General features: G+C 67.6%; 44 protein-coding genes and 1 CRISPR repeat array (2 of these 45 running past the window's edge). Of the genes, 29 read left to right on the plus strand and 15 right to left on the minus strand.

All coding sequences use genetic code 11. The features are described 5' to 3' along the window. From FHS74_RS17085 to FHS74_RS17095, 3 genes are all read right to left on the minus strand, one after another. Nucleotides 1–55, minus strand: the 5' end (the start) of a protein-coding gene (locus FHS74_RS17085; RefSeq protein WP_184802710.1) for an ATP-binding protein. The gene continues 2,768 nt to the left of window position 1, outside the view; the window shows 55 of its 2,823 coding nt (coding positions 1–55); it begins with the start codon at nt 53–55; its stop codon lies beyond the left edge, outside the window. A 141-nt stretch (nt 56–196) separates the two neighbouring features. Continuing rightward, complete coding sequence (locus FHS74_RS17090; RefSeq protein ID WP_184802712.1) at nt 197–1,828, minus strand: hypothetical protein; 1,632 nt, start codon at nt 1,826–1,828, stop codon at nt 197–199. A gap of 161 nt (nt 1,829–1,989) precedes the next feature. Further along, on the minus strand, nt 1,990–2,946 hold the full coding sequence (locus FHS74_RS17095; protein WP_184802714.1) for a LysR substrate-binding domain-containing protein: 957 nt from the start codon (nt 2,944–2,946) through the stop codon (nt 1,990–1,992). Nucleotides 2,947–3,165: 219 nt separating this feature from the next. On the opposite strand from FHS74_RS17095, the gene FHS74_RS17100 reads away from it, so the two are divergent. From FHS74_RS17100 to FHS74_RS17110, 3 genes are all read left to right on the plus strand, one after another. Beyond that, complete coding sequence (locus FHS74_RS17100) at nt 3,166–3,792, plus strand: FMN-dependent NADH-azoreductase (RefSeq protein ID WP_211106358.1); 627 nt, start codon at nt 3,166–3,168, stop codon at nt 3,790–3,792. A gap of 103 nt (nt 3,793–3,895) precedes the next feature. Then, nucleotides 3,896–4,345 (plus strand): DUF1810 family protein, encoded by a 450-nt coding sequence (locus tag FHS74_RS17105; protein WP_184802716.1) that lies wholly within the window; start codon nt 3,896–3,898, stop codon nt 4,343–4,345. Between the two features lie 109 nt (nt 4,346–4,454). Next, nucleotides 4,455–6,578, plus strand: coding sequence for a multicopper oxidase family protein (locus tag FHS74_RS17110; protein WP_184802718.1), 2,124 nt, complete (start codon nt 4,455–4,457; stop codon nt 6,576–6,578). 304 nt (nt 6,579–6,882) lie between these two features. On the opposite strand, the gene FHS74_RS17115 is transcribed toward FHS74_RS17110, so the two are convergent. After that, a complete protein-coding gene (locus FHS74_RS17115) occupies nt 6,883–7,326 on the minus strand; it encodes a helix-turn-helix domain-containing protein (RefSeq protein ID WP_184802720.1) in 444 nt (147 codons plus the stop codon). Between the two features lie 703 nt (nt 7,327–8,029). On the opposite strand from FHS74_RS17115, the gene FHS74_RS17120 reads away from it, so the two are divergent. Next, the gene (locus tag FHS74_RS17120; protein WP_184802722.1) at nt 8,030–9,736 is read left to right on the plus strand and encodes a methyl-accepting chemotaxis protein; all 1,707 of its coding nucleotides are present in this window, start codon (nt 8,030–8,032) and stop codon (nt 9,734–9,736) included. Between the two features lie 38 nt (nt 9,737–9,774). On the opposite strand, the gene FHS74_RS17125 is transcribed toward FHS74_RS17120, so the two are convergent. Next, entirely contained in the window at nt 9,775–11,856 is a 2,082-nt protein-coding gene (locus tag FHS74_RS17125; RefSeq protein ID WP_184802724.1) for a M1 family metallopeptidase, read from the minus strand. Nucleotides 11,857–12,375: 519 nt separating this feature from the next. Between FHS74_RS17125 and FHS74_RS17130 the strand changes: the two genes are divergently transcribed. The 4 genes from FHS74_RS17130 to FHS74_RS17145 all read left to right on the plus strand — a co-directional run bounded on the left by FHS74_RS17130 (nt 12,376) and on the right by FHS74_RS17145 (nt 17,393). Continuing rightward, nucleotides 12,376–13,860, plus strand: a complete 1,485-nt coding sequence (locus FHS74_RS17130; RefSeq protein ID WP_184802726.1) for a methyl-accepting chemotaxis protein — start codon at nt 12,376–12,378, stop codon at nt 13,858–13,860. A gap of 316 nt (nt 13,861–14,176) precedes the next feature. Continuing rightward, on the plus strand, nt 14,177–15,700 hold the full coding sequence (locus FHS74_RS17135; RefSeq protein WP_184802728.1) for a cryptochrome/deoxyribodipyrimidine photo-lyase family protein: 1,524 nt from the start codon (nt 14,177–14,179) through the stop codon (nt 15,698–15,700). Between the two features lie 23 nt (nt 15,701–15,723). Next, entirely contained in the window at nt 15,724–15,867 is a 144-nt protein-coding gene (locus FHS74_RS17140; RefSeq protein WP_184802730.1) for a DUF2256 domain-containing protein, read from the plus strand. Beyond that, on the plus strand, nt 15,864–17,393 hold the full coding sequence (locus FHS74_RS17145) for a cryptochrome/photolyase family protein (protein WP_184802732.1): 1,530 nt from the start codon (nt 15,864–15,866) through the stop codon (nt 17,391–17,393). Before FHS74_RS17140 ends, FHS74_RS17145 begins: the two co-directional genes overlap by 4 nt. A gap of 2 nt (nt 17,394–17,395) precedes the next feature. Here FHS74_RS17145 and FHS74_RS17150 read toward each other — a convergent pair whose 3' ends face one another. Together FHS74_RS17150 and FHS74_RS17155 are read right to left on the minus strand one after the other, a co-directional pair. Beyond that, entirely contained in the window at nt 17,396–18,247 is an 852-nt protein-coding gene (locus FHS74_RS17150) for an oxidoreductase (RefSeq protein ID WP_184802734.1), read from the minus strand. Between the two features lie 129 nt (nt 18,248–18,376). Continuing rightward, nucleotides 18,377–19,279: a LysR family transcriptional regulator gene (locus FHS74_RS17155; RefSeq protein WP_184802736.1), complete on the minus strand. Its 903-nt coding sequence runs from the start codon at nt 19,277–19,279 to the stop codon at nt 18,377–18,379. A 142-nt stretch (nt 19,280–19,421) separates the two neighbouring features. Here FHS74_RS17155 and FHS74_RS17160 point away from each other — a divergent pair, with 142 nt between their 5' ends. Then, nucleotides 19,422–20,840: an aminotransferase-like domain-containing protein gene (locus FHS74_RS17160; protein ID WP_184802738.1), complete on the plus strand. Its 1,419-nt coding sequence runs from the start codon at nt 19,422–19,424 to the stop codon at nt 20,838–20,840. 106 nt (nt 20,841–20,946) lie between these two features. Here FHS74_RS17160 and FHS74_RS17165 read toward each other — a convergent pair whose 3' ends face one another. Then, entirely contained in the window at nt 20,947–21,801 is an 855-nt protein-coding gene (locus FHS74_RS17165) for an SDR family NAD(P)-dependent oxidoreductase (RefSeq protein ID WP_184802740.1), read from the minus strand. A gap of 444 nt (nt 21,802–22,245) precedes the next feature. Between FHS74_RS17165 and FHS74_RS17170 the strand changes: the two genes are divergently transcribed. The 7 genes from FHS74_RS17170 (at nt 22,246) to FHS74_RS17200 (ending at nt 29,428) form a co-directional block, all read left to right on the plus strand. After that, a complete protein-coding gene (locus tag FHS74_RS17170; RefSeq protein WP_184802742.1) occupies nt 22,246–23,979 on the plus strand; it encodes an IlvD/Edd family dehydratase in 1,734 nt (577 codons plus the stop codon). Continuing rightward, the gene (locus tag FHS74_RS17175; RefSeq protein ID WP_184802744.1) at nt 23,979–24,923 is read left to right on the plus strand and encodes a 2-dehydro-3-deoxygalactonokinase; all 945 of its coding nucleotides are present in this window, start codon (nt 23,979–23,981) and stop codon (nt 24,921–24,923) included. The genes FHS74_RS17170 and FHS74_RS17175 overlap by 1 nt, the downstream gene beginning before the upstream one ends. An 11-nt stretch (nt 24,924–24,934) precedes the next feature. Further along, nucleotides 24,935–25,564, plus strand: coding sequence for a 2-dehydro-3-deoxy-6-phosphogalactonate aldolase (locus FHS74_RS17180; RefSeq protein ID WP_184802746.1), 630 nt, complete (start codon nt 24,935–24,937; stop codon nt 25,562–25,564). 191 nt (nt 25,565–25,755) lie between these two features. Continuing rightward, on the plus strand, nt 25,756–27,321 hold the full coding sequence (locus FHS74_RS17185; RefSeq protein WP_184802748.1) for a sodium/sugar symporter: 1,566 nt from the start codon (nt 25,756–25,758) through the stop codon (nt 27,319–27,321). A 1-nt stretch (nt 27,322) separates the two neighbouring features. Beyond that, complete coding sequence (locus tag FHS74_RS17190; protein ID WP_184802750.1) at nt 27,323–28,261, plus strand: SMP-30/gluconolactonase/LRE family protein; 939 nt, start codon at nt 27,323–27,325, stop codon at nt 28,259–28,261. 31 nt (nt 28,262–28,292) lie between these two features. Beyond that, the gene (locus FHS74_RS17195; protein WP_184802752.1) at nt 28,293–29,021 is read left to right on the plus strand and encodes a FadR/GntR family transcriptional regulator; all 729 of its coding nucleotides are present in this window, start codon (nt 28,293–28,295) and stop codon (nt 29,019–29,021) included. 17 nt (nt 29,022–29,038) lie between these two features. After that, nucleotides 29,039–29,428, plus strand: a complete 390-nt coding sequence (locus tag FHS74_RS17200) for a methylglyoxal synthase (protein ID WP_184802754.1) — start codon at nt 29,039–29,041, stop codon at nt 29,426–29,428. A gap of 34 nt (nt 29,429–29,462) precedes the next feature. Then, nucleotides 29,463–30,884: a CRISPR direct-repeat array (repeat unit 36 nt; unit sequence GCCGTGGTTTCCCTACCGACTCCCATCAGGTAGGCT). 57 nt (nt 30,885–30,941) lie between these two features. Here the strand turns inward: FHS74_RS17200 and cas2 are convergent. The 3 genes from cas2 to cas9 are packed head-to-tail and all read right to left on the minus strand — an operon-like array spanning nt 30,942 to nt 35,249. Next, on the minus strand, nt 30,942–31,271 hold the full coding sequence (cas2, locus tag FHS74_RS17205) for a CRISPR-associated endonuclease Cas2 (RefSeq protein ID WP_184802756.1): 330 nt from the start codon (nt 31,269–31,271) through the stop codon (nt 30,942–30,944). A gap of 31 nt (nt 31,272–31,302) precedes the next feature. Then, nucleotides 31,303–32,205: a type II CRISPR-associated endonuclease Cas1 gene (cas1, locus tag FHS74_RS17210; RefSeq protein WP_184802758.1), complete on the minus strand. Its 903-nt coding sequence runs from the start codon at nt 32,203–32,205 to the stop codon at nt 31,303–31,305. Continuing rightward, nucleotides 32,181–35,249: a type II CRISPR RNA-guided endonuclease Cas9 gene (gene cas9 / locus FHS74_RS17215; protein ID WP_184802760.1), complete on the minus strand. Its 3,069-nt coding sequence runs from the start codon at nt 35,247–35,249 to the stop codon at nt 32,181–32,183. The genes cas1 and cas9 overlap by 25 nt, the downstream gene beginning before the upstream one ends. Nucleotides 35,250–35,654: 405 nt before the next feature. Here cas9 and FHS74_RS17220 point away from each other — a divergent pair, with 405 nt between their 5' ends. The 9 genes from FHS74_RS17220 (at nt 35,655) to FHS74_RS17260 (ending at nt 48,845) form a co-directional block, all read left to right on the plus strand. Beyond that, a complete protein-coding gene (locus FHS74_RS17220) occupies nt 35,655–37,478 on the plus strand; it encodes an HAD-IIIA family hydrolase (RefSeq protein ID WP_343066935.1) in 1,824 nt (607 codons plus the stop codon). Nucleotides 37,479–37,656: 178 nt separating this feature from the next. Beyond that, the gene (locus FHS74_RS17225; protein ID WP_343066933.1) at nt 37,657–39,624 is read left to right on the plus strand and encodes a M61 family metallopeptidase; all 1,968 of its coding nucleotides are present in this window, start codon (nt 37,657–37,659) and stop codon (nt 39,622–39,624) included. Nucleotides 39,625–39,982: 358 nt separating this feature from the next. After that, nucleotides 39,983–40,537: a helix-turn-helix domain-containing protein gene (locus FHS74_RS17230; RefSeq protein ID WP_246463196.1), complete on the plus strand. Its 555-nt coding sequence runs from the start codon at nt 39,983–39,985 to the stop codon at nt 40,535–40,537. Between the two features lie 180 nt (nt 40,538–40,717). Beyond that, a complete protein-coding gene (locus FHS74_RS17235) occupies nt 40,718–44,359 on the plus strand; it encodes a hydantoinase B/oxoprolinase family protein (RefSeq protein WP_184802766.1) in 3,642 nt (1,213 codons plus the stop codon). After that, complete coding sequence (locus FHS74_RS17240) at nt 44,359–45,036, plus strand: DUF969 domain-containing protein (protein WP_184802768.1); 678 nt, start codon at nt 44,359–44,361, stop codon at nt 45,034–45,036. The genes FHS74_RS17235 and FHS74_RS17240 overlap by 1 nt, the downstream gene beginning before the upstream one ends. Next, on the plus strand, nt 45,033–45,989 hold the full coding sequence (locus FHS74_RS17245; protein ID WP_184802771.1) for a DUF979 domain-containing protein: 957 nt from the start codon (nt 45,033–45,035) through the stop codon (nt 45,987–45,989). Before FHS74_RS17240 ends, FHS74_RS17245 begins: the two co-directional genes overlap by 4 nt. Beyond that, nucleotides 45,986–47,026: a DUF2891 domain-containing protein gene (locus FHS74_RS17250; RefSeq protein ID WP_184802773.1), complete on the plus strand. Its 1,041-nt coding sequence runs from the start codon at nt 45,986–45,988 to the stop codon at nt 47,024–47,026. The genes FHS74_RS17245 and FHS74_RS17250 overlap by 4 nt, the downstream gene beginning before the upstream one ends. Nucleotides 47,027–47,037: 11 nt before the next feature. Beyond that, nucleotides 47,038–47,931 (plus strand): homocysteine S-methyltransferase family protein, encoded by an 894-nt coding sequence (locus FHS74_RS17255; RefSeq protein ID WP_184802775.1) that lies wholly within the window; start codon nt 47,038–47,040, stop codon nt 47,929–47,931. A 5-nt stretch (nt 47,932–47,936) separates the two neighbouring features. Next, complete coding sequence (locus FHS74_RS17260) at nt 47,937–48,845, plus strand: DMT family transporter (protein ID WP_184802777.1); 909 nt, start codon at nt 47,937–47,939, stop codon at nt 48,843–48,845. A 15-nt stretch (nt 48,846–48,860) separates the two neighbouring features. On the opposite strand, the gene FHS74_RS17265 is transcribed toward FHS74_RS17260, so the two are convergent. After that, nucleotides 48,861–49,787 carry an alpha/beta hydrolase family protein gene (locus FHS74_RS17265; RefSeq protein ID WP_184802779.1) on the minus strand — a complete coding sequence of 309 codons (927 nt, stop codon included), beginning with the start codon at nt 49,785–49,787 and terminating at the stop codon, nt 48,861–48,863. Nucleotides 49,788–50,543: 756 nt separating this feature from the next. Here FHS74_RS17265 and FHS74_RS17270 point away from each other — a divergent pair. From FHS74_RS17270 to mmsB, 3 genes are read left to right on the plus strand one after another with little or no spacing between them, the layout of a single operon-like run. Next, nucleotides 50,544–52,049, plus strand: a complete 1,506-nt coding sequence (locus FHS74_RS17270; protein ID WP_184802781.1) for an aldehyde dehydrogenase family protein — start codon at nt 50,544–50,546, stop codon at nt 52,047–52,049. Nucleotides 52,050–52,089: 40 nt separating this feature from the next. Next, complete coding sequence (locus FHS74_RS17275; RefSeq protein WP_184802783.1) at nt 52,090–53,238, plus strand: acyl-CoA dehydrogenase family protein; 1,149 nt, start codon at nt 52,090–52,092, stop codon at nt 53,236–53,238. A gap of 21 nt (nt 53,239–53,259) precedes the next feature. Further along, complete coding sequence (gene mmsB, locus FHS74_RS17280; protein ID WP_184802786.1) at nt 53,260–54,150, plus strand: 3-hydroxyisobutyrate dehydrogenase; 891 nt, start codon at nt 53,260–53,262, stop codon at nt 54,148–54,150. Between the two features lie 42 nt (nt 54,151–54,192). Here mmsB and FHS74_RS17285 read toward each other — a convergent pair whose 3' ends face one another. The 3 genes from FHS74_RS17285 to FHS74_RS17295 are packed head-to-tail and all read right to left on the minus strand — an operon-like array spanning nt 54,193 to nt 56,554. Continuing rightward, nucleotides 54,193–54,906, minus strand: a complete 714-nt coding sequence (locus tag FHS74_RS17285) for a nucleotidyltransferase family protein (protein WP_184802788.1) — start codon at nt 54,904–54,906, stop codon at nt 54,193–54,195. Beyond that, complete coding sequence (locus FHS74_RS17290; RefSeq protein WP_425491312.1) at nt 54,903–55,442, minus strand: D-sedoheptulose-7-phosphate isomerase; 540 nt, start codon at nt 55,440–55,442, stop codon at nt 54,903–54,905. The genes FHS74_RS17285 and FHS74_RS17290 overlap by 4 nt, the downstream gene beginning before the upstream one ends. Before the next feature lie 53 nt (nt 55,443–55,495). After that, complete coding sequence (locus FHS74_RS17295) at nt 55,496–56,554, minus strand: GHMP family kinase ATP-binding protein (protein ID WP_184802793.1); 1,059 nt, start codon at nt 56,552–56,554, stop codon at nt 55,496–55,498. A 422-nt stretch (nt 56,555–56,976) separates the two neighbouring features. Between FHS74_RS17295 and FHS74_RS17300 the strand changes: the two genes are divergently transcribed. After that, on the plus strand, nt 56,977–57,671 hold the 5' end (the start) of the coding sequence (locus FHS74_RS17300; RefSeq protein WP_184802795.1) for a glycosyltransferase. It continues 4,159 nt past the right edge of the window; the window shows 695 of its 4,854 coding nt (coding positions 1–695); the start codon lies at nt 56,977–56,979; the stop codon falls past the right edge of the window.

A 57,671-nucleotide genomic window follows, 5' to 3' on the forward strand; every position in this document is an offset into this window, starting at 1 on the left:
CCGCGGCCGGCAGGATGGCCAGCAGCAGGCGCATGGGGAGGGTGAAGCGGATCATCCGCGGTTCCCATATTGGTGTTCACGACCCCCGCGGCGGCGATGAAGACCTGGCAGGGGTAGGACCGGTCGGCGGCGCGTTCGGCACGAAGGCAATAAAACCGTAGCGCAATCAATGGGGAATTGCGCCTTACCAAGAAGGTCAGGGTAGGGACGCCGGCGCCTGTTCCGCCGCCAGGTTCACAGCGGCCAAATCGGCCACGGTCAGGTCGATGACGGCGATTTCGGGTACCCGCAACCCCAGGGCCGGGGCGTCCGCCGGGCGGGGGAGGGCGATGCGCGGCCAGCGGCGACGCAGCAGGCCGGGCAGGAGGGGGGCGTTGGGCACCACGATGGCGGGCTCGGCCTCGACGCCCGCCAGGGCACGCAGCCGGCTGTTGAGCGCCAGCGCGAACACAGGAACCAGCCATACCAGGCGGTTCTGATAGCGGTCGTGAGGATTGGACAGCGCCCCGCAGATCAGGGCGTTGCCGGCCAGCGCTGCCCACAGGAACAACAGGGCCCCCAGGGCGACGCCGTCGCGACGCCTTACCGCTTGGGGGATCAACGCGGCCAGCATGGCCAGGGCCACATAGGCCAGGGGAACCGCCAGATAGTTGGACAGGTCCGCCATGCCGGGCGTCGGGCCCTCGTTCTGCTGGTCGGCCTTCAGGTAGGCGGGTTCCAGCCTCGCCAGCCACAGGTGCATCACCTCCCGGGTGCCGCCGTGGTATTCATCCAGGCCATCGCCGGTCTGCACGCGAAAGAACTGCTCCAGCCCCGCCTGCAGGGACGACAGCGCCAGCGCGATGGGATACCGCCTCATCACCGCCGCGTTCAGGCGGGCGGCCTCCGGCGTCATGGCCTGCCAGCCGCCCAGCGTGACCAGGGGGGAATCCCCACCCCACAGGAACTCGTCCGCCGTGGTCGGCAGGCGGTGGCGAAGGGGGCACAGCGCATAGGCGTGCGGGTCGTCCGCGCACCGTTCGTCCAGCAGGCGCCGCACGTGCCCCTGTTGCAGCAGGCTGCCGAACAGGAACAGGGGGCCGCCCGGGGTCAGCGTGGCCTGGCCGGTGACGACGCCGTTCAACAAGGGGAGGGCCATCACGCTGCCGGCGACCAAGGCCGCTGGCGGCAGCAGGCGCAGGGCCCGCCAGGACCGGGGGCGGAGGGCGCCGCCGATGGCCTTCATCAGCCCCAGCACGCCCACCAGCCCAATGCCCAGCGCCATTCCCGACATATGTGACAGCAGGCTCAGCAGCCCCACGGCGGCGATGCCCAGGCGGGAGGTCCAGGTCAGCGAATCCCAGCGGAAGGCCAGCAGCCATAGGGTCGCCACCACCCAGGGGACCGTGAGGTCGGGCATCAGCTGGGCGGTGTACCAGGCCATGCCGGTGCACAGTGACAGCAGCAGGACCAAGGCCAAGGTCGCGATCCGGCCCGGATCACCGCCCGGCGTCAGGCCGGCCCGCAACTGGTGGAGCAGCCATAAGGTCAGGGCCGCTTGCGCCACCACCGGGCCCCACAGGGTGCGCCAGTTCAGCGATGTCGCCTGCAGGAACAGGCCGTAGGCCAGCGACCGCCCCTCGACCGGCTTGTGCAGGACCGCTGTCTCGATGTAGCCGCCGGTGTCGAAGAAGACGATGGGGAAGCCATTCAACAAGGCCGGCCACAGCATCAGGAGCATGGCGCCGGCGATGGTCAGCCAAGCCACGGGGGACGGTGGCGCCCAGGCATCGCGCAGGCGCGCGAGCAGCCGCGCACCACGGTGCTGGACACCAGACAGCCAAGGCATGGCGGATGGATCCCCCAAAACCGAAATATCCCCGCAATTCTTATGCTTAGGTCCTCGACACAACCATCAATAGCGCTACGGGCAGGGGGGGCGTCAAGGGCAATCGGGGGGATGGTTGCAGATGTGCCAGGTCGGTGGCTTTCCAGCCACGGGCCCGGATGTCACAGGCTCAGTGCCGGGCCTCGGCCGATGAACGCCGGGTTGGCCGGGCAGGGGGTGGTGGGACGGTCGGCGAACTCCGCCGCCAGGGCGTCGATGAACCCCCGCACCGCTGGCACCAGCCCGCGACGGGACGGGAAGACGACATGCACCACGCCCGTCGGTAGGGTCCAACCCGGCAGCAGCGTCTCCAGCGCCCCCTGCGCCAGGTAGTTATCGATGACGAAGTGGGGCAGCTGGGTCATGGCGACCCCCGTCAGCGCGGCGTCGCGCAGCAGGCCCATATCCTCGGTGATCAGGCGCGGCTGGTGGGCCACCGTGCGCAGGATGCCGTCCGGCCCGTACAGCCGCCAAACATACTCGCCCCCGGTGCGGGGCATGTCGGCGCTAGGCAGGGCCGCCAAGTCGCCCGGCGTGGTGGGGCGGCCGTGGCGGTCCAGGAATTCGGGGCTGGCGACCAGGGCGGACCCATGGCTCTCCAGCACCCTGACGATCAGGTCGCTATCGTCCAGGGGCGGCATGCGCACCCGGATCGCCAGGTCATAGCCTTCCTCGATGACGTCGACGCGGCGGTTGCTGGCCTCCAGCCGGATGTTCACCCGGGGGTACTGGGCCATGTAGCGGGTGACGACCGGACCCACGCGGGTCAAGACCAGCGCGGTGGGACAGCTGACACGCACCGTGCCCTGCGGCTCCGACCGGGTGCGGTCCACCACCTCCTGCGCGGCGGCGGCCTCGGCGATCATGGCCAGGCAATGGGCATGGTAGGTGCGGCCCACGTCCGTCACGGCGAAACGACGGGTGGAGCGTTGCAGCAGCCGCACGCCCAACTGCTCCTCCAGCAGGGACACCCGGCGGCTGAGGGTGGATTTGGGCACGCCCAGCGCCCGCTCCGCCGCGGCGAAGCCGCCGTGCTCCACCACCTGGGCGAAGTAATAGAGGTCGTTCAGGTCGCGCATGCGGTGTCCTCGGCCGCCCCAGGGGGCTCGGCGCTGTCATCGTTCCAGATCTGGAACATAGAGTGTGAATTCTGCCCTCTGATGGCAATAGCGTTCCAGTGGCATTCTGGGCGGGTATTCAGCGGCCGGGGTCCCCCGCCGCCCATCCCAGGCCGGGCGTATCAGCGCCCACCCCAGGCCGGGCGCGTCAGCGCCCACCCCAGAATGAAGGTCCCGATCATGAAGCTCCTGCACATCGATTCCAGCCCCTTGGGCCAGGCCTCCGTCTCGCGCCAGCTGACCGCCGCCGTGGTCCAGGCTTGGCAGCAGGCCAATCCCGCCGGTGAGGTGGTCTATCGCGACGTCGCCGCCGTCGCTCCCGCCCATCTGGATGGCGAACTGCTGCAGGTCGCCAAGTTTGGCGCCAACCAGGATTTGAGCCCGGCGCAGCAGGCGGAGCGTGCCCTGGTCGACAGCCTGGTGGGCGAGTTGCTGGCCGCCGATGTCGTGGTCATCGGCGCCCCCATGTACAACTTCTCCGTTCCCAGCCAGCTGAAGGCCTACCTGGACCGCCTGGCCCAACCCGGCCGCACCTTCCGCTATACCGAGTCCGGTCCGCAGGGCCTGGCCGGCGGTCGCAAGGTGGTGATCGTCTCTTCCCGTGGCGGCAAGTACGCCGGCACGCCCTATGAGGCGGCCCTGGACCACCAGGAAGCCTATCTGAAGGCCTTCCTCGGCTTCCTCGGCCTGACCGACGTCACCATCGTCCGGGCTGAGGGTGTGGCCATGGGGCCTGAGTCCAAGGCCGGCGCGCTGGAGGCCGCCACCACCCAGATCGGCGCCCTGTTCCTGGCCGAAGCCGCCTGACCCGTTTCCATCCTGTTGGCCGTTTGAAGCCGGCGTCCCTTGAAAAAGGGGCGCCGGCTTTGCTTTTACTTACGATCGGCCATAGGACAGGAAGGAGGGGACCGTGCGCCACCCTGGTGATCTGCAACGCTTCGTCGACGCCCAGAGCCCGCAGCTGGAGACGGTGATCCAGGAACTGGTGACCGGCCACAAGCGCAGCCACTGGATGTGGTACTTCTTTCCCCAGATCGCGGGATTGGGCCAAAGTGCGACGTCGCAACATTACGCGCTGGCATCGTTGGACGAGGCCGGGGCCTACCTGGACCACACCATCCTGGGCGGGCGACTGCGCCAGTTGACGGCCTTGGTGAACGGCCTGCCGGGCCAGGACGCGGCGGCGGTGTTCGGTCCGGTGGACGCTCTGAAGTTCCGCTCGTGCATGACCCTGTTCCATCGGGTGGCGGGGGATGGCGATACGCTGTTCCAGCGGGCGCTGGACAAGTATTTCGGCGGGCTGCCTGATCAACGGACCCTGGACCTGGCCATGGTGTCGCAAGGCTGCCTGCATAGGTAGTGCGTTATGGATGGCTGCGCGTTTATCGGGTAGTCTTCCCCCAGGGAAAACGCTACTGGGGGTAACGCGCGTGTCCTTTTTCTCAAAAAGCCGGACGTGTTCGGCGGTCATGATGGCGGCGGGGGTGCTGGTCACCGACGCCGCGGGGGCGCAAAGCGCCAGCGAACTGGTGATGCCACCGGCGGTGGGTCAGGTGGATGGGACGGGTCTGCTGGTGCTGCTGCCGCAGACCTTCACCGTGCCCAACGGCAACGGCGCCAGCCTGACGGTGCAGGCCAACGCCTTTCTCAATTTCCCCGACCAGACCAGCACGGCCACCGCCAAGCGGATGCTGGAGACGGCGCGCACGACGGGAAAGGTGGGGAAGCTGGACAAGGCCGGCAAGAAGGCCACTGCCGCTTCCGGGCCCGCGCCCAATGAGTTGCTGGTGGGGCCGACCATCCGGGCGCAGCCGGGCACCACGCTCAACATCCTGATGGGCAACCTGCTGTCCTATAACGTCAACCAGGGTGACGGCTTCATGTCCAACGACGTGCCCCATGGGCTGGACGTGGTGAACCTGCACACCCACGGCCTGCATGTCAGCCCCAATGGCAATTCCGACAATGTCCTGCTCAGCCTCTATCCCGTGGGCACGCCGGAGTCGGTGATCAAGTCCTGCGCCGAGGATATGGGCAAACCCGAACTCTGCCAGCAGGTCGGTTACAGCTATTCCATCCAGATACCGGCCGCGCACGCCGCCGGCACTTACTGGTACCACACGCACAAGCACGGCTCCGTGGCGTTCCAGCTGTCCAACGGCGAGGCCGGCGCCCTGATCATCCAGGACCCGGTGCACGGCATCGACAGCCTGGTGCCGGTGCAGCAGGCCGCGGAAAAGGTCATGGTGTTCCAGACCATCCAGGCCGGCACGCCCCAGGGCGCCGCCACCGGCGCGCCGTTGCAGATCACCTGCGCGGGCGTCTATGGCACCAACGGCAGCACCTGCACCTATCCCGGCGGCTCCGCGCCGACGCCCATCAGCAACGTCAATGGCCAGCTGTCGGTGAACGGCCAACTGTCGCCCACCGTCACCATGCAGACGGGCGAGGTGCAGCTGTGGCGGGTGGTCAACGCCACCGTCGGCAACGTGCTGCCCATGTGCCTGGTGCCCACGGGCGGCGCCACCGCGACGCCCACCGCCTACGTCCTGGCCGCCGACGGCGTGCCCCTCCAGCGGCCAGTGCCCAGTCCCGACCTGCCCCTGGCGCTCAAGCCGCCCGCTTTGACGCCTGACGGCAACGGCGTGGTGAACAACGAACTGTTGCTGCTGTCGCCCGGCCAGCGATTGGACCTGATGATGCAGGCGCCCACGGCTGTCGGCACCTATCAACTGATCCAGCCGGCGTCGTCCGCCAGCTTGGCCATGCAGCCCCCCACCACGCCCGGCACCTATCAGCTGTCGGCGACGACCCAGACGGGCAATTACAACCCGCCGGTGCTGCTGCCCGCCATGTCCAGCCTGTGCCAGGCGTCCCAGCTCAGTAATGGCGGCCAGGTGGTCATGACCGTCAATGTCGTGCAGGGCTCGGGGAGCTACAACACGGCGCTGCCGACGCAGACGCAGCTGAACGCGCTGTACACCCCCGCCACTCTGGCGGGCACGACGGGCGTGCCGTCCTCACCCACCCAGGGCGTGGTGTTCGGCTTCACCAGCGGCACCTACGCCAACAGCACCGGCGGCGCCTCCGTGGTCAACGGCCGCCCGTTCACCCCGGAACGGCCGCAGCGGATCCTGGCCCTGGGCCAGACGAATCTGTGGGGCGTGCAGAGCGCGGCCGACACCCACATGTTCCACATCCACACCAACTCGTTCCAGGTGATCAAGCGCGGGACGGTGGACTACGCCTTCCCGGTCTGGCGCGACACGGTGCTGATCAACTGCGCCCCCGCCATGGGCGGCGGCAACTGCGCCTTCCCGCAGGGCGTCACCAATGTCGCCGGCTCGGTGAACAATTACGGCGAGGTGGTGCAGTTCCTGAGCCAGGCGCTGGATTACACCGGCCAGATGGTCATGCACTGCCACAACACGAACCATGAGGACACGGGCATGATGGAATTGGTGGAAATGGTGCCGGCCGACCAGGCCACACCGTCCCGCCATGTCCACATGCACGAGGCGGCGGGCGCCGCCCCGGCCAACACCAGCCGTGGCCCGGGCCACCCGGCGCCCTCCCCGGCGGTGCCGCACTAAGCAGACTTTCCGAGCCCCCCCATGGGCGGGCTCGGAAATCTGCTGAACCATAGAGTCGGCAGGTTTCTCCAGGCCGGGCCATATGTGGCCCGATCTGGAGGAACCTGCTTAGAAGCTTTTGTTCCGTCGTGCGATCGGTTCAGATGCTTCCATCTGAACCGATCGCACTCTCAAGGCCTGGGGAGCGACGAACGAGGCCGCCGCTCTTCGACGGTGGCCCTCTTTCCCAGGGCCCCCGCCGCCGGCGCGGCGACTCGCAAGCCACCCGTGCCTAAGGCGGAGGCATCGGCACCTAATGAAGTCGTTAGGCTTCTTTTAGGGGTGGGTGGAGTGTCTCGCCGTCGTGCCCCTCGCTCGTCAGGCTGCCCAGCCAGTCGTATCCCCGGACGATCCAGTCCGCCAAGTCATCCGGTGTCCGGTCCAGCATGGCTGGATGGCTGGCGACCGCGTCGACGAAGGCCCGCAACGCGCTACGCAACCGGCGTCGGTCGGGCGTGACCTCCGGGGGCGCCCCCGGCCGCTGGCGCATCTCACCGACGCCGGCCAGCAACCAATCCAGCGAGACGTCGTAAACCTCCCGCATGGCGATCAGCACTTCCGCCGTCGGCAGGGCGGCGCCGCGTTCATAGGACCCCAACGTGACAGGATGGGTCTTCAGTCGGTTCGCGGCTTCTGTGCGCCGCATCGCCCCACGCGCACGGATCAGCCGTTCGGCCAGCGGCGTCTGCGGTTTCAGCGGTCGCGCCATAGCAGCAGCCTCCGCCTCAGGCTAGACGCGGAAACGTGGATGATGCTGATCGGGCGGGCTGTGGCCGGGACGTGCCTATTTGAAGCCGTTCGTATATCTTTAGGTTATAAATCGGCTTGAAAAGCAGTCGTACAGCTGCAAATATGGTGTCCATAGAATCCCTTTTCCCATCCGTTGGTGCGCCGTCGCCAGCTCTGTGGAAAGCCGATCATGATAAGACATATGACCTTACCGCCCCCGGTGGCGCGAAGGTATGGAAGGAGGGGCCGGGGGCTGTTTCCCCAGTCCTTGCTCGCTTTGTCCGGTATGCCATTCGACTATAGAGGGTGCGGGTAAAAATATAATAAAGGCCTCTCAACCGGCCGCCATGGCAGGGGCGTCGGCGTTTGTCCAAGGTCCTGCGGAGCGGTGATTCCGAATCCGGCGATCCCGCCTGTATCTTCTAAATCGTTTCTTCATCCGATCCCGTGCCGCGGGGAGCGGTAGGCCCCCTTCATTTCGCGCTCCCTTCACTTCTTTGCTCCGCCACCTGGTCATGGGGGCGGATCCGCAGCGGCCGACACTATATCGCCGGCTCCCGCCGGCCCCGCAAGCCCAGCCCTACAGGGGCCGGAACACGGCGCGCGCGCGGCCTGGCCCGGCAGGGCGGAAAAACGCCCATAAAGCCTTACATGGCAAAGCCTTACATGAAGGTACCATCACCATGCTCAGCAATCTTCGCCTGGTTCACAAGATCCTGGTTCTGGTCGGCGTGTTGTCGCTTGTCGTCGGGGCCCTTGGATATGTCGGCTACAGCTATGTCACGCGCCTCGCGCAGGCTGGTTTGGAGATCGACGCGGCCGACGGCTTGGCCCTCAAGGCGGCGCGTGTCAACCAGGCGCTGCTTGCCCTGAACCGCGGGGAATACCGTATCGGCATGGACGCCAGTCCGGCTGAACTGGCCGTGGTGGCCCAGCGGGTGGAGATCAACCGCCGCGCCTTTGAACAAGGTTTGGCCGATCTGCGCGCCGGCAGCGCCGGGGGGGCCGAACAGCAGATGGTGACCGATATCGAGGCCAGCTATCGTGTCTACATCCGGGGATTGGAACAGACCTTGGCCAAGGCGCGCGAGCGCGGCGCGGACATCACCCTGAGCGACGGCCAGAAGGACATCATCCGCGCGGTGCAGAGCAACCGCGCGACCGCCGACCAGTTGCAGCAGGCCGTCAAGGCGGTCGCCGACCATTTCGACGAACTGGGTACGCGCACCGCCCGCGCCGGTGCCGAGGCGGCCGTGCTGGCGCGCCACACCATGGTATGGGGGTCGCTGCTGGGCGTGGCTGTCGGCCTGGCGTTGGGCGTGCTGATCGGCCAACTGGGTATCGCTGCCCCCGTCGCCCGCATGGTCGCCTGTCTCCGCCGCCTGGCCGAAGGGGACGTCACCCTGACCATCTTCGGCCTGGGCCGGCGGGATGAGTTGGGCGAGGTGGCGGCCGCCATGCAGGTATTCAAGGACAACATCATCCGCAACCGCGAGATGGAGGCCGAAGCCAGGGCGCAGGAGCGGCGCGCGGCCGAGGAGAAGAAGCGGGCGATGAACGAATTGGCCGATCTGTTCAACGCCAACGTCGGTGGCGTGGTGGAGGCGGTATCCTCCGCCGCGGTCGAACTGACGGCCACGGCGGAGGCCATGTCCTCAATCGCCGAGGAGACCAGCCGCCAGGCGACCGCCGTCGCCGCCGCCGCCGATCAGACCACCGCCAACGTGCAGACGGTGTCGACGGCGGCGGAGCAGTTGTCCGCCTCGGTCAGTGAGATCAGTGGCCAGGTGAGCCATTCCACCCACATCTCCGGCACCGCGGTGGCGCGCGCCCGGGAGGCGAACGAGCAGGTGCGGGGGCTGGCGGGTGCCGCCGACCGCATCGGCCAAGTGATAGGCCTGATCAACGACATCGCCAGCCAGACCAACCTGCTCGCCCTGAACGCCACCATCGAGGCGGCGCGGGCGGGTGAGGCTGGCCGGGGCTTCGCGGTTGTGGCGGGCGAGGTGAAGTCGCTGGCCAACCAGACGGCCCGCGCCACCGATGAGATCGCGGCCCAGATCGTCGCCGTCCAGACATCCACCCGCCAGGCGGTTGATGCGATCGAGGGCATCACCGGCGTGATCGAGGATATCAGCGAGATCGCCACCTCCATCTCCTCCGCTGTGGAGGAACAGAGCGCGGCGACGCGCGAGATCGCCCGCAATGTTGATGAGGCCGCCGCCGGAACGCAGGACGTTTCCCGCAGCATCGCGGGTGTCACCGTGGCGTCGGAGGAGGCGGGGCAATCGGCCACCCAGGTGTTGGACGCGGCCAATGCCCTTGGCCGCAATTCCGAGGTGCTGCGGACCCAGGTCAATGACTTCATCGCCCGCATCCGCGCCGCGTGACGCGCCGGGCCCCCTTTTCGCGGTCCTGGTACCCATCCTTACGGCGTGGGGGCGCTCCACACATCGTTGCCCCGGTTGGTGTCAGGCAGGGCGTGGGCGGGGTCGATGGTGACGCGGCGGATGGCGGGGCCGCCGTCCAGACGGATGGTGGCCTCGGCCTGGCCCCGCCAGGTTTCCACGGGCACGCGCACGCTGCGCTGGCTGCCGTCGTCATACTCCACCTGCAGCGTGGCGGGCAGGACCAGGCGGTCCAGCGCCGCCAGGGTCACCAGGGCGCCTTTGCCCGGTCCGCCGTCGGCGTACTCCACCTTGCGGATGGCGAAGTCTACGGCCCAGTTGTTGAAGTACCAGCCGCGCCAGAACCAGGACAGATCCTCGCCCGCCCCTGATTCCATGGCGCGGAAGAAGTCGGACGGTGACGGGTGCTTGTATGCCCAGGCGCGGATGTAGCGCCGCAGGGCGTCGTCGAACCGCTGCGGCCCCAGCACCTGTTCGCGCAACAGCACCAGCCCCAGGGCCGGTTTGAAATAGCTGACGGGGTGGCGGTACTTCTCCGTCATGCCGTCGGGCGCGTTGATGATGTTGGGCGCCGCCGCATCGGTCAGCAGCGGCAGGATCTCGTCCACCGGGTTGCCGCCGCCCGGCGCATACTCGCCATCGCGCTTGGGCGCGTATTCGCCATGGTTGAAGGCGTCCTGGGCATAGATGTCGATGAAGGTGTTCGTCCCCTCATCCATCCAGGCGTCGCGCCGCTCGTTCGACCCCACGATCATGGGGAACCACGTGTGGCCGATCTCATGCGCCGTGATCCAGTACAGGCCCTTGCCCTGGTCCTTGTACCCGTCGAACACCATGCCGGGATATTCCATGCCGGCGCCGTGCCCGCCCAAATTCACCGCCACCGGCCAGGGATAGGGGAACCACCGGCTAGAAAAATGCTCGATGGATGCCTTCAGGTATTCCGTCGACCGGTCCCAGCGCTCGGGGCCCACGCCTTCCACTGGGTAGACCGACATGGCCAGGGCGTGGCGGCCCTCCGGCAGGTTCACGCGCGCGGCGTCCCAGACGAAGGCGGCGGACGCCGCGAACACCACGTCACGGGTGTTCTTCATCCGGAAATGCCAGGTCATCTCCCCGGTGTCGCGCGGCCGGCTCCTGGGGTCCGTCACCTCTTCCGGGGTGCGGATCATGACCGTGGCGTCGCTGGCCCGCGCGTGATCCAGGCGCTTCAGCTGGGTGGGCGTCAGCACCTCCGCCCCGTTCACCAGTTCGCCCGAGCCCGCGACCAGCATGGTGGACGGCACGGTGACCGTGTAGTCGAAATCGCCATATTCCAGGTAAAACTCCGCCCCCAGATAGGGCAGGGTGTCCCAGCCCCGCAGGTCGTCATAGACCGCCATGCGCGGGTACCATTGCGCGATCTCATAAATCTCGCCATTGCGGGTGGGGGTATGGGCCGTGCGCCCGCCCCAGGTGCCGGGGATGGTGTAGCCGTAGTCGATGCGCAGGGCCAGCTTGCCGCCCTTGGCCGCCAGCGGCCGGGGCAGGTCCACCCACATCCGCGTGTCATCGACATGGAAGGGCAGGGACACCGCCTTGCCATCACCGCCCTTGCCATCACCGCCCTTGCCATCACCCGTGTCGACCGTCACCGTCCTGATGACGAAGCCGTCGGTGGCGCCGGGGCGCGGGCGGCCGCCGCTGGCCACCGCCGCCCGGGCATCCTTGCGGTAGATGTTCTGGTCCAGCTGAAGCCACAGCCGGTCCAGCGCGTCCGGGCTGTTGTTGGTGTAGCGGATGACGACGTCCCCGCTCAGCGTGGGTGTGTCGGGCTTGCTGGTGTCCAGCCGGGCATGCAGTTCATAGTCCGCGCGGTTCTGCCAATAGGCCGGGCCGGGCAGGCCGTTGCCTGAGCGGTACTGATTTACCGGCTGCGGCAGCGTCAGGGGCGCGAAGGCCTCGAACGGGCGGTAGGCGGTTGCCGACGACGGGTCCATGTCCACCGGCTTTTCCAGGAATCGGGTCGCCGTTTGCGCCTGGGCCAGGCCTGCCGCCGGCGCCAATGCCGCGATCAAGGCCAGGGCGGTGGAAGCGGTGCGGCGAAACCGGGATATCGTCATCAGGGTGGCAACCTTGGCGCAATTGGGGGATGGGAAGCGCGGGGAAAGGGCATCATCCGCCATTTACCCGGGGAACGGAACCCCGGTTGCCGCTTCAAGCGATTGAAAGAGCGGGTATTTCCGGCCCGACCAGCCATCGTTGGGCCATCGGGCGGCCACCGCTGCCGTGAGGGGGCCTTGCCGCGTTCAGCACGGCATCTGTGGGCGGATATCGGAACCTGGCGGTGATCCAGGATCGACACCAGCACGTACCGAAGAGCTGCGATGATATCGCCGAAAAGAGGTGAATCACGGCAAAGTTCAAAGCCAATTATGTTGGCGGCAAAACTATTTTTCAAGCCATTTTAATGGAAGGCAGGATAGTATTTATCTTGGTGGTGTCTGCTGTTAACTCTCCTTTAATCTTGCCAATCCAAAGTATCGGCGCGCGCAGTCTTAGCTCCACGCCATCTGTTTTAGATCTAATCCGTTCAAAACGACTCGATGGCTGAGGGTTTTGCGTGGGCAGGAGATTTCCATATGCCTTTCTTTACCTCTTCCCGCATCACCGCCGAAATGGCCGCCAGGCTGGCGGCATTGGACAAATCCCAGGCCATCATTGAGTTCGCGATGGATGGGACCATCCAGACGGCGAACGCCAACTTCCTGAACGTCGTCGGCTACACGTTGGCGGAGGTCCAGGGGCGGCATCATAGCCTGTTCGTCGATCCGGCGGAGCGGGATGGCGCGGAGTATCGGCAATTCTGGGAACGGCTGCGCCGCGGTGAATTCCAGGCCGCGCGGTTCCGTCGCTTTGGCAAAGGTGGTCGTGAGGTTTGGATCGAAGCGTCCTACAATCCGCTTTTGGACAAATCCGGGCGCCCCTACAAGGTGGTCAAATATGCCACCGACATCACCGCGCGGATGCGTGAACAGGCTGACTCGGCGGGCCAGATGATGGCCATCCGCAAAGCCCTCGCCGTCATCGAATTCGATCTTGATGGCACGATCTTGACGGCCAACGACAATTTCCTGGCGGCGATGGGCTACACCCTGACGGAGGTCCAGGGGCGGCACCACCGCCTGTTCGTCGATCCAGCCCACGGCGATAGCGTCGAGTATCGCCAGTTCTGGGAAAGCCTGCGACGGGGGGAATACAAGGCCGCGCAGTTCCGGCGCCTGGGCAAAGGCGGCCGCGAGGTGTGGATCGAGGCATCATACAACCCGATCCTGGATCCCGCGGGCCGGCCCTACAAAGTGGTCAAGTACGCGACCGACATCACCCGCCAAGTGCGCATGCTGGGCGATCTGAAAAGCCTGATCGACAGCAATTTTGGAGAGATCGACCGGGCGGTGGCGCAGTCCAGCCGCCGGTCGGGCGAGGCGCGGGAGGCGGTGTCCGAGACGTCCGAGGCCGTGCAGATGATGGCGTCCGGTGCCGAGCAACTGGCGGCGTCGAGCCTGGAGATCGCGCAGGGCATGGTGCGGTCGCGCACGGCCGCCGACACGGCCGCCGACCTGGCTGCAAGGGTCGACGGTTCCACCCAGCGCCTGTCCCGGGCGGCGCATTCGATGGAAGGCGTGGTCGAGATGATCCAGGCCATCGCCGGCCAGATCAACATGCTGGCGCTCAATGCCACCATCGAGGCGGCGCGCGCCGGCGAGGCCGGTCGCGGTTTCGCCGTGGTGGCGACGGAGGTGAAGAATCTGGCCAACCAGGCGGCGGCGGCCACCCAGCGCATCTCGGATGAGATCGAGGGCATGCAGGCGGTGTCGGGTGACGTGGTGACGGCGCTGGACGCCATCCGCCGGGCCATCGGCACGGTGCGCGACCAGGTGACCGCCAGCGCCCAGGCGGTGGACGAGCAGCACGCCGTCACCCGCGCCATGTCCGACAAGATGCGGCGGACGTCCGCCGCCGTGGACAGCGTCACCCGCAACCTGGACGGCATCGGTGTCGCCGTGGGCGAAGTGGACCAGGCGGTGACCAAGACCAAGGAAGCCGCCCGCGTCCTCGTGCGCTAGGGTGCGATCGGTTCAGATGGCGGCATCTGAGCCGTGAATCGCACGCCGGAACAAAAGCTTAGAGTCTTTCCGGCGATTCGACGGAAGCCGGAAAGACTCTAGGAACCAAGGGCGGACCCTGTGGCCGCCTTCGCCCCACCGAAACGGCTGTCGCGTGGATTGACGTCGGCCATCCCGGCCAACCGGGTCCCCCGTGGATGCGCGGGCCAGGTGATTTTCCCACCGATCCGCCGATCCGCCGGCCCTGCAGCCGCGTACCCATCGGTGGTACAGGGCCGCCTCCCGTGCCGGCCGCTCACACCGGGGATAGGGTGCAATGACCTACAGTGTCGTCTGGTTCAAACGCGACCTTCGCCTGGCCGATCACGCCGCGTTGCATCACGCCGCGCGGCAGGGCCCTGTCTTGTGCCTCTATGTCATCGAACCCAGCCTATGGCGTCAGCCGGATGCCGCCAACCAGCACTATCAATTCATCCTGGAATGCCTGGGTGATCTTGCGGCCGATCTGCGCCACCGGGGCGGCGCCCTGCACCTGGCGACCGGAGAAGTGGTGGAGGTGTTGGATGACCTTTACCGCCGTGCGCCGTTCAGGGCGCTGCACGCGCATGAGGAAACAGGCAACGGCCTGACCTTCCACCGGGATCGGGCCGTGGCCCGATGGTGCCGGGATCATGGCGTGGCCTGGCATGAGGTGCCGCAATTCGGTGTGGTCCGGCGTCTCGCCACCCGTGATGGCTGGCAAGACGCGTGGGAGGCGCACATGGCGGCCCCCTGCCTGCCCATTCCATCGGCCTGCTTCGCCTCCACCCTGGGTCGGCGTGACGCGCCGCCCCAGCCGGGTGAACTGGGGCTCGTTCCCATTGATCCGCCAATGCGCCAGCCGGGGGGCCGGTCTCAGGGTTTGGCCGTGTTGGACAGCTTTCTGCGCGACCGTAGCGGTCGGTATCGCGGTGGCCTGTCGTCACCGCTGTCCGCGCCCACCGCCTGTTCCCGTCTGTCACCCTATCTGGCTTACGGCGCGCTCAGCCTGCGCGAGGTGGCGCAGGCGGCGCGGCGCCAACTCGCGGCGCCTTGCGACGCTCCGGATTCGCGACGGCAGGGCCTCGCCGCCTTCCTCAGCCGGCTGCATTGGCATTGCCATTTCATTCAGAAGCTGGAGAGCGAGCCCGCGCTGGAATGGCGCAACCTGCACCCGGGCTATGACGGGCTGCGGGAGGGTGAGTGGAACGAGGATCATTTCCAGGCCCTGGTGACAGGCCGCACCGGTTGGCCGTTGGTCGACGCTTGCGTCGCCATGCTGCGGGAGACGGGGTGGGTGAACTTCCGCATGCGGGCCATGCTGGTCTCGGTGGCGGCGTATCCGCTTTGGCTGCACTGGCGGCCCGTCGGCCTATGGCTGGCGCGCCAGTTCCTGGATTACGAACCTGGCATCCATTGGAGCCAGATGCAGATGCAGTCCGGCACCACCGGCATGAACACGACCCGCGTGTACAACCCCATCAAGCAGGCGCGGGACCACGATCCCCAGGGGCGCTTCGTGCGCCGCTGGCTGCCCGCGATGCGGCGGGTGCCCGACAGCTGGCTGTTCGAGCCGTGGCGCATGCCGGCGGATGTGCAGAACCGCTGCGGAGTGCGGGTTGGAACGGACATTCCGTGGCCCGTCGTTGACCTGGACGTGGCGACCCGGGCCGCCAAGGCCCGCGTGCACGGCGTGAGGGCGCAGCCATCGGTGAAGGCCGCCGTGGCAGCGCTGGTTGATAAGCACGGTTCGCGCCGGCCCATGGCCCCCAGGGTCCGGCGGCCCGGCACCACCCACAGTCAATTGACCCTGGACCTGTAGGCGGACGGAGTGCCCCCATGCGCATGCGCCGGAAATCTGATCTACCCACCAAGCCCTGCGCCGGCTGCGGTCGGCCCTTCGCCTGGCGCCGAAAGTGGAAGCAGGTCTGGGAGGTGGTGAAATACTGTTCCGACCGCTGCCGCCGCCAGGCGGGGCGGCGGCCATGACCACGCTGCGTCTGATCCTGGGAGACCAACTAAGCCCCGGGCATCGCTGGTTCGCGCGCGTGGAAAGCGGCGTGGTCTACGCGATGATGGAGGTGCGACAGGAGACGGACTACGTCCTGCACCACGCGCAGAAGATACTGGCGGTCTTCGCCGCCATGCGCGATTTCGCCCGGCACCTGCGCGCGGCCGGCCATGTGGTGGATTATCTGGCCATTGGCGACCCCGCCAACCGGCAGGCGATACCGGCCAACCTGGACATGCTGCGTGACCGGCACGGGGCCACGACCTTCGAATACCAGGCCCCGGACGAGTGGCGGGTGGACCGCCAGTTGGCGGATTATGCCAACGTGTGGCCTGGGCCGTCGGGCATGGTCGACAGCGATCATTTCCTGAGCGCCCGGGATACGGCCGCCGACCTTTTCCGCGACCGGCGACGGTGGCTGATGGAGCACTTCTATCGCCATATGCGCCGTGTCCACGGCGTGCTGCTGGAGCCTGAGGGGGGGCCGGCGGGTGGCCAGTGGAATTACGACCACGACAACCGCAAGCCCTGGCCCGGTCTACCGGCCGAGCCCGACGATACCCGGCCCCGCCATGACCACACCGCGCTGTGGCGGGAGATCGTCGCCAGCGGGGTCGCCAGCTTCGGCGAGCCGATGGCGGACCGTCTGCGCTGGCCGCTGAACCGGGCGGAGGCGTTGACCCAGCTGGACGCGTTCATCGATGGGGGATTGCCCCACTTCGGCGATTATCAAGATGCCATGAGCACGCGGGGCTGGCGCCTCTTCCATTCGCTTCTGTCTTTCGCCCTCAACGTCAAGATGCTGTCACCCCGGGAGGTGATCGCGGCGGCGGAAAACGCCTGGCGGCGGGGTGCTGCGCCTTTGCCCGCCGTGGAGGGGTTCATCCGCCAGATCCTGGGCTGGCGCGAGTATGTTCGCGGCGTCTACTGGGCCCACATGCCCGGCTACGATCAGCGCAACGCCCTGGAGCACGCGCTGGCCCTGCCGCCCTGGTTCTGGACAGGGCGCGTGGGCATGCGCTGCCTAGCTCAGGCGGTGGGGCAGTCGCTGCGCCATGCCTATGCCCACCATATCCAGCGCCTGATGGTCATCGGCAATTTCGCCTTGCTGGCGGGCCTGGACCCGGCGGCGGTCCACCGCTGGTATCTGGGGGTGTATGTCGACGCCTTTGAATGGGTGGAACTGCCCAACACCCTGGGTATGAGCCAGTTCGCCGACGGCGGACTGATGGCCACCAAACCTTACGTCTCGGGGGCGGCCTACATCGACCGCATGGGCGACTATTGCCGGGGCTGCCGGTATGACCGCAAGGTGCGGGTGGGACCGCGCGCCTGCCCCTTCAACGCCCTGTACTGGGATTTCCTCGACCGCCACGCGGCGGCGCTGTCCACCAATCCCCGTCTGGCCCTGCCTTACCGCCAGCTGGCGCGCATGGACCCGGCCGACCGGTCGGCGTTGCGGGCCCAGGCGGCGGACACCCGCCGCCGCCTGGAAGCGCTATAGCCTTATACTGGAAAATCGGTGCCCAGGGTGACGGCCCGCCACTCGGCCAGTTCGGCGGCGAAGGACTGCTGCCGGGCCTGCACCCGGTTCCAGGCGTCGGTGCCCAGGACTAAATGCCGGGGCGGGTTGGGGGACAGCACGGCAGCCACGATGGCGCGGGCCCCCCGCGCCGGATCCCCGGGCTGCTGGCCGTTCTGCGCCTGCAGGCGGGCTACCGCCGCCCCGGCGGTCGCCGCGTAATCCGCGATGCCGCCGCCGGTGACGCGTAGCGACTGTTCCGTCAGGAAGTCGGTGCGGAAGGCGCCCGGCTCCACCAGCGTGACGCCGATGCCCAGGGGGGCGACCTCCTGCGCCAGGCTGAGCGACACACCCTCCAGCGCGAACTTGGACGCGGCGTAAAGGCCCGACCCCACGCCCGGTGCCAGCCCGGCGATGGAGGTGATGTTGACGATGTGGCCGGCCCGCCGGGCGCGCATCAGGGGCAGGACCGCCTGCATCACCGCCACGGCGCCGAAGAAGTTGACCTCGAACATCTGCCGGGTGGCGGCGGTGTCGGCATCCTCCACCGCGCCCAGCAGGCCATAACCGGCATTGTTCACCGCCACGTCCAGCCGCCCATGCAGGGCGTGCGCCCGGGTCACCGTCTCCCCCACCTGCCCGGCATTGGTCACGTCCAGCGGCAGGACATGCAGGCGCTCGTGGGGCGGCAGGTCGCTCTGGCCATCCCGGGTCGTGCCGATGACCACGTGGCCCCGGTCCAGCACCGCGCGTGCCAGTTCCTTGCCGAAACCGCGCGAGATGCCGGTGATGAACCAAACCTTGGGGCCGCCGGCCGTCGGGGTATTGTTTGCCATGATCCGCATCCTTCCTGAAAGCCGGCCCGCCAAGGAGGCTGGGCCGGGGATGCACCTGAAGATGGCGAGCCGCGGCCCTACGCGGTATGCGCCATAATCGAAACGGATAATGAAGCAGGAATTATATAATCAGCCGCCGTAGGTCGCGCGGATGAAGTCGGTGAAGACGCGCAGCGGCAGGGGCGTATGCCGCTGTTTCGGATAACACAGGAAGAATCCGGGGAAGGTGCCCGACCATTCCTCCAGGATGGTGACCAGGCTGCCCTCCTGGACATAGGGCTGGATGCGATCCTCCAGCCACAGGGCGACACCCAGGCCCTGCAGGGCCGCCGCCAGCACCAGGCTCTTGTCGGTGACGATGATGGGGCCCTTCACGGCGACGGAGAACCAGTCCCCGTCCGGTTCCTGGAATTCCCAGTGGTAGATGCGGCCCGTCTCCGCCCAGCGCCAGTTGACACAGGCATGGTCCAGCAAGTCGCGTGGGTGTTGGGGCACGCCATGGCGGGCCAGATAGTCGGGTGACGCGATGGCCACCTGGCGCAGGCTTCCGCCCAGCTTGATGGCCACCATGTCGTCGGAGATCATTTCGCCAAGACGGATGCCGGCGTCATACCCCTCGGCCACGATGTCGTGCACCACGTCGTCCACCGTGATGTCCAGGATGATGTCGGGATAGGCCTGGTGGAACTGGCCCAGGATGGGGGCCAGGAACCGTTCCGCCCCCACGCGGGAGGAGGTCAGGCGCAAGGTGCCGGCCGGCCGTTCGCGCAGGTCGTTCACGTCGGCGACGGCGGCCTCCAGTTCCTCCATCACCGGCTTCAGGCGGGCATACAGCCGCGATCCGGCATCGGTGACGGAGACGCTGCGGGTGGTGCGGTTTAGCAGACGCACGCCCAGCCGCGCCTCCAGCCCCCGGATGGTCTGGCTGAGGGCGGAGGGGGAGACTGTCAGCTGTGCCGCCGCCCGAGCGAAATTGCCCTGCGCCACAATGGTGGCGAAGGCGCGAAGGTCCGCGAACTCACTGCCGCGCATTATGCCGGCTCCCCTACAGGATCAACCGGCACTGTTTAGCACACCACGCGGCCATCGATTGCATGGTCTCGGCATCCATATTGATGCCATGCAATATGGCATGTATGGATTTACGTATGTATTGCATGGATTCGGGCGGGGGATGATGGACGACGATCTCTGGGTTCCACGATTGGATGGCCGGGGCGGGCCGGTCTATCTGGCCATCGCCGACGCCATGGCGGCCGATATCGGCGCCGGCCGCCTGGTGCCCGGCGACCGCCTGCCCACCCAGCGGGCGCTGGCGGAGGTCCTGGGCGTGGACCTCACCACCGTCACCCGCGCCTATGCCGAGGCGCGGCACCGCGGCCTGCTGTCGGGCGTGGTGGGCCGGGGGACCTTCGTCTCCGACCGCGCGGCGGTCGACATGGCGCCCCTGGCGCAGGCCGATATCGACATGACCATGAACATGCCGCCGCAGCCGCTGGCGCTGCTGCGCAGTCATTTGGCGCAAGGGCTGGAAAGGATCGTGCGGGCGCCTGACCTCGGGCGTCGCCTGGGGTATCGGCCCGCGGGCGGTAGCGCGCAGGAACGAACGGCCGGGGCCGCGTGGCTGCGCCGGCGCTATGCCGCCGCTGGCGTGGCGACGGCGGATGCCCCCCATGCCGATCGGGTGCTGGCGGCGGCGGGGTCCCATGGCGCGCTGTACGCGCTGTTGGCCTCCTTAGCGCAACGGGCCGACGTGGTGCTGGCCGAGGCGCTGACCTATCCCGGCTTTACCGCCATCGCGTCGCGCCTGGGCCTGCGGGTGGTGGGGGTCGACTGCGACGGCGAAGGGCTGCTGCCCGACGCCCTGGCCGCCGCCTGCCGTCGCCACGGCGCCCGCCTGCTCTACTGTGTTCCCACCCACCATAACCCGACGACGGCGACGATGTCGGAGGACCGCCGCCGCGCCATCGCCGAGGTGATCCGCACCCAGGGTCTGGAGGTGGTGGAGGATGACGCCTATGGCGCCCTCGCCGCCCTGCCGGGCACGCCCCTGGCGGCCCTTGCGCCGCGTCAGGTCTGGCACCTGTCCACCCTGTCCAAATGTCTGACGCCGGGCCTGCGCGTGGCCTTTGTCGCCGCGCCCGACGCGGTGCGGGCGGAACGGTTGCAGGAAACCTTGCGTATCGTGACGCAGATGCCGTCCCCCTTCACGGTTGGGCTGGCGGCGGAATGGATTCTGGGCGGCACCGCCGCCACACTGGCTGACGCGGTACGGGCGGAGGCGGCGGCCCGCCAGCGGCTGGCGGCCGATGTGTTGCCCGCCGGTGGTTACGCCGCCCAGCCCGACAGCCTGCACCTGTGGCTGAGCTTGCCGGCGGATTGGACACCCCATGCTTTCGTCCAGCGCGCCGCGCGCACCGGACTGACCCTGGTGGCGGGCGACGCCTTCCTGTCCAGCGACAGTCCGGTGCCCAACGCCGTCCGCCTGGCCCTGGGTGCGGCCCCTGACACGGCGGCGCTGAAGGGCGCGCTGATCCGCGTGGCGGGATTGCTGGCGGGACCGAAGGGGGGCGGCGCGGTGGGGGTGATCTAGAGTGCGATCGGTTCAGATGGACGCATCTGAACCGTGAATCACATGATGAAACAAAAGCTTAGAGTCTTTCCGGCGTTTCAACGAAAGCCGGAAAGACTCTAAAATCTCAGATCATGCTTCTCCCACCATCCACCACCATGGACTGGCCGGTCATCATGCTGGAGGCGCGGGAGGCCAGGAACAGCACGGCGCTGGCGATGTCCTCCCCCGTCAGGGGGCGCTTCAGGCATTGGGCGGCCAGGGTTTCGGCCAGGGCTTCCGGTGTCACCCACAGGCGCTGCTGCCGCTCGGTCATGACCCAGCCGGGCACCACGGTGTTGACGCGGATGCCGTCGGGCCCAAATTCGCGGGCCAGGGCCCGGGTCAGGCCGGTGACTGCCGCCTTGGCCGCGACATAGGCCGGATACCCCGCCAAGCCCAGATTGTAGGCGGTGGAGCCCAGATTGATGATGGCGCCGCCGCCGGCGGCCTTCATGCCCGGCGCCAGGGCCTGGGCCAGGAAGAACTGCGGGCGCAGGTTGATGGCCAAATTATCGTCCCAGTCCGCCACCGTGACATCGGCGGTGGCGTGGCGGTCGTCGCGGGCGGCGTTGTTGACCAGGACGTCGAAGGCGCCCATCTGCGCCTCCGCCTCCCGCACCTTGGCCTGCAGCGTCTCCACGTCGCGCAGGTCGCAGCGCAGGAACAAGGGGCGCTGGCCGGTCGCGGCCTCCACCGCCTGCACCAGGCTCATGGCCGATTGTTCGCGCAACGCGATGAAGGCGACGCGGCAGCCCTGGGCGGCGAAGGCATGGGTGAGATAGGCGCCGATGCCCGAGCCGCCACCGCTGATCAGCACCGCCTTGCCCGCCAGGTCGCCGTAGACGGGATAGAGGTGTTGGGTGACGCCTTCGGGCACGCCGGGGGGCGGCGGCTCGGGCGCGTCGACGGGGCCGGTGGCGGGTGGGTTGCTGTCGGGCATGGATGTTCCCTCACCTCACGGATTGGGCCTCAGGGGCCAAAAGGCCCAGCGCGGATGGGACGATCAACGCTGGGACCGGAGGGATAGTTAGGGCGCCGGGGGTGGGGCGGCAATTCCCCACGGCCGCAAATCCCCTTTACGGGGGTCTTTTTGTCCGATAAATCATATCACGAACCGGAGGCCTGACGCCCATCGTGGTGTCGTGCCGTCACGACGTGATGGCCACGATACCGCAAACACGGCGCCGCGCCCTCCTAATATAACAGCGTTGGGGTGGGGAAACGGCGGGTGCGGGTGGTCTCTTCGGGACCCCGACACTGGAAAAACGCCGGGGGCGACCGGGCATCCTCGTTGTCCTGGGTTCTGGCCCGGGGCGGCGCTTCCGGCCATCCCCCCTCTCAGGCGATCAGGGGCCCGCCCGGCCCCGAGGTGGACGGTAGGACGATGGCCGACGACGGTAAGCGGAAGTTTCGCAGCGCGCACAGCTATGGAAAGCTGGACCGCGACGGGTTCATCCACCGCAGCTGGATGAAGAATCAGGGCCTGCCCGGCGACGTGTTCGACGGCCGCCCCGTCATCGGCATCTGCAACACCTGGTCGGAACTGACGCCGTGCAATTCCCACCTGCGCGAGGTGGCGGACCATGTGAAGCGCGGCGTGTGGGAGGCTGGCGGCCTGCCGGTGGAATTCCCCGCCATGTCGCTGGGCGAGACGCAGATGCGCCCCACCGCCATGCTGTTCCGCAACCTGCTGGCCATGGAGGTCGAGGAATCGATCCGTGGCAACCCCATCGACGGCGTGGTGCTGCTGGGCGGCTGCGACAAGACCACCCCCGGCCAGATCATGGGTGCCGCCAGTGTCGACCTGCCGACCATGGTCATCTCCTCCGGCCCCATGCTGAACGGCAAGTACCGGGGCAAGGACATCGGTTCCGGTACCGACGTGTGGAAGTTCAGCGAGGCGGTGCGCGCCGGTGAGATGACGCTGAAGGACTTCATGGGGGCGGAGGCCGGCATGTCCCGCTCGCCCGGCACCTGCATGACCATGGGTACCGCGTCCACCATGGCCTGCCTGATCGAGGCCATGGGCCTGTCGCTGCCCTTCAACGGCACGCTGCCGGCCATGGACGCCCGCCGCCGCGCCATGGCGCATGAGACGGGCCGCCGCATCGTCGCCATGGTCAAGGACGATGTGAAGCCGTCGCACATCCTGACCCGCGCCGCCTTCGAGAACGCCATCCGCGTGCACGCCGCCATCGGCGGGTCCACCAACGCCGTGGTGCATCTGCTGGCGCTCGCCGGCCGCGTGGGCGTGGATCTGTCGCTGGAGGATTTCGACAGCTTGAGCGCCGACATCCCCTTGCTGGTGGACCTGCAGCCCTCGGGCCAGTACCTGATGGAGGACTTCCACTACGCCGGCGCGCTGCCGGGCCTGATGACCAAGATCAAGGACAAGCTGAACCTGGACGCCATGACCGTGGGCGGCCTGACCATTGGCCAGATCGTGGCCGAGGGCGAGGTCTACAACGACGATGTCATCCGCCCCAGGACCAACCCGGTGAAGCCCGTCTCGGGCATCTGGGTGCTGCGCGGCAACCTGGCGCCCGATGGTGCCGTGATGAAGCCCAACGCCGCCTCGCCCGAACTGCTGACCCATCGCGGCCGCGCCGTGGTGTTCGACACCATCGAGGATTTCAAGGCCCGTATCGACGATCCGGACCTGGAGGTGGACGAGACCTCCCTTCTGGTGTTGCGCGGCTGCGGCCCCAAGGGCTATCCCGGCATGCCGGAAGTGGGCAATATGCCCCTGCCGCCCAAGCTGCTGGCCAAGGGGGTCAAGGACATGGTGCGCATTTCCGACGCCCGCATGAGCGGCACGGCCTTCGGCACCGTGGTGCTGCACGTGGCCCCTGAATCCACCGCCGGCGGCCCGCTGGCCCTGGTGCGCTCGGGCGATGAGATCGAGCTGAACGGCCCGGCCCGCCGCCTGGCCCTGCTGGTGGATGATGCCGAACTGGCCCGCCGCCGTGCCGAACTGGACGCCCAGCCGGCCGCCCCCCTGCCGGCGCGCGGCTACTACCGCCTGCACGTGCAACATGTGATGCAGGCGGACAAGGGCTGCGATCTGGACTTCCTGGTGGGCGCCAGCGGCGACCGCGTGACACGGGAATCGCATTGATGGCAAACGCGGTCTTCATCGCCGGCGATTGGGGCACCAGCAACCTGCGCCTGTCGCTGGTCGATGCGGATGGCGCCGTGCTGGACACGCGCGGCGGTCCCGGCGCCGCCGCCGTGCCGGCGGGCGGTTTCCCGGACACGGTGCGCGGCCTGCTGGCCGACTGGGACGCCGCCCATGGCCGCTTGCCCCTGCTGCTCTGCGGCATGGTGGGCTCCACCCTGGGCTGGGCGGAGGTGCCCTACGTCGCGGCGCCGGCGGGGGCGGCGGAGATCGCGGGGCATCTGCACGCCATCGATTTGCCTTTTGAAAGTGGGGGGGGGCGCGCTGTCTACATCGCGCCGGGCGTGAAGGGCACCAACCTGCAGGGGGCGCCCGACGTCATGCGCGGGGAGGAAACCCAGGTGCTGGGTGCCCTGATCACCCATCCGGATCTCGCCACGGGCGACCATCTGCTGTGCCTGCCCGGCACCCATTCGAAGTGGGTGGACCTGTCCGATGGCCGCATCACCGGCTTCACCACCGCCCTGTCGGGCGAGATCTACGCCCTGTTGTCCAAGCACAGCACGCTGGCGCGTGGCGCCCAGCCCTGGGACGGTACGCCCGATGCCGGCTTCCGCGAGGGCTTGGCCCGGGTGGCGACGGCTGGGGCCGACATCCTGCACCTGCTGTTTGAAACGCGCGCGCGGCAGATGGCTGGCGTCCTGACGGCCAAGGATGCCCTGGGCTTCCTGTCCGGCCTGGTCATCGGCGGCGATGTGGCTGCCACGTTGGCCCGGCACAAGGCGCTGGGCCGGGCCGCACCGGCGCGGGTCGTGCTGGTCGGCGCGCCGGCCCTGAACACCCTCTATACCCTGGCATTGGCCAGTCACGGCGTGGCTTCCCTGGCGCTGGATGGCGCCGAGCAGTCGACCGCCGGCCTGCTGGCCTATTTCCGTCGCCTTTGAGGAATGACGTCATGACTGAAGCCTGGTTGAAGCACATGCCCGTGGTGGCCATCCTGCGCGGGGTGACGCCTGATGAGGTGGTGGCCGTGGGCCGCACCCTGCACGACGCCGGGATCCGCGCCATCGAGGTGCCGCTGAACTCGCCGGAACCGCTGCAGAGCATCGAGCGTTTGGTGCAGACCTTTGGCGATGATTGCCTGGTGGGCGCCGGCACGGTGCTGACCCCGGACAAGGTGGACGCGGTGCACGCCGTTGGCGGCCAGCTGATCGTGTCGCCCAACGTGGACGTTTCCGTCATCGCCCGCACCGTGGCGCTGGACATGGTGTCCATGCCCGGCTTCTCCACCGGGACGGAGGCCTTCGCCGCCATCGGCGCCGGGTCCCGGTACCTGAAGCTGTTCCCGGCCTCCAGCCATGCGCCGGGCCATGTGAAGGCGCTGAAGGCCGTGCTGCCGCCGGACGTCGCCGTCTACGCCGTGGGCGGCGTCACCGCCGCCAACCTGCAGCCCTGGGTGGATGCCGGCGTCACCGGCTTCGGCTCGGGCGGGGATCTTTACAAGCCAGGGGTGGATTTGGGGCAGATGGCCGAGCGCGCGGCCGGCCTAGTGGCCGCCGTGCGTGGGGCGCTGAAGCTGGCCTGACTCTGGTACAAGTGCCCGCCGCCGGGGTTTCGCGGGGAGCGGCAACGGACCCTCGAAACGAGGAAGCCCTTGGGCCGCTTCGCGGCCCTGGCAAACTTGGGGGACGGCGGACGCCGGCGCCCGGCGACTGAGGGGGCCTTGGATCGGTCACGATCCGAGGCCGAACGTATAACATATGGGGGGTTACGCCGATGGGTTTGGCGACGATCGATATCGCGGTGCTGGCGGTCTACGCCGTGTTCATTTTCCTGCTGGCCCAGTGGGTGTCGCGGGAAAAGGTCGGGCATGAGAAGAACGCCAAGGATTATTTCCTGGCCGGCCGTTCCTTGCCCTGGTGGGCCATCGGCGCCTCCCTGATCGCGGCCAATATCTCCGCCGAACAGATCATCGGCATGGCCGGTTCCGGCTACGCCATCGGCCTCGCCATCTCCTGCTATGAATGGATGGCGGCGCTGACCCTGATCATCGTCGGCAAGTACTTCCTGCCCATCTTCCTGGAAAACCAGATCTACACCATGCCCCAGTTCCTGGAGCAGCGGTACGGGCCCAGCGTGCGCCTGACGCTGGCCGTGTTCTGGCTGGGCGTCTACGTCTTCGTCAACCTCGCCTCCATCCTGTGGCTGGGCTCCATCGCCGTGCACGCGGTGGCGGGTGTCGATCAGATGTATGCGCTGATCGCGCTGGGCCTGTTCGCCTGCGCCTACTCCCTGTTCGGCGGGCTGAAGGCGGTGGCGCTGACCGATATCGTCCAGGTCGGCCTGTTGGTCATGGGTGGCCTGATCATCAGCTACCTGGCCCTGGATAAGATCGCCGATGGCCAGGGCGTGCTGGCCGGCTTCCACCAGCTGTCTGTGACGGTGCCGGAGAAGTTCAAGCTGATCCTGACCAAGGACAGCCCCTTCTATAAGGACCTGCCCGGCATCTCCGTCCTGGTGGGCGGCCTGTGGGTCATGAACGTGTCCTACTGGGGCTTCAACCAGTACATCATCCAGCGCGCGCTGGCCGCCAAGTCGGTGCGCGAGGCGCAGCGCGGCGTGGTCTTCGCCGCCTTCCTGAAGCTGCTGATGCCCGTCATCATCGTCCTGCCGGGCCTGGCCGCCGTCATGCTGATCCCAGGATTGCCGGTGCCGGACCAGGCCTATCCCGAACTGATGAAGATGCTGCCCGTGGGGCTGAAGGGCCTGGTGTTCGCCGCGTTGGTGGCGGCCATCGTCGCGTCGCTGGCGTCCAAGATCAACAGCGTGGCGACCATCTTCACGCTCGACCTCTATGCCCATATCAAGACGGACGCCAGCCAGCACCATCTGGTGGCGGTGGGCCGCGTCGTCAGTGTGGTCGCCGTGCTGATCGGCATCATCGTGGCCAAGCCGCTGCTGGGCAACTTCGACCAGGCCTTCCAGTACATCCAGGAATTCACCGGCTTCTTCACGCCGGGTATCTGCGTCATCTTCCTGCTCGGCATGTTCTGGCCGCGCGCCAGCGCCGCCGGCGCGCTGACGGCCGCCATCGGCTCCGCCGTGCTGTCGTTGGCCTTCAAGGTCTGGCTGCCCGAACTGCCCTTCATGGATCGCGTGGGTGTGGTCTTCCTGGTGTGCCTGGCCGGCGCGGTGCTGGTCTCGCTCGCGGCCCCGGCCGCCATCCCCGGCCAGATCAAGGTCAAGCTGAAGGGCATCGACTACTCCACCACCACCGGCTTCAACATCGCGGCCTTGGTGGTGCTGGTGGTCCTGTCCGCCCTCTACATCACCTGGTGGTAAGATGACCGACACCCGTTCCCCCGTCCTCGACGCCCCCCTGATCGCCGCCTTCGCCCTGGGCAACACCCTGGGCGAAGGCGTCACCTGGGATGAACGCGACCAGTCGCTGTGGTGGACGGACATCCATGAATGCCGTCTCCACCGCCTGGATTGGGCCAGCCGGACGATTGAGACGTTCGCCGCCCCGGAACGCGTCTGCTCCTTCGGCCTGATCGAGGGCGACGCGGACCGGCTGGTGGTGGCGTTCGAAAGCGGCTTCGCCTTCTTCACCCCCCGCACCGGCGCCGTGGATTGGCTGGCGCGACAGGATCTGCCCGCCGGTGTCCGCTTCAACGACGGCCGGGTGGATCGTCAGGGCCGCTTCTGGGCGGGCACGATGGTGGAGGATGAGGCGGCGCGTGAGGCGCGGTCGCTGGCGGGATCGCTCTACCGCCTGGATGGGCGGGAGCGGGCCACGCCCCTGGTGCACGGCGCCCTGATTTCCAACAGCCTGTGCTGGAGCCCGGACGGCGCGATCCTGTACTACACCGACAGCACCACCCGCCAGATTCGCGCCTTCGACTATGACACCGCCACCGGCACGCCCTCCAATGAGCGCGTCTTCGTCACGACGGAGGAGGGGGCCTACCCCGATGGCGCCAACATCGACGCGACGGGCCATCTGTGGAGCGCGCAGTGGGGGGCGTCCCAGGTCGTGCGGTACGCCCCGGACGGGACGGTCGCCGGCGTCCTGCCCGTGCCCACGGCGCGGGTCAGTTGCGTCGCCTTCGGCGGGCCGGACCTGACCCTGCTGTTCGTCACCACCGCCCGGGAGGGCATGACCGACGCGGAAGTCGCCGCCGATCCCCATGCCGGCACCCTGTTCGTCTTTGATGTGGGCGCCGCCGGCGTGCGCGGTCTGGTGGATAGTGGGTTTAAATTGGCCACGGCGGGGATATAAGCTGATAAGTGGAACCAGGGTGGGGGACGGGATGATTGCCAAGTTTCGCGGCCAGAATCTGACATTCGGCATCGTCCAGGATCTGGGCGCCGCGATTGTTACCGGTACCTACAGCGCGGAAAAGCCCTTTCCCATCGAGGCTGAGCTTTGCAAGCACTACGGCGCCAGCCGCAGCGTGCTGCGTGAGGCGGTGAAGATGCTGACCGCCAAGGGCCTGCTCCGCGCCCGGCCCCGCCAGGGCACCTGGGTGGAGCCGGAGGAAAGCTGGAGCCTGCTGGATCCCGACGTGCTGCGCTGGATCCTGGAACGCAAGTTCTCCCTGCCGCTACTGGCCGAATTCACCGAGATGCGCCTGGCGGTGGAACCGCTGGCCGCCCAGCTGGCCGCCGCCCGCGCCACGCCGAATGAGAAGGCCGCCATCAAGGTCGCCATCGACCGCATGTACGCGGCCGAGCGGGGGGACGATGACCCGCTGACCACCGACATCAACTTCCATGTCGCCATCCTCAAGGCCAGCGGCAACCGCTTTTACCTGCAGCTGCGGGAACTGATCGACACGGCCCTGCGGTTCAGCATTCGGCGCACCAACCAATACAAGGGCGTGCGCCTGGCCAGCGTGGCCGACCATAAGGTCGTGGCCGACGCCATCCTGGCGGGCGACCCCGCAGGGGCGGAGGCGGCCATGCGCTATCTGATCCAGGAGGCTCTGGATCTGCTGTCACGCGGCGAAGAGGTCGAGGCCAAGGTCGCGGCGTCCTGAAATCAGGGGTTTGAACCATGCGGGAAGACGGCCGCCGCGCCATCGGGCTGATCGCCCATGACGGCAAGAAGCAGGCGATGGTGGACTGGGCCCTGGCCCATGCCGATTTCCTGCGGCAGGCCAAGATCTACGCGACCTCCTCCACCGGCACCCGCGTGGCGGAGGTGATCGACGGCCTGGACATGACCCGCCTGCGCAGCGGCCCGTTGGGCGGCGACCAGCAGATCGGCGCCATGATCGTCGAGGGCGGCCTGGACCTCATGATCTTCTTCGTCGATCCCCTGGGCACCCTGCCGCACGACGTGGACGTGAAGGCGCTGATCCGCCTGGCCACCCTGGCCGACCTGCCCTTCGCCTGCAACCCGGCCACGGCCACCCTGCTGGTGGCGGCGATGGCGCGGGGGTAGGGGTTCAGGGAAAGGGCCACCATTTCCGCCCTGGCGCGTGGTTTCCCTGCCGACTCCCATCAGGTAGGCTGGCACTGAGTGCAAAGGCCTCCGGGTCCTGGCCGTGGTTTCCCTACCGACTCCCATCAGGTAGGCTGTCATGGCAGTGATCGAGCTGGACGGCCCGGCCGTGGTTTCCCTACCGACTCCCATCAGGTAGGCTCGAGATCCGAAAGTGGTGGACAGTCCCGCCGCCGTGGTTTCCCTACCGACTCCCATCAGGTAGGCTAAGCCAATGCGGTTGAGGCGCCGCAGGTCGGCCGTGGTTTCCCTACCGACTCCCATCAGGTAGGCTGGCGCCGCCGGTGTGCCGGTGAATGTCGGAGCCGTGGTTTCCCTACCGACTCCCATCAGGTAGGCTACCAGTTGCTGTTGAGCGGTCGCCAGTTGGGCCGTGGTTTCCCTACCGACTCCCATCAGGTAGGCTAGCAGACCCGCCAGCTCGCTCAGCCACGCCGCCGTGGTTTCCCTACCGACTCCCATCAGGTAGGCTGACGACGAAATCACAGCCCTAATCGCCGATGCCGTGGTTTCCCTACCGACTCCCATCAGGTAGGCTGACACGTTTTACAAACAGCTGGCCCTGGCCGCCGTGGTTTCCCTACCGACTCCCATCAGGTAGGCTACGTAACCCTCGAAGTGCTGGCGGCCTTGGGCCGTGGTTTCCCTACCGACTCCCATCAGGTAGGCTGCTTGGTCACCGTGGGCGTTCCGGCCTCGGGCCGTGGTTTCCCTACCGACTCCCATCAGGTAGGCTGCCGCCACGTTGCTGCCGGTGGTTCCCAAAGCCGTGGTTTCCCTACCGACTCCCATCAGGTAGGCTGGAGCGCGATGAGGACGACGACGAAGCCTCGCCGTGGTTTCCCTACCGACTCCCATCAGGTAGGCTGCGCCAGCAAGGCGGCTCGCATTCCAGTACGCCGTGGTTTCCCTACCGACTCCCATCAGGTAGGCTCGAACCTCTTGTGCTTCTTCTTCGCTAAAGGCCGTGGTTTCCCTACCGACTCCCATCAGGTAGGCTCAGTGGGATGGGGGTGCGTTCCAGATTCGCGCCGTGGTTTCCCTACCGACTCCCATCAGGTAGGCTTTAGCCAGAGCCGGTACCACTCTCCGAGCTGCCGTGGTTTCCCTACCGACTCCCATCAGGTAGGCTTCACCCACCAGGGTGTGCGTCTGTAGCTTGGCCGTGGTTTCCCTACCGACTCCCATCAGGTAGGCTTGAGCACGGCGGCTGATACGGCTGCGATCCGCCGTGGTTTCCCTACCGACTCCCATCAGGTAGGCTCACCAGTACCCGCCCACGGTCGCCGCCATGGCCGTGGTTTCCCTACCGACTCCCATCAGGTAGGCTTCTAGTGGATCATCGGGGCAGCGTGGCAGGGCCGTGGTTTCCCTACCGACTCCCATCAGGTAGGCTCCCTTTGCGACAAGCGCTTGTGACTGCTCTGATTTCCGCCCTTTGCCGGGGCCGAAATCAGAGCAGGACAAGCTGACGTGGTGCCACGCGCTCATTTTTTCCGGCCTCCCCCAGCAACAATTTCATCCGGCCGTACTGCCGGTCGGTCACTTGCAAGGCCCGTACACTGCCTTGGGCGGGTAGGTTCCGGGTGACGCGGACCAGATGCTTGTCCACCGCCTCCTCCCCCCGGCACACACGGGCATAGACGGAAAACTGTAGCATCATATACCCGTCGTCCTTCAGGAAATGGCGAAATCGCGACGCGTCGCGCCGTTCCTTGCGGGTGCCCACCGGCAGGTCGAAGAAGACGAATAACCACAAGATGCGCACGTCCCCGGTTTTCATGATGGTTCCCGACGCAAGGGCGGAACTGGTTTCAGACGATGACCTCCGGTAGCTCCAGCAGCGCGGCGCTGCCGCTTTCCATCGCCCGAAGCAGCGACCACACCGCGCGGTCGGTGGCGGCCAACAGTGTCAGGCTGTCGCCGCCCACGCCGGCCGTCTCCAACAACACGCCGGTCATGGCCCGGCGGTCGTCCACGCCCAAGGGTGCGGCGTCCCCGGCCCTGTCACCCTGATGGTTGAAGACCAAGCGATCGACCAGGGGCCGGAAGGGCTCTATCAGGTCGTCGGCCAAGTTGAAGGCGTTGCCGATGCTGGCGTGGTGCAATCCGAATGCCGGGATCAGGCCCGCCGCGACCAGGGCGCGGGCGATGGCCGCGCGCGCCACGGCGTAGCCGTAGTTCAGTAGCTTGTTACGACGGTCCTCATCATCCTCACGTCGGAAATCGGTGAAAAGGCGGCCCCAATAGGCACGGGCCGCCCGCGCCTCGACATTGTCGGGATCGCCGGACCGCACCAGTGCCGCCATCGCCGCCACTGGGTCGGATGCCACCCCGTTGCTGCGGCCCGTTGCCGCCAAAACCGCCGCTTGGTTCAGGATTTTGCGTTGGGCCAGGGCTTGCCATAGGCGCTTTTTTAGAGGTTGGCTCAGCCCCACCTGGCGTTCCGCCACGGCCGCCTGGCGGAAATGGCCATGGAAGGACAGGCAAAGGCCGTTGGGCATGTGCCTGTCGTCGGTGGCGATCACCACCACACCCGCCTCCATGCAGGCGGACAGCAGCGCCGCGCTTAGTGTCGCCTGGGGCGTGTCCAATACCACCCAGGCGATATCCTCCAGCGGCAGGCGGACCGTGCCGTCTTCCTGCGCGACCACCATTTGTCCATCGGCCAGCGACAGGCGCGCGGCCCGGCTTATGTGCACGCCCCGCCACGCCATGTCCGCACCTCCCGCGTCACCTCGAACCGTCGGCCCAGGCGGTCGACGGCGAATTTTCGGAAAGTCGTGAGCGACTTTACCCCTATGCCTCTGGTCATCGCGAGTTTCGATTGGTGCGGTGAAACGGCGATCGCCGCCACGGACCGATCCACGGATCGGTAGTAGCCGTCGATGAAGGTGCCGTCGGCCTTTTCGATCTCCACCCATGAGAATGGGTTCAGGCTCCAGAGGAACTCGTAGCCGGCGGCCGGGTCCATGATTGGCCAGACACCCTCATCCTTGTTGGCCAGGATGGCCCGCATCGGCGGCCCAGCATCGCCTTCCGGGCCGAAGATCTGGTGGGGATAGACCGGCACCAGGTAATATTCCCACGCGTCCCGCCGGTTCAATTTGCGGAAGACATCCAGCCGGGCGATTTCCCCCCGGTCTGCCGCCCCGCCCCGCACGGGCACGTCGACATTCTTCTTGGTGCGTAACCGGACCTTGCCCAGCATGTCGCCTTTGGGGGAACGGGGCGGTGCGTCCACTGGCTTGCCGGCATCTATCCAGGCGCGCAGTGCCTCGACGATGGCCCCATTCCGTTCAGGGTCTTTCAGCCGCTCCAAGTCCTTCAGAGTCAGATCCGCGACGGCGCGGCGTTCATAGACGACCGCGCCTTCCTCCTCCTCAACCACTTGGCGGATGGTGGCGCCGTGGGCCTCTCCGCGTGCGCGGTGGCGCTCGGCCCGGGACACGACGATCCGGGTATAGTGATTCTTGGCCTCTTCGATGAAGCCGGGCCAGGGGGGCGGGAAGCCGTAAAAGTCACGGTGGTCTCCCCTCACCTCCGCGTCCTGGAACGCCCGGGTCAGGCGTTGCAAGGCGCTTTGGCTGGTCGCCGCCACGATCAGGGCGTCCAGGGCGTGATGGCGGTCATCATCCAGCCGGGTGCCGTCATCAAGCCGTTTTTTCAGCGCCTGCACCCCCCAAGCCCGGCGCAGCCGGTCCGTCAACGGCCCGGGGCGTGCGAGGATGGTGTCGCGCCCCCGCTGTCCGTATGCCTGCTTCAGAAGATGGAGCAAGACCCGGCTGGCGTAACGCGTGTCGCTCAGGTTGCGGGTCCTGAATTTCTGCTCGACGGCTTCGGCATCCTTCAGCAGGTAGTTCCGCTTTTTGACGCCTTTCATCCCCTTGGCGCCTTCCACCGCCCGCCGCAGCGTTTCCCAACGCGCGTCATCCCTCAGATCGCGGACCAACCATTCGTGTGGGGTGCGTCCCTTCTTATCCTGATTGGCTTTGGCGTAGCACAAAGTCTTGTTGACGAAGGAATCATCGCCAAACCGGCTCCAGGGAAGGATGTGGTCCACTTGGATGGCGTTGTCGCCACTGATCAGCGCCGTCAGGGGGATGGGCTGGTTGCTGTACACGCAGAAGGTGCCCTGTTCCAGCCACAACTCATAGCGCAGCATGTCGTCACCATGCGGTTCCCGTCCTGTGTCCTCGCGGAAGCGCTCCCTCAGTTTTTCCTTGGCATTGTTGCGCTTTTCGATGCCACGGCTGATCTGGTCGCGCTCCTCCGCGCTCTTGCCCACCTCGCGCGCCAACTCCACATGGATGTATTCAGGTCGGCCGTATTCCTCGACCAGAGCGCGTACTTGCTTCAACGCCTCTGTCACCGCCTTGCGGGCGATGGGGTTGGCGATGTCGTCCAGATCTCCCTCCGCCCGGTCGGTGTGGGTGTATCCGGCAGCGGCGGCCGCGGCGGAGTAAACCATTCCCTGGACCAGATGGGGGGCCATCGCGCGGCATGCCTTGGCTGAGATGTGGCCGGCGCCCTTGAAGCTGGCGAACTGTCCGTCCTTCACCGCGTCCAGGATGGTGTCATGGATTAGCGGCGGCAAATCCAACTCCGCGATTCCCGACGCGATACGATCCATATCTTCCCGGAAGGTGATTATTTCGCTCAGCCGGTCGAGGGTTGATGGTGTGTGCCATAGCGATGCCCACCCGGTTTCACCCAATACCTTGGTTCGCCAAACATACGCGCCCGGCGTCGCCTCACCACTTCGCGCGACGACGTCGCGCTTGGTCTCTTCGGCCACGGGGACACCGTCGAACCCGGCTGACGCGGGAAGTTCCAGCAGCGTCCGTAATCGTTTGAAGGACAGGCTGCGGCTGGAACCGAAATCGGCAACGGCCATGCCGACCTCCGCCGGCGTCAGGGGGCGCTCGGCTTTGCCTTCGCGAACACGCAAGGCCGCCAACCGGGATAGGAGGCGGAATAGCTCAAAGGACGGGGCGTGACGGGCGGTCCGGCGTTCCCCCGCTTCAAATGGGCATGGCCCCACCTTGTCCTCGCTGTCTTGAAGGGGGCGCTGGAAGAAGGCGGTGCCGATGAAATCTTCCTCCAACGCCGGCGTGGCCAGGGTGTTGCCCAGCCGCCGTTGGGCCTGGAATAGAACGCGCACTTCGTCCACCAGGTCACGGCGCAGCAGGGAGCGGGAATAGTCGCCATCACGATTGCGTTTGCGGGATGAGAATTCGGGATCATGGGCGGCCATCTCGGCCACAGACCGCCAACGCGCCAGACGCGACCGCGTCTCCTCGATGGCGCCCAGCATTTTGGACGTGTCGTCCGGCGTGTTCCGCCCTCGGTCCCGTTTGCTGTTGGACTGGAAACCGCGATGCTTGGCGATATGACCCAACGCCACCGCCAGTTCCCATCCCACCAGGGGCCGATCCAATCCTTGATGCCGCAGTGTCCAGGGGTCGGAGCCGGGGACCGCCAAGGCGTGTTTATGAGCCTCCGGTAGCAGTCCAGCCCTTTGAAAGAGATCACGGACATCGTTCATACGCTGGCGGCGGCGATTCAGAACGCGGCGCATTCCCCGGTGCTGTCGGCGTAGTTGGTTGGTCGGGGTGCGCGTCTTGGCTGTTTCGGGCACGTCGAAGGTGCGGGTTCCCATGCCCAACACGGCGCCCTCTTCCTCCCCCGACAGGCGTAGGGCCGCCCAGCCGCAACTGCCTATCCCCAAATCCAGTCCAAAGACCAAGCCGGTGTTCATGGCCGCCACCTCTTAAGTTGTCCTTTTATTGTTGAACACCCTTCCGGAGTATGTAAACTGGGATTGGGAGTCGGTAGGGAAACCACGGTAAGTTGGTTTTCCAATCGCAGGATCACGAAGTGACGTGCTTGACCCTCCATGAGTGATCGTGGGGGGGATTCCTTTTTGTGCTGGCGGAAGCGGACCCAGGTCCCAGGCGAAAAACGTCAGGGCCGCGTTCTCGCCTCTCTCACGCGCCCACTTATCCTCATGGTCCTACCTCAGGACACATCGGTGCCGCTCAAGCTGTCCAGCAGGGTGCGGCGGTACCGGGCGGGATGCTGGTGATTGCGCCACCGGGGTCCTGCCCCCTATGGTGTCCGGCTTGGCGGCATTGGCGATGAGAGGGGGCGGACTTTGGCCCAGGTGGTCATTCTTGCGGGCGATACGGACCATGCCGTCCCGCCGCCGTCCCTGACCGATATCGGCGGCACGCCGCTGTTGGGCCGGCAATTGGAGATGATCGCCCGCTCCGCCCTGCGCGAGGTGCTGGTGCTGACCGGGGCGGATGTCCAGGCCATCGCGGGCTATTGCGGCGATGGCGGCCGGTGGGGCCTGCGCGTGCGCACCGCGCCGGCGGGCGATGCCATCCTGTCAAACGATACCGCCGTGATCCTGCCCGGCGACCTTGTCCTGGACGTGGATCTGGACCGTCTGCTGGACCACCACCGCCGCCATGGCGCCGACGCCACCCTGTTGGTTCAGCCGGTCGAGCGGCCGGCCGAGGCCGACTTGGTTGACCTGGACGGGCAAGGCCGTGTGCGGGGCGTGCTGCCCCGGTCCTGGCCCGCCGACCAGGACGCCCATAACCTCACCTGGCCCGGTCCCTGTGTGTTGGAACCGGCGGTCTTGACCATGGGCCCCGGGGCCCTGGCGGGGCGGGGGCTGCTCGACCGCCTGCGGGCGGCGGGGCGCGCGGTCCAGGGCTATCGCAGCCCCGAATATGTCCGCTCCATCAGGACGCCGGAGGGCCTGGCGCGCGCGCGGGCGGACGTGGCCAGCGGCCTGGTCGAGCGCCTCAGCCTGCGGCGGCCCCTGCAGGCCGTGTTCCTGGACCGGGACGGCGTGCTGAACGTGGAACGCAGCCACATCAAGACGCCGGATGAGCTGGAGGTGGTCCCCAGCGCGGCCCGGGCCCTGGCGCGATTGAACCGCGCCGCCTACCGCACCCCGGTGGTGACCAACCAGGCGGCGGTGGCCCGGGGGCTGCTCACGCTGGAGGGGCTGGACGCCATCCACGCCCGGCTGGAGACGCGGCTGGGCGCCGAAGGCGCCTATGTCGACCGTGTCTACTTCTGCCCCCATCATCCCGACCCCACGCTGGCGGGCGGGGTGCCGGCGCTGCTGGTCCAGTGCGATTGCCGCAAGCCGGGGCCGGGCATGGCCCATGCGGCGGCGGCCGACCTCAACATCGACCTCTCCCGGTCCTGGATGATCGGCGACAGCTCCACCGACATGGGGCTGGCCCGGTCCTGCGGCCTGGGCGGCATCCTGGTGCGCGAGGGGCATGGCGGTCGCGACGGCAAATGCCCGGCGCAGCCCCACGTCGTGGTCGATGACATGGCCGGCGGCGTCCATTTCATCCTGGACGTCTGGCCACGGCTGGAGGCTTTCCTGGACCCCTTGGCCGCCCGCGTCGATGCCGGCGACATGGTCCTGATCGGCGGCCTGGCGCGCTCCGGCAAAAGCCTGCTGGCGCAGTGCCTGGCCCTGCATCTGGAGCGGCAGGGCCGGCGCGCCGTGGTCATCGGCCTGGACAACTGGGCGAAATCCCGCGACCGGCGGCAGCCCGGTGTCCTGGGCCGGTATGATCTGGACGCGGCCAAGGCCGCCTTGGCGGCCCTGCTGTCCCGGGGCACGGCGGTGACCCCGCCACGGTACGATCCCCTGACCCAGACCAGCCATGCCGGCCGGGAAGCGGTGACCCTGGGGCCGGACGACATCGTCATCGTCGAGGGCGTGCCCGCCTTGACCCAGCCGGAATGGCGGAGATTGACCAAACACCGCCTGTTCATCGCCACGGATGAGGCCGCGCGCCGCGCCCGCTTCATCACCGAGTACCGCCGGCGGGGCTGGTCGGACGCGGCGGTGGCGGCGACGTTCGACCAGCGCCTGGCGGATGAGTCGCCCCTGGTCCTGGCCGGCCGGGACCACGCGGAGATCATCAGCCTGGACGGCATCCTGGATTGAGAGGCGGGGCGGCCCGCCCGATCCAGGATCATGACCGCCGCAGTCTTGTCAAAAATTTCGCTATTCAAATTATTAAAGAAACAATACAAGATTTTTGCACATGAATTGAAGGGCTAAGCTAAAATTGGCCCATGACAACATGCCTGCGCGGGGCGGGCCAACAATGGGGTTTTGATCCGTGAAGTCTGCCGTCCTGTCCCTGGCCGCCGCGCTGGCGGCCGGTACCGCCCTGATGGGCCCGTTGGCGTCGCCGCCGGCCCGGGCTGACGAGGCCCTGCCGCAGCCCTATCCGCCGGCCGCCCCCATCCCGGAACCGCAGGACACGGCCTATCCCGGCACCATCCGGCTGCAGGTTGACGCCACCGACACCGAACGCCGCATCTTCTGGGTGAAGGAGACGGTGCCGGTGAAGGGTGCCGGGCCGTTGACCCTGCTGTATCCGAAGTGGCTGCCGGGCAACCATTCCCCCACCGGCGCGATCGACAAGCTGGCGGGCCTGATCATCCATGCCAAGGGCGGGGCCGCCGACGGCCAGCGGGTGGAATGGCAGCGCGACCCGGTGGAGGTCTACGGCTTCCATGTGGACGTGCCCAAGGGTGCCACCGCGCTGGAGCTGGAATTCCAGTTCGTCTCCCCCACGGCGGACAACCAGGGCCGCGTCGTCATGACCCCGGACATGACGAACGTGCAGTGGAACGCCGTCGCCCTGTACCCGGCGGGATATTTCACCCGCCGCATCCCGGTGGAGGCCAGCGTGAAGCTGCCCGATGGCTGGGGCTTCGGCACGGCGCTGGACGTGGCGAAAGAGGCGGGCAAGGACGGCGTCACCACCTTCAAGCCGGTGCCGTTCGAAACCCTGGTGGACAGCCCCATGTTCGCCGGCCGCTACTTCCGCCGGCTGGACCTGGATCCGGGCGGACGCTCGCCCATGCATCTGAACATCGTCGCCGACCGGCCGGACCTGCTGGAGGCGACGCCCGACCAGATCGCCCTGCACCGCAACCTGGTGGTCCAGGCGGACAAGCTGTTCGGCGCCCGCCACTACGACCATTACGAGATGCTGTTGGCGCTCAGCGACAAGCTGGGCCATATCGGCCTCGAACACCATCGCTCCAGCGAGAACGGCACCACGCCGACATACTTCACCGACTGGAACAAGTCGGCGGGGCATGAGCTGCTATCGCACGAATACACCCATTCCTGGAACGGCAAGTACCGCCGCCCGGCCGACCTGTGGACGCCGAACTTCAACGTGCCCATGCGCGACAGCGGCTTGTGGGTCTATGAGGGGCAGACCCAGTTCTGGGGCTGGGTGCTGGCGGCACGCTCGGGCCTGACCACCCGGCAGCAGGCCCTGGATGGCCTGGCCAGCGTGGCCGCCACGCTGGACACCCGGGTGGGCCGCGCCTGGCGCGACCTGGACGACACCACCAACGGCCCCGTCGTCGCCATGCGCCGCCCGGCGCCATGGATCAGCTGGCAGCGGGCCGAGGACTATTACACCGAGGGCCAGCTGGTGTGGCTGGACGCCGACAGCCTGATCCGTGAGCGGTCGGGCGGCAAGCGCAGCCTGGACGATTTCGCCAAGGCCTTCTTCGGCATGCAGGACGGCAGCTATGTGCCGGCCACCTACACCTTCGATGACGTGGTCAAGACCCTGAACCAGGTGGAGCCCTATGACTGGGCGACCTTCCTGCGTCAGCGGCTGGACACCCACCAGTCCGCCCCCCTGGATGGCCTGGCCCGTGGCGGCTACAAGCTGGTCTACACCGACCAGCCGCTGTCCGAGGCCAGCCGCGCCAACGAGGCGCCCGGCTCGCTGAACCTGACCTACTCGCTGGGGTTCGCCCTCGACAAGGCCGGCGCGCTGACGTCGGTGCAGTGGAACGGCCCGGCCTTCAAGGCGGGGTTGACGGTGGGCACCACGGTGGTGGCGGTCAACGGTGTGGCTTATGACGCCGACCGCATGAAGGCGGCGGTGACGGGTGCCAAGGGTGACGGGCCGGCGGTGGAGCTGATCGTGAAGAACGGCGACCGCTATCGCACCCTGGGCATCGACTATCACGATGGTCTGCGCTACCCGCACCTGGAACGGGTTGAGGGCACGCCGGCACGTCTGGATGACCTTTTGTCCCCGCGCAGCTGATGGGGCTGACACCCCCGGCCCCGCGTGGGCCGGGGGTGTGAGTAATAAAATGTCCGGAATGAAGGACTTATGCGCAATGCAGGTCCCGGGTTCCGGTAGTGGACATGGAACAAAATTACCCTATGGTGGCAACGCTAAATTTTTCTGGGCCAAATTTTTTGGTTCAAATTTTTTGACGCGGAACGCTTCCTGACGGTTGGCGTGAACAAACAGGGCCGGAACCGGGCTTAACGGTTTCGGGATGGGGCCTAAGCGTATCAGGAGGGGTTGGGGGCGGCCGGGAAACCCGGCTCCGCCCATCGAGGAAGGTCGAGGTTTTCCGATGCAGATTTTGAGTGCCCGGGCGAAGAAGCCGTCAATGCCCATCGGGGAGCAAATCCGCAAGCGTCGCAAGGACATGGGCCTGACGCTGCAGCAACTGGCCGATCGTTCCGGCCTGTCGGCCCCGTTCATCAGCCAGGCCGAACGCAACCTCAGCGTTCCGTCGCTGGTGTCCTTGCTGGCGCTGGCCGAGGCGCTGGAGGTTGACATCTCCTTCTTCATGCAGGTGCCCAACACCGGCACCATCGTCCATCGCGCGGCCAAGCCCAACGTCATCGAGGTCGACAGCCCCGTCCAGTACATCGACCTGGCGTCGGACCTGGATGACCGCAAGCTGGACATCATCCTGATGCGGATTCCGCCGGGGCACGTCTTCCCCGTGGACACCCGCAACGGGGAGCATTTCCGCTACGTGCTGTCCGGGGAACTGTACGCCACCGCCGGCAACACCCGCACCACGCTGAAGGCCGGCGACAGCATGCATTTTGACGCCCGCATGAAGCACACGGTGGAAAATCGCACCGAGGAAGAGGCCGTGCTGCTGTACGTGGGCACGCCCAGCGTTTTCAAGAAAGCTGTGCGCGCGAAGTAGGAAATTCCGCTTCCAACGCGAACCGCAGAATATTCGAAACTGGCGGCGGGTTCTTTCGGTCATTTTCACCAACGATCCCGCCTTGGTCCCGCGCATGCCGGCAGGGTAGGGTAAGGCCCGTCAGCATCAGTGGGCCGCGGGCGGCAATGTCGCCCGCGGCGCTTCAAAGAAAGACGGGACATGGTGGCAGCGCGTCCGGAGGACGATGGATCCGGCTGGGAATTCTGGGTGGATCGCGGCGGCACCTTCACCGACGTGGTGGCCCGCCGGCCGGATGGCCGGTTGCTGACCGCCAAGCTGCTGTCCGAAAACCCGGAACACTATGCCGACGCCGCCGTGGCCGGCATCGGCCGGCTGCTGGCCGACAACGTCGATTTCCCCGCCGACATCGATGCCGTGAAGATCGGCACCACCGTCGCCACCAACGCCCTGCTGGAGCGTAAGGGCGAACCGCTGGTGCTGGCCATCACCCGGGGCCATGCCGATGCGTTGCGTATTGGCTATCAGGCGCGCCCCCGCCTGTTCGACCGCCACATCCGCCTGGCCGATGCCCTCTACAGCCGCGTGGTGGAGGTGGTGGAGCGGGTGGACGCCGAAGGCGCCATCCTGACCCCGCTGGACGAGGACGCCACCCGCCGCGACCTGCGGGCGGCCTATGACGCCGGGTTCCGCGCCGTCGCCATCGTGCTGATGCACGGCTACCGCTTCGACGCGCATGAGCTGCGGGTGGCGGCCATCGCCCGGGCCATCGGCTACACCCAGGTGTCGGTCAGCCATGAGACCGGCCGCCTGATCAAGCTGGTGCGCCGGGGCGATACCACGGTGGTGGACGCCTATCTGTCGCCGGTGCTGCGCCGCTATGTCGGCCAGGTGTCCGGCGCGTTGCATGAGAACAAGGGGGACGCCCGGCTGCTGTTCATGCAGTCCAACGGCGGGTTGGTCGATGCCCGGGTGTTCCAGGGCAAGGACGCCGTGCTGTCCGGCCCCGCCGGCGGCATCGTCGGCATGGTCAGCACGGCGGTGGAGGCCGGGTTCGACCGGGTCATCGGCTTCGATATGGGCGGCACCTCCACCGACGTCTCGCACTACGCCGGCACGTACGAGCGCACGTACGAGACCATGGTGGCCGGCGTGCGCCTGTGCGCGCCCATGATGAACATCCACACCGTGGCTGCCGGTGGCGGCAGCGTCTGCTCCTTCGATGGCGCCCGCTTCCGCGTCGGTCCGGACTCGGCCGGCGCCGTGCCCGGGCCTGCCTGCTATCGCCGGGGCGGGCCGCTAGCCGTCACCGACTGCAACCTGATGCTGGGCAAGATCCAGCCGGCCTTCTTCCCCCATGTCTTCGGCGCCGGCGCCGACCAGCCGCTGGACCTGGGCGCTGTCGAGGCCCGCTTTGCCGCGCTGGCCGACCAGGTCAGGGCGGCGACGGGTGAGGTGCGCACGCCGCACCAGCTGGCGGAAGGCTTCATCACCATCGCGGTGGAGAAGATGGCCAAGGCCATCAAGGAAATCTCCGTCCAGCGCGGCTATGACGTGGCGCAATACACGTTGGCCTGCTTCGGTGGTGCCGGGGGGCAGCACGCCTGCCTGGTGGCCGATGCGCTGGGCATGAGGCGGGTGATGATCCACCCCCTCGCCGGCGTCCTGTCGGCCTATGGCATGGGCCTGGCCGACCTGCGCGTCATCCGCGACCGCACGGTGGAACAGCCACTGTCGGCCAGCCTGGACTTGGCGGGTCCGGCCGAGACGCTGGCGCAAGAGGCGCGCGCCGCCCTGGCCGCGCAGGAGGTGCCGGTGGCGGGCGTGGCGGTGGAACTGACCGCCCGTTTGAAATACGCTGGCACCGACACCAGCCTGACCGTGCCCTTCGGTGATGCCTTGGCGCTGGCCGAGGCCTTCGCCGAGGCGCACCAGCGCCGCTTCGGCTTCACCGCGCCGGGCAAGACCGTGGTGGTCGAGGCCCTGGCCGCCGAGGCCATCGGGCGCCCGGCCCGGGGGGCGGCCCTCTCGGCGGGCATCGCCGGCGCCGCCGGCGCCCTCCCGCCCCTGGCGACCGTGCCCACCTATATGGCGGGCGCCGTGGCCGACACCCCGGTCTATGATCGCGCCCACCTGGCGCCGGGGCACGAGGTCGATGGCCCGGCCCTGATCCGCGAGGCCACGGCCACCACGGTGATCGAGCCCGGCTGGCGCGCCCGGGTGGACGGCCACGCCAACTTGGTCCTGGAACGGGTGGTGGCGCTGGCGCCCCGTACCGCCATCGGCACCACGGTGGATCCGGTGATGCTGGAGGTCTTCAACAACCTGTTCATGGCGGTGGCGGAGCAGATGGGCTACGCCCTGCAGAACACCGCCTACTCGGTCAACATCAAGGAGCGGCTGGATTTCTCCTGCGCCCTGTTCGACCGGAACGGCGGCCTGATCGCCAACGCCCCGCACATGCCCGTCCACCTGGGCTCCATGGGTGACAGCGTGCGCGCGATCGTGGAGGCGCGGGCGCGCGACGGCCGGGGCATGCGGCCCGGCGACGTCTACATGCTGAACGCGCCCTACAATGGCGGCACCCACCTGCCCGACGTCACCGTGGTCATGCCGGTGTTCGACACCGATGGCAGCCTGCTGGTCTTCGTCGCCGCGCGCGGCCACCAAGGTGACATCGGTGGCATCACCCCCGGTTCCATGCCGCCCAACAGCCGCACCGTTGAAGACGAGGGCGTCCTGATCGACAATTTCCTGCTGGTGGAAGGCGGGCGGTTCCGGGAGGCGGAGACCCGGGCCCTGCTGGCCGGCGGCCGTTACCCCGCCCGCAATCCCGACCAGAACATCGGCGACCTGCGCGCCCAGGTGGCCGCCTGCGCCAAGGGGGCGGACGAGATGGCGGCCATGGTGCGACAGTTCGGCCGCGCCGTGGTCGAGGCCTACATGGCCCACATGCAGGACAACGCCGAGGAGGCGGTGCGGCGGGTCATCGACGTTTTGCGCGACGGCGCCTTCACCTATGAGATGGACAACGGCGCCGTCATCCAGGTGGCCGTCACCGTCGATCGCGCCGCCCGTCAGGCGGTGGTGGACTTCACCGGTACCAGCGCGCAATTGGAAACCAACTTCAACGCGCCGCTGTCCGTCTGCCGCGCCGCCGTGCTCTATGTCTTCCGCACCCTGGTGGATGATGAGATCCCGATGAACGAGGGCTGCCTCAAGCCCATCGTGCTGAAGGTGCCGGCCGGTTGCCTGCTGAATCCGGCCTATCCGGCGGCGGTGGTGGCCGGCAATGTGGAAACCAGCCAGGTGGTGGTGGATGCCCTGTACGGCGCCCTGGGCGTCATGGCCGGCGCCCAGGGCACCATGAACAACTTCACCTTCGGCGATGATGCCCGCCAGTATTACGAGACCATTTGCGGCGGGTCCGGTGCCGGACCCGATTTCGACGGCACCAGTGCGGTGCAGACCCACATGACCAACAGCCGCCTCACTGATCCCGAGGTGATGGAGGTGCGCTATCCCGTGCTGGTGGAACGCTTCGCCATCCGCCGGGGCTCCGGCGGGGCGGGGCGCCACCGGGGCGGGGACGGGGTGGAGCGCCTGATCCGCTTCCGCGCCCCCATGACCGCCGCCATCCTCTCCAACCGCCGCCGCGTGCCGCCATTCGGCCTCGCCGGTGGTGACCCCGGGGCGCAGGGCGTGACGGAGGTGCACCGCGCCGACGGCGGCGTCCAGGTGCTGGCCGCCACCGATACGGTGGAGATGAACCCGGGCGACGCCATCCTGGTGAAGACACCGGGTGGCGGGGGCTTCGGCCCGGTGGGCGAGGGCGGCGCCTGATGCTCAGCCTGGTCGGCATCGCCATTGTCGCCGCCGGTTTCGCCGCCCGCCTGAACCCGCTCTTGGTCGCGGTGGCGGCGGCCTTCGGCACTGGTCTGGCGGCCGGCATGGGCGTCCTTGAAATCGTGTCGGCCTTCGGCCGGCTGTTCAACGGCAACCGCTATATCTGCCTGGTCTATCTTTTCCTGCCCCTGATCGGCTTGCTGGAACGGCTGGGCATCCAGGTGCAGGCCCAGCGCCTGATCGGCGGGCTGAAAGCCGCCACGGTGGGCCGCACCTACCTGGTGTTCTTCGTCCTGCGCCAGGTATTGGCCGCCCTGGGCGCCAAGGATCTCAGCGGCCATGCCCAGATGGTGCGCCCCGTCCTGGCCCCGATGGGCGAGGCCGTGGCGGCGGAGACGCTGGGCCGTCCCCTGGCGCCTGAGGAACGGACCTTGGTCCGCGCCCACGCGGCGGCGGCTGAGAACATCGCCCTGTTCTTCAGCGAGGATATCTTCGTCGCCATCGGCTCCGTCATCCTGATCAAGGGCTATCTGGCGGCCAACGGCATCGAGGTCAGCCCGCTGGACGTGTCGGTCTGGGCCATCCCCACCGCCCTGGTCGCCGTCGTCGTCCATGGCGCCCGCCTGCTGTTGCTGGACCGCCGCCTGATGGCCGCCAAGGGGGGACGGTCATGATCGGCATCACCCTGGCCTACGACCTGGCCGGCCTGATGTTCGCCGCCGCCGCCTGGCGCGCGGCGCGGGATGCTGGCAACCCCCGGCGCCTGGGTGCTGGCCTGTTCTGGGCCCTGCTGGCGCTCAGCTTCCTGGCCGGCGACCATCTGGGGGACCTGGGCAACGGCGTTCTGGTGCTGGCGCTGGCGGCCCTGGGCGGCTTCGGGCTGATGGGCCGGGGGACGGAGGCGGAGGCGCCGCGGGCGGAGCGTGAAGCCCAGGCCCGGCGCTGGGGCTACTGGCTGTTCCCGCTGCTGTTCCTGCCGCCGGTGGTGGCGCTTGCCGGTACCCTCTGGGGACCGGATCTCACCTGGGGTGGCCGGCCGCTGGTGGATCCCCGGCAGGGCACGCTGATCTGGCTGTCCCTCGGCATCGTCGCCGTGCTGGTGGTGGCCATCATCCTCACCCGCCAGCGTGCGGCCGCGCCCCTGCGCGACGCCCGGCGCCTGTTGGAGCTGGTGGGGTGGGCCGTCATTCTGCCCCAGGTGCTGGCGGCGTTGGGTGGGCTCTTCGCCCTGGCCAAGGTGGGTGACGCCGTGGCCGTGCTGGTGGGCCAATACCTGACCCTGGACCACCGCTTCCCCCTGGTCTGCGCCTATACCGGGGGCATGGCCCTGCTGACCGCCCTGATGGGCAACGCGTTTGCGGCCTTCCCGGTCATGACCTCGGGCATCGCCCTGCCGCTGCTGGTGGGGCGCTTCGGCGGCGACCCGGCCGTCATCTCCGCCATCGGCATGCTGTCGGGCTTCTGCGGCACGCTGATGACACCCATGGCCGCCAACTTCAACATTGTGCCGGCGGCCCTGCTGGAACTGCCCGACCGCAACGCCGTCATCCGGGTGCAGGTGCCGACCGCCCTGCTGGTCCTGGCGGCCAACACCCTGCTGATCCAAGTCCTGGGGTTTCCCAAATGACCGAGTCCCTTCACGCCGGAATCTTCCCCGGCCTTGACGAGTCCCATGCCGTCCGCTTCGCCGAGATCGCCCTGGGCCACGTCACCCGCGAATATCCCAACGTCATCACCCACACCCTGAATGGGCCGGCGGACGCGCGGACGCCACGGGACATGCACCCCATCTTCTTCGGCAGCCTGGACTGGCATTCCTGCGTGCACGGCCATTGGCTGCTGGCCCGCATCCTGCGGCTTTACCCGGACAGCGCGGTGGCGGGCCGCATCCGGGCCTTGTTCGCCGACAGCTACACGCCGGAAAAGGTCGCTGGCGAGCTGGCCTATTTCCAGCGGCCCAACACCGGCACGTTCGAGCGGCCCTATGGCTGGGCCTGGTATCTGCTGTTGGCCGCTGAACTGCGCCGCACCGGCATGGGGGCGGTGGGTGTGGCCTGGGCCGCCGCGCTGGCGCCCCTGACGGCGGAGATCGTGGGGCGGCTTAAGGACTATTTGCCCAAGGCCACCTACCCCGTGCGCACCGGCCTGCATATCAACACCGCCTTCGCCCTGACCCTGGCCATGGCCTATGCCCGACGCCGGGGGGATGAGGGCCTGGCGGATCTGATCACCCATACCGCCCGCGCCTGGCATGGTGACGATGCCGATGCCCAGGTGTGGGAACCGTCGGGCACCGACTTCCTGTCCCCGGTGCTGACCTCCGCCGCCTGCATGGCCGCCGTTTTGCCCCGGGACGAGTTCCGTGCCTGGTTCGCCCGCCTGCTGCCCGGCGTGGCGGCCGGAATGCCCGAGACGCTGTTCATCCCCGCCACGGTCAGCGATCGCAGCGACGGCACCATCGCCCACCTGGACGGCCTGAACCTCAGCCGCGCCTGGTGCTGGCGCGCCATCGCCGCCCAGCTGGATCCGGACGATCCGGCCACCGCGCAGGCGCTGGCTGCGGCTGAAACGCATCTGGCCGACGCCTTGCCGCACCTGGGCGGGGACTATATGGGCGAACATTGGCTGGCCAGCTTCGCGGTGCTGGCGGTGGACGGGGTGTGAGGGGGCGGACCATGGCGGACAGGATCATTTTGCTGGACGGCGGCATGGGCCGCGAATTGCAGCGCATGGGGGCGCCCTTCCGCCAGCCGGAATGGTCGGCCCTGGCGCTGATCGAGGCGCCGGATTATGTGGGCCGCGCCCACGCCGCCTTCCTGGAGGCGGGCGCCGACATCGTCACCACCAACAGCTACGCCCTGGTGCCCTTCCACATTGGGGAGGCGCGTTTCGCCCGTGAGGCGCGGGACTTGGCGTCCCTCGCCGGCCGGCTGGCGAGGCAGGCGGCCGATGCGAAGGCCGGCGCCCGCGTCGCGGGTTCCCTGCCACCGCTGTTCGGATCCTATCAGGCGCGCCTGTTCGACGCGGCGCGGGCCCAGGATCTGTTGGCGCCGCTGGTGCAGGGTCTCGGTCCCCATGTCGACCTGTGGCTGGCGGAGACGCAAAGCGCCGTGGCCGAGGTGCGCGCCGTGCGCGCGGCCCTGGGCGCCGACGCCCGGCCGCTGTGGCTGTCCTTCACCCTGGAGGATGAGGCCGCCGACGCCACGACCGCCCCGCGACTGCGCGGGGGGGAGGCCGTGGCGGCGGCCACGACGGCGGCGCTGGAGCTGGGGGCGGCCGGCCTGCTGTTCAACTGCAGCCAGCCCGAGGTCATGGGGCCAGCGCTGGCCGCGGCCCAGGGGGCGGCCGGCGTGGCGCCCCTGCCGCTGGGCGTCTACGCCAACGCCTTCCCGCCGCAGCCCAAGAATGCGGCGGCCAACGATGGCCTGGACGAGTTGCGGGCCGATCTGACGCCCGCCACCTATCTGGATTGGGCGCGACGCTGGGTGGACGCGGGCGCCACCATCGTCGGCGGGTGCTGCGGCATCGGCCCCGATCATATCCGCGCCCTGGCTGGCGCCCTGCGGTGAGCGGGATGGCCGGCCCAGCCGGGCGCCGCCTGGTGGGCGGCACGGCGCCATGGGCCTTCATCCTCATCTGGTCCACGGGCTTCCTGGTGGCGCGGGCGGTGGTGCCCTACGCCGATGTGCAGCTGTTCCTGGTGGCGCGCTTTGCCTTGACGGCGGCGGTCTTCACCGGTGCCGCGCTGTCCATGGGGGTCGCCTGGCCCCGGGGCCGGCGGGTGGGGTTGCACCTGCTCGCCGGCGCCTTGATGCAGGGCGTCTATCTGGGCTTTTCCTACTGGGCCATCGCCCAGGGACTGGCGGCCGGCATCATGGCGCTGCTGGGCGCCTTGCAGCCTCTGTTCACCGCCCTGATCACCACCTGCGTGTTCGGTCAGCGGCAAAGCGCCCGTGCCTGGGCGGGCCTGGGCATCGGCTTCGCTGGTGTGGCCTGCGTGCTGGCGCCCAAGCTCGCCCTGCACGCGACCGACCCTGGGGCTGGCCCCGGGGCCGGCGGCCTTCCCCCGCTGGGGGCGGTCCTGGCCCTGTTCAGCGTGCTGGGCGTCACTGTCGGTACCCTGCTGCAGAAATCGTCCCTGGCGGGCGACGATCTGCGCCCGGCCGGCGTGTTGCAGAACCTGGGCGCCACCGCCGTGGTGGTCGTCCTGTTCCTGGCCGTCGGCACGCCGCATTGGGATCCGCACCCGGTGCTGTGGACGGCGCTGGCCTGGTCCGCCCTGGGGCCGTCGGTCATTGGTGTGTCGCTGCTGGTATGGATGGTGCGCCATGGCGGGGCGACCAAGGCCACGGCGCTGATCCTGCTGGTCCCGCCCCTGGCGGCGGTGGAGGCCTTCGCCATGTTCGGGGAGACGCTGACGCCGCTGCAACTGGCGGGCTTCGCCTTGGCGCTGGGCGGCGTCAGCCTGACGCGGCGGGGGTGACCGGGCGGGCGCCGGTCAGGGCCTTAGCCCCTGCAGCCAGTTGATCACCGCCGCTTCCAGCGCGATGCGGTGATCGGACCAGCCGTGGTCGGTGGCGGCGTGGCCGGTTGTGATCTTGGCGCCGCCGTGGGCGCGGATGCCGGCCACCAGGGCGTCGGTGTGGCTGGCCAGACCATCGTCGGAGGTCAGGGCCAGCAGGGGCGTGGCCGTCAGGCTGGGGGCCAGCGGCCCGGTGGCGAAGGCGTCGGCATGGGTCTCCAGGTCCTTGGCCATGCTTTCGGCGGTGACACCGGCCAGGGCCTCGCGGTTGTCATCCGTCAGGGCCACCAGCTTGTCATGCGGCAGGTGGGCGACGACACCCATGTCGCCCATGGAAACCAGGATCAGGCCGGCCAGCTTGCCGTCCTTGGCCGCGGCCTGGGTGGCGGCCCAGGCGCCCATGCTGTGCCCGGCGATGACCAGGTGCTGGGTGTCGATGCCCAGGTCCTGCGCGTGGGCGGGGTCGCGCAAATAGGCCAGGGCGGCGATCGCGTCCTCCGGATTGTTGGCGAAGCGGAAGCTGCCCGGGCTGCCCCAGGAACCCCGGTAGTTCATGGTCACCACGTTCCAGCCGGCGCGGCGCACCGCCTGGGCCAGATCCAGGTTCTTCTCGTTGCCGGGCAGGCCGTGCAGCAGCAGCAGGGTGGGGTGGGGGCCGGCGCCCGCCGCCAGATAGGCCACGCCGTTGATCTCCACCGGGTGGCCGCTGCGGGCGCCCGTGGGAATATGCAGCACCGCCATGCGGGCGGGATGCTGGGGGTCGGGGGCGGGGTCGGCGCCGATGGCCGCCGGGATGGTCTGCGTCGTCAGATCCACCGTGCCGGCGGGCGCTTTCGCCCAAGCGGGCGGGCACAGGGCGATGGCCGCCGCCAGGGCGGCGATGGCGAAGGGATGCCGACGCATGGTTGTTGAAGTCCCCCGATGTTTCCTCCGCATATCCTGGCGTATCGCGGGGCGGCGGGGAATCAGGAACTTCGGTTCCGAATCGCGGACAAAAAAGAAGCCGGGGCGACGCGCGCCCCGGCTTGGGGAGATAAGACCCTGGGAACGGGAGGGTTCTCACAGGGCCATCGGGTAACCCCTGCCGGACCATGAGCGGGCCTCTGCAGGACTTGCCAGATGCGATGTGCCGGCAGGGCCGGCGAAACTCGGGCGATGGTGAAAACCGGAGGTGGACCGGCGCTGGCCGGACCGGCGAACCCCGGAGGGATCGCGGCATCTTCGGGGGTTCCGTCCCATCGTGGTCGATCGATCCCGTAGGACCGTTCGCTTGGGATAAATAATATTTATGTCCCATTCGGTCGTCAAGCGACTTTTGTTAGCGGTAACAAATTTAAATGGCGTTACATGAAACCGGGTCCACCGGCCGGATGAGGTGGCGGACGCCTACTTGGGTAGGCAACGGCCGCCGGGCGATGGCGGCGCCTGTGCCAATTTTCGCCAACCGGCCCGCCCGGATATGGGTATTCGCGCACAGCCAGGGCGCGCACTTGCGCCTTTATCACCTGGCCGCCCCCCCGGATACTGACGCCCTTCGCCGCCCCCACCCCAGCGCCCCGGGCCAGTGCCCCGGGGGCGCCGCCTTTCCCGCTGGCTTCCCAGGCGGGGGAGGGGAAGGATGGGGAGGCGAAGCATGATTGAACAGGAGCGATCGTTCCCATGAGCACCGATACCCAGACCCTGACCCCCTGCCTGGATCCGTACGCCCTCGCGGCCGAGCTGTCGGGCCGGCACCTGATCGGCGGTCGGCTGGTGGCGGCCGCCTCGGGCAAGACGTTCGATGTCGTCAATCCGGCCAAGGGTGAGGTCATGGGGCGTGCCGCCTATGGCGAGACGGCGGACGTGGATGCCGCCGTGGCCGCCGCCGTGCAGGCCGGCCTGGCGTGGAAGGCGCTGCCGGCGCGGGAACGGGGGCGCCTGGTCGCGGAATGCGGTCGCCTGCTGACGGCGCATACCGAGGAGTTGGCCCGCCTGGTGGCGCTGGAGACGGGCAAGGCCCTGCGCACCGAAAGCCGGGTCGAGGCCGGGGTGCTGGCCGACGCCTTCACCTTCTTCGGCGGCCTGGGCGGCGAGTTGAAGGGCGAGACCGTGCCCTTCAATCCCCAGATCCTGACGCTGACGGTGCGCGAGCCGCTGGGCGTGGTCGGCGCCATCATCCCCTGGAACGTGCCCATGATGCTGATGGCGCTGAAGATCGCGCCGGCGCTGGTGGCGGGTAACACCGTGGTGGTGAAGTCGGCGGAGGAGGCGCCGTTCGCCGTGCTGCGCGCCTGCCAGATCATGGCCCGGGTGCTGCCCGCCGGCGTGCTGAACATCCTATCCGGCTTCGGTCCCGAGTGCGGCGCGCCGTTGGTGGCACATCCCAAGGTGGCCAAGGTCACCTTCACCGGCTCGGTCGAGACCGGCCGCATCGTCAGCCGGGCCGCCGCCGACAAGCTGATCCCCGTGACCTTGGAACTGGGCGGCAAGAGCCCGATGATCGTCATGGGCGATGCCGACCTCGATCGCGCGGTGGCGGGCGCCATCACCGGCATGCGCTTCACCCGCCAGGGGCAGAGCTGCACCGCCGCCAGCCGCATCTTCGTGCATGACAGCCTGCATGACGCCTTCGTCGCCGCGCTGAAGGCCAAGGTGGACGCCATGGTCATGGGCGACCCGCTGGATGAGAAGACGGACATCGGCACCATCGTCTCACCGCAGCAGTTCGACCGGGTGCGGGGCTACATCGCCGAGGGCAAGCGCACGGCCGGCGCCACGGCGCACGAATGCTCGGCCCTGCCCACCGATCCGGCCCTGGCCCAGGGCCTCTATGTCCGCCCGGTCATCTTCACCGGCATGACCAATGACAGCCGGCTGGCGCGGGAGGAGATTTTCGGCCCCGTCACCTGCGTCATCCGCTTCACGGACTATGAGGATGTGATCAATCAGGCCAACGACAGCGAATTCGGCTTGGCCGCCACCATCTGGACCAGGGATCTCAAGACGGCGCTGGACGCCACCCATCGCTTGCAGGCCGGCCTGGTGCAGGTGAACCAGAATCTGGTGGTGCAGCCCAACCTGTCCTACGGCGGCGTCAAGTCCTCCGGCCTGGGTAAGGAGGCGACCCTGGAGGCCATGCTGGAGCACTTCACCCACAAGAAGACCATCATGCTGAACATGGCGTGACCCAGGCTGATCCAAGAACAAGAACCGGGAGGAAATGACCATGGACTTCGGCTTGACGGAGGAGCAGGCGGCGTTCCGCGACATGGCGCGGGGCTTCGCCGCCGAGCACCTGGCGCCCCACGCCGCCGAGTGGGATGAGAAGGAGATCTTCCCCCTCGACGCCCTGCGCGCGGCGGCGGCCCTGGGCATGGGCGGCCTCTATTGCGGGGAGGAGCATGGCGGCTCCGGCCTGACCCGCCTGGACGCCGCACTGCTGTTCGAGGAACTGTCGGCCGGCTGTGTCGCCACCGCCGCCTTCCTGTCCATCCACAACATGGCGGCCTGGATGATCGATCGTTTCGGTAACGATACGGTTAGGGCGCGCTACCTGCCCGGCCTCATGACCATGGATCTGGTGGCCAGCTATTGCCTGACGGAGCCGGGCTCCGGCTCCGACGCTGCGGCCTTGCGCACCAAGGCGGTGCGCGAGGGCGACCACTATGTGCTGAACGGGTCCAAGGCCTTCATCTCCGGTGCCGGCATATCGGACCTGTACGTCGTCATGGTGCGCACCGGCGGGCCCGGCCCCAAGGGCATCTCGGCCTTGGTGGTGGAGAAGGGGACGCCGGGCCTCAGCTTCGGCAAGAAGGAAAAGAAGATGGGCTGGAACTGCCAGCCCACGGCCCAGGTGATCTTCGAGGACGCCCGCGTCCCGGTGGACAACCGGCTGGGGGAGGAGGGGGCGGGCTTCGGCATCGCCATGAAGGGCCTGGACGGCGGCCGCATCAACATCGCCTCCTGCTCGCTGGGTGGCGCCCGCGCCTGCCTGGAGCTCGCCACCCGCTATATGGGCGAGCGCGAGGCCTTCGGCCGCAAGCTGGCGGATTTCCAGGCCCTGCAATTCCGCCTGGCCGACATGGCGACGGAGTTGGAGGCCGCGCGGCTGATGGTGCATCGCGCCGCCGCCGCCCTGGATGCGGGCGACGCGGAGGCCACCACCTGGTGCGCCATGGCCAAGCGCTTCGCCACCGACGTCGGATTCCAGGTCTGTAACGAGGCGCTGCAACTGCATGGCGGCTACGGCTATATCCGCGAATACCCGCTGGAACGCTTCGTCCGCGACGTCCGGGTGCACCAGATCCTGGAAGGCACCAATGAGATCATGCGCCTGATCATCGCCCGCCGCCTGCTGGCCAAGGTCTGGAAATAATCATTACGGGAGAGAAACGATATGAGCCGTATCGCGTTCATCGGTTTGGGCAACATGGGCCTGCCCATGGCCCGCAACCTGCTGAAGGCAGGGCACACCGTCGTCGGCTTCGATCTGGCGCCGCAGTCGCTGGCGGCCCTGGCCGAGGCCGGCGGCACCATCGCTGGTTCGGTCGGCGACGCCGCCCAGGGGGCGGAGGTGGTGGTGACCATGCTGCCCGCCGGCCGGCATGTGCGGAGCGTCTATGAGGATGCGGGCAACGTGTTCGACAATGCCGTCCCGGGTGCGCTGCTGATCGACAGTTCCACCATCGATGTCGACAGCGCCCGCGCCGTGGCCGCCGCCGCCGCCGGCCGTGGCTTCGTCCTGGTGGACGCCCCGGTCTCCGGCGGCACCGGTGGTGCCGCCGCCGGCACGCTCACCTTCATGGTCGGCGGCACGGATGAGGCGGTGGAGCGGGCGCGCCCTTACCTGGCGCAGATGGGCAAGACCGTGGTGCACACCGGTGGCCCCGGCACCGGCCAGGCGGCCAAGATCTGCAACAACATGATCCTGGGCATCTCCATGATCGCCGTGTCGGAGGCCTTCACCCTGGCCGACAAGCTGGGGCTGGACCGGCAGAAGCTGTTCGACGTCAGCTCCACCTCATCGGGCCAGTGCTGGTCCTTGACCACCTACTGCCCCGTCCCCGGCCCCGTGCCGACCTCCCCCGCCAACCGCGATTACGCGCCGGGCTTCGCCGTCGACATGATGCTGAAGGACCTGAAGCTGGCCCAGGCCGCCGCTGCGTCCAGCGGTGCGGCCACGCCGCTCGGCGCCAACGCCGCCGCGCTGTATGCGCTGTTCTCCGCCGCCGGCAATGGCCACCTGGACTTCTCGGCCATCGTCAAGATGCTGGGTGGCGGCAAATGACAGGGTCCCGGCGGCACCGCGCCAGGTGCCGCCGGGTGCCGTTCATCGCTGGCGCAGGGCGCTCAATTCAGGGATCCGCGTCTGGGAATAGGCATAGTCTTCGGGGATGCCGATGTCGATGAAATCACCGCGCACGGGGACGGCGGCAACCGCCAACTCCGCCAGGCGCGGCTGCAGGAAGTCGGTCTCGATGGAGAATCGGTCCGGCAGGGACCAGCGGTCCAGCAAGGCCCGCCGGAACAGATAGGCGCCGGCGTTGACGGCACCCGGGCGCCCGGGCGCCTTTTCCCGGAAACCGGCCAGCCGGCCGCCCGCGATGTCGACCAAGCCGTAGCGGCCACAGTCGGCGACGTGACAGACGGCCATGGCCATGTCGGTGGCCGGGTCGGCCAGGGCGTCCTCCATGGCGGCGGCCGGCAGGTCGAAGTAGGTGTCGCCATTCAGCGCGAAGAAGGTGTCGCCCTCGACCAGCCGGGCGGCTTGCCAGATGGCCCCACCGGTGCCCAGGGCGGTCTCCTCCACGGCATAGCGGATGGCCATGCCGGCGAAGCTGTCGCCGTACATGGCCGTCACCTTGTCGTGCATGTAGCCCACGGCCAGCACGATCCGGGAGAAGCCTTGGTCGGCCAGCTGTTCCAGCTGCCAGGTGAGGAAGGGCCGGCCGGCCACCTCGGCCAGCGACTTGGGAAGATCGCTGACCACGGCCCGCAGGCGGGTGCCGAGGCCACCCGCCAGGATCACCGCTTCACGCGTCATGCGGGGGCGCCAGTCTTGGGGAAGATGCGCTGCTCGATCAGGCCGCAGATCATATGGCCCAGGGCCTCGTGCCCCTCTTGGATGCGCGGCGTGTGGGTGGAGGGGATGCGCAGGCATTGGTCGCACAGCGCCAGCATGTCGCCGCCGGTGGCGCCGGTGAAGCCCACGGTCTTGACCCCCCGCTCCTTACAGGCGGTGAGCGCACGGAGGATGTTCTTGGAGCGGCCCGAGGTGGAGAGGGCGAAAAACACATCGCCTTCGCGACCCAGCGCCTCGATCTGCCGGGCGAAGCTGTAATCGTAGCCGTAGTCGTTGCCGATCGCCGTCAGGATGGACGTGTCGGTGGTCAGCGCGATGGCGGCCAGACCCGGCCGGTCATAGTTGAAGCGGCTGACCAGCTCGCCCGCCCAGTGCTGCGCGTCGGCGGCGCTGCCGCCGTTGCCGGCGAACAGGATCTTGTTGCCGGCCTGCAAGGCGGCGACGCTCAGCTCCACGACGTCGGTGACACGCTGGCACAGGTCATTGTCGGCCTGCATGGCCTGCAATACCTGGATGGTGGCCCCCAGTTCCCCCTTGATCGCCTCGATCATCACACTCTCCACGCCTTTGCCCCTTCGGAAGTGAAATAACAAGCCGCCGCCGTGCCGCCGAAGCTTTCCAATGCCCGGATCACCTTTTGCCGGCATTCAGGAGGCGCCAGGAAGAACATGAAGCCCCCGCCGCCCGCGCCCGACATCTTGCCCGCGAAAGCCCCCGCCTCCCGCGCCGCCTGGTCGACGGCATCGATGTTGGAATTGGAGATGGACTTGGCGCTGCGCTTCTTGGCCTCCCAGCCTGCCTGCAAGGCCCGACCCAGCGCCGGAATGTCGCCGCGCAACAGGTGCTCCTTCATGGCCACGGCTTCCCGCCGCAGTGCGTGCATCGCCTCGATGGACGATTGCTTGCCGCTTTCGACGTTGCTGACCTGCTCGGCGATGATGTTGGCCGATTCGCGGGAGACACCGGTAAAGTATAGCACCAACGACGATTCGAGTTCGCTGATGATCCAGTCCTTGATCCGCAGCGGGTTCACGATGACCCGGTCCTCGGCGTAGAATTCCATGAAATTGAATCCGCCGAACGTGGCGGCATACTGATCCTGCTTGCCGCCCTTCAGGCCCAGATCCTTGCGCTCGATGATATAGGCCAAGTGGGCGACGTCATATTCGCCCAGTGGCAGGGCGAAGGCTTCGACGAAGGCTTGCACCATCGTCACCACCAGGGTTGACGATGATCCCAAACCGGAGCCAGCCACCGCGTCCGAACTGGTACGCAGCCTCAGCGCGACGGGAGCACCCCCCAGGTAATCGGCGACGATGCGGTTGTAGACCGCCTTGTGCAGGTCCAGCTTGCCGTCCGGTGCCAGGTAAGGGAGGGCATCGTAGGTGGTGGTCTCATCCCGGTCCAGCGCCTCGAAGACGATCTTGCCGTCACCCGTCATTTCCAGCGTCGCATAAGAGAACTTGGAAATGGTGACATTTAAGATCGCGCCGGTGTGCAGGTCACAATACGGTGATACGTCCGTGCCACCGCCGGCTAGGCCTAAACGCAGGGGTGCGCGCGCGCGCACCAAGGTGCCAATTCTAGGCTGATGGCGAGTCGTAAACATGGTGCCCCCTTATCCACGACAGATGAATATTTCGATTCTATGGCTCTATAACGGAAAGGCAATACTATGCCGACGCTATGTGTCGGCCGCCCCTTGGAAAGAATTTACCAGACCCGTCGCTCATACCCCATCGCGATGGCAAACGCACCCGAAGAATAAACAATTCGATGCATCCGTTCTCGTCACGCATGGGGCACCGCTTGGGTGTGGGGGGCATCATCTTATCTTTCCTGACGGGCGGCCGCTCAAAAATGACTGGTATAGACAGTATGGTTGACCCCATGATAAGGGGACGATAATACGCCCAAGGATGGCGTAGGTGTTTGGCCGCCCATTATGCCAACGAGATGTAATTCGGGTGCGCTGGCCGCTCGGGTGTCAAGAAACAAATTCATTAATGTCAAAATGATTGGACTGTACTGATGGCGATCGGACAAGATTCTATTGGTTATGACATTTCCTCCGCGCAGGATTCGTCGCCGAAAATAGCGAAGTCTGATCCCGCCCGGTCGCCGTCGTCCGCCATCGGCAACAGATCGGCATTCAGATTCCCCGAGCCCAAAGCCGCCATGGAGTTCACGGGCGAGCGCTACGTGTCCGGGCTTGTGGGTGATATCCAGCACGAGCACTATCACCGATATCTTTTCGCCCTGTCCTTTTGCGCGGGCAAGGACGTGTTGGATGTCGCCAGTGGCGAGGGCTATGGCAGTTCGGTCCTGGGCCAGGTGGCGCGGACGGTCATCGGGGTTGACATCGATCAGCAGTCGGTGGATTTCGCCAATCTCAATTACCTGACGGAACGCGTGTCCTACCGCCAGGGTGACGCCGCCGCGCTGCCTATCGGCGACCAATCGGTGGACGTCGTCGTTAGTTTTGAGACGCTGGAACACTTCACGGCGCAGGAAGCGTTCCTGGCGGAGGTCAGCCGTGTGTTGCGCCCGGACGGGGTTTTGGTGATTTCATCGCCAAATCGCGACGTCTACACCGATCAGCACGATCATCACAATCCATTCCACTTCCGCGAGCTTAACCGGCAGGAACTACTCGATCTTCTTGGGTCCGTATTTCCTCAGGTCGCGCTGTTCGAACAGCGTTCGCTCTGGGGTTCGGTGATCCT

This window comes from Nitrospirillum iridis (assembly GCF_014205765.1).
Classification (GTDB): domain Bacteria; phylum Pseudomonadota; class Alphaproteobacteria; order Azospirillales; family Azospirillaceae; genus Nitrospirillum; species Nitrospirillum iridis.

What these genes read in the sequence shown, in the direction of transcription:
- FHS74_RS17285 (WP_184802788.1), bottom strand. Translation starts at nt 54,906, where the DNA reads ATGACGCGTGAAGCGGTGATCCTGGCGGGTGGCCTCGGCACCCGCCTG.
- FHS74_RS17165 (WP_184802740.1), bottom strand. Translation starts at nt 21,801, where the DNA reads ATGCCCGACAGCAACCCACCCGCCACCGGCCCCGTCGACGCGCCCGAG.
- FHS74_RS17200 (WP_184802754.1), top strand. Translation starts at nt 29,039, where the DNA reads ATGCGGGAAGACGGCCGCCGCGCCATCGGGCTGATCGCCCATGACGGC.
- mmsB (WP_184802786.1), top strand. Translation starts at nt 53,260, where the DNA reads ATGAGCCGTATCGCGTTCATCGGTTTGGGCAACATGGGCCTGCCCATG.
- FHS74_RS17190 (WP_184802750.1), top strand. Translation starts at nt 27,323, where the DNA reads ATGACCGACACCCGTTCCCCCGTCCTCGACGCCCCCCTGATCGCCGCC.
- FHS74_RS17270 (WP_184802781.1), top strand. Translation starts at nt 50,544, where the DNA reads ATGAGCACCGATACCCAGACCCTGACCCCCTGCCTGGATCCGTACGCC.
- FHS74_RS17180 (WP_184802746.1), top strand. Translation starts at nt 24,935, where the DNA reads ATGACTGAAGCCTGGTTGAAGCACATGCCCGTGGTGGCCATCCTGCGC.
- FHS74_RS17150 (WP_184802734.1), bottom strand. Translation starts at nt 18,247, where the DNA reads ATGGCAAACAATACCCCGACGGCCGGCGGCCCCAAGGTTTGGTTCATC.
- FHS74_RS17250 (WP_184802773.1), top strand. Translation starts at nt 45,986, where the DNA reads ATGACCGAGTCCCTTCACGCCGGAATCTTCCCCGGCCTTGACGAGTCC.
- FHS74_RS17170 (WP_184802742.1), top strand. Translation starts at nt 22,246, where the DNA reads ATGGCCGACGACGGTAAGCGGAAGTTTCGCAGCGCGCACAGCTATGGA.
- FHS74_RS17140 (WP_184802730.1), top strand. Translation starts at nt 15,724, where the DNA reads ATGCGCCGGAAATCTGATCTACCCACCAAGCCCTGCGCCGGCTGCGGT.
- FHS74_RS17240 (WP_184802768.1), top strand. Translation starts at nt 44,359, where the DNA reads ATGCTCAGCCTGGTCGGCATCGCCATTGTCGCCGCCGGTTTCGCCGCC.
- cas9 (WP_184802760.1), bottom strand. Translation starts at nt 35,249, where the DNA reads ATGAACACCGGCTTGGTCTTTGGACTGGATTTGGGGATAGGCAGTTGC.
- FHS74_RS17230 (WP_246463196.1), top strand. Translation starts at nt 39,983, where the DNA reads ATGCCCATCGGGGAGCAAATCCGCAAGCGTCGCAAGGACATGGGCCTG.
- cas2 (WP_184802756.1), bottom strand. Translation starts at nt 31,271, where the DNA reads ATGAAAACCGGGGACGTGCGCATCTTGTGGTTATTCGTCTTCTTCGAC.
- FHS74_RS17185 (WP_184802748.1), top strand. Translation starts at nt 25,756, where the DNA reads ATGGGTTTGGCGACGATCGATATCGCGGTGCTGGCGGTCTACGCCGTG.
- FHS74_RS17110 (WP_184802718.1), top strand. Translation starts at nt 4,455, where the DNA reads ATGATGGCGGCGGGGGTGCTGGTCACCGACGCCGCGGGGGCGCAAAGC.
- FHS74_RS17295 (WP_184802793.1), bottom strand. Translation starts at nt 56,554, where the DNA reads ATGTTTACGACTCGCCATCAGCCTAGAATTGGCACCTTGGTGCGCGCG.
- FHS74_RS17175 (WP_184802744.1), top strand. Translation starts at nt 23,979, where the DNA reads ATGGCAAACGCGGTCTTCATCGCCGGCGATTGGGGCACCAGCAACCTG.
- FHS74_RS17265 (WP_184802779.1), bottom strand. Translation starts at nt 49,787, where the DNA reads ATGCGTCGGCATCCCTTCGCCATCGCCGCCCTGGCGGCGGCCATCGCC.
- FHS74_RS17125 (WP_184802724.1), bottom strand. Translation starts at nt 11,856, where the DNA reads ATGACGATATCCCGGTTTCGCCGCACCGCTTCCACCGCCCTGGCCTTG.
- FHS74_RS17115 (WP_184802720.1), bottom strand. Translation starts at nt 7,326, where the DNA reads ATGGCGCGACCGCTGAAACCGCAGACGCCGCTGGCCGAACGGCTGATC.
- FHS74_RS17130 (WP_184802726.1), top strand. Translation starts at nt 12,376, where the DNA reads ATGCCTTTCTTTACCTCTTCCCGCATCACCGCCGAAATGGCCGCCAGG.
- FHS74_RS17290 (WP_425491312.1), bottom strand. Translation starts at nt 55,442, where the DNA reads ATGCAGGCCGACAATGACCTGTGCCAGCGTGTCACCGACGTCGTGGAG.
- FHS74_RS17195 (WP_184802752.1), top strand. Translation starts at nt 28,293, where the DNA reads ATGATTGCCAAGTTTCGCGGCCAGAATCTGACATTCGGCATCGTCCAG.
- FHS74_RS17135 (WP_184802728.1), top strand. Translation starts at nt 14,177, where the DNA reads ATGACCTACAGTGTCGTCTGGTTCAAACGCGACCTTCGCCTGGCCGAT.
- FHS74_RS17145 (WP_184802732.1), top strand. Translation starts at nt 15,864, where the DNA reads ATGACCACGCTGCGTCTGATCCTGGGAGACCAACTAAGCCCCGGGCAT.
- FHS74_RS17260 (WP_184802777.1), top strand. Translation starts at nt 47,937, where the DNA reads ATGGCCGGCCCAGCCGGGCGCCGCCTGGTGGGCGGCACGGCGCCATGG.
- FHS74_RS17120 (WP_184802722.1), top strand. Translation starts at nt 8,030, where the DNA reads ATGCTCAGCAATCTTCGCCTGGTTCACAAGATCCTGGTTCTGGTCGGC.
- FHS74_RS17245 (WP_184802771.1), top strand. Translation starts at nt 45,033, where the DNA reads ATGATCGGCATCACCCTGGCCTACGACCTGGCCGGCCTGATGTTCGCC.
- FHS74_RS17275 (WP_184802783.1), top strand. Translation starts at nt 52,090, where the DNA reads ATGGACTTCGGCTTGACGGAGGAGCAGGCGGCGTTCCGCGACATGGCG.
- FHS74_RS17160 (WP_184802738.1), top strand. Translation starts at nt 19,422, where the DNA reads ATGATGGACGACGATCTCTGGGTTCCACGATTGGATGGCCGGGGCGGG.
- FHS74_RS17155 (WP_184802736.1), bottom strand. Translation starts at nt 19,279, where the DNA reads ATGCGCGGCAGTGAGTTCGCGGACCTTCGCGCCTTCGCCACCATTGTG.
- FHS74_RS17235 (WP_184802766.1), top strand. Translation starts at nt 40,718, where the DNA reads ATGGTGGCAGCGCGTCCGGAGGACGATGGATCCGGCTGGGAATTCTGG.
- FHS74_RS17095 (WP_184802714.1), bottom strand. Translation starts at nt 2,946, where the DNA reads ATGCGCGACCTGAACGACCTCTATTACTTCGCCCAGGTGGTGGAGCAC.
- FHS74_RS17255 (WP_184802775.1), top strand. Translation starts at nt 47,038, where the DNA reads ATGGCGGACAGGATCATTTTGCTGGACGGCGGCATGGGCCGCGAATTG.
- cas1 (WP_184802758.1), bottom strand. Translation starts at nt 32,205, where the DNA reads ATGGCGTGGCGGGGCGTGCACATAAGCCGGGCCGCGCGCCTGTCGCTG.
- FHS74_RS17090 (WP_184802712.1), bottom strand. Translation starts at nt 1,828, where the DNA reads ATGCCTTGGCTGTCTGGTGTCCAGCACCGTGGTGCGCGGCTGCTCGCG.
- FHS74_RS17100 (WP_211106358.1), top strand. Translation starts at nt 3,166, where the DNA reads ATGAAGCTCCTGCACATCGATTCCAGCCCCTTGGGCCAGGCCTCCGTC.